General features: G+C 58.8%; 54 protein-coding genes, 12 pseudogenes and 1 riboswitch (1 of these 67 cut by a window edge). Of the genes and pseudogenes, 25 read left to right on the top strand and 41 right to left on the bottom strand.

Annotation, left to right across the window (positions count from 1 at the left end; all coding sequences use genetic code 11):
• Positions 1–274: 274 nt before the first annotated feature.
• The 7 genes and pseudogenes from ACIU1A_RS32925 to ACIU1A_RS32895 form a co-directional block, all read right to left on the bottom strand.
• Positions 275–420: pseudogene (locus ACIU1A_RS32925) on the bottom strand (SAM-dependent methyltransferase); the annotation flags it as partial.
• Positions 421–483: 63 nt separating this feature from the next.
• Positions 484–669, bottom strand: coding sequence for a hypothetical protein (locus tag ACIU1A_RS32920; RefSeq protein WP_404926275.1), 186 nt, complete (start codon positions 667–669; stop codon positions 484–486).
• 750 nt (positions 670–1,419) lie between these two features.
• Positions 1,420–2,373, bottom strand: a complete 954-nt coding sequence (locus ACIU1A_RS32915; RefSeq protein WP_404926274.1) for a GDP-L-fucose synthase family protein — start codon at positions 2,371–2,373, stop codon at positions 1,420–1,422.
• Between the two features lie 68 nt (positions 2,374–2,441).
• The gene (gmd, locus tag ACIU1A_RS32910; protein ID WP_404926273.1) at positions 2,442–3,542 is read right to left on the bottom strand and encodes a GDP-mannose 4,6-dehydratase; all 1,101 of its coding nucleotides are present in this window, start codon (positions 3,540–3,542) and stop codon (positions 2,442–2,444) included.
• Positions 3,543–3,676: 134 nt separating this feature from the next.
• Positions 3,677–4,666: a nodulation protein NodZ gene (locus ACIU1A_RS32905; protein ID WP_404926272.1), complete on the bottom strand. Its 990-nt coding sequence runs from the start codon at positions 4,664–4,666 to the stop codon at positions 3,677–3,679.
• Positions 4,667–4,972, bottom strand: coding sequence for a hypothetical protein (locus ACIU1A_RS32900; RefSeq protein ID WP_404926271.1), 306 nt, complete (start codon positions 4,970–4,972; stop codon positions 4,667–4,669).
• A gap of 861 nt (positions 4,973–5,833) precedes the next feature.
• Positions 5,834–7,000 carry an NAD(P)/FAD-dependent oxidoreductase gene (locus ACIU1A_RS32895; RefSeq protein ID WP_404926270.1) on the bottom strand — a complete coding sequence of 389 codons (1,167 nt, stop codon included), beginning with the start codon at positions 6,998–7,000 and terminating at the stop codon, positions 5,834–5,836.
• Between the two features lie 739 nt (positions 7,001–7,739).
• On the opposite strand from ACIU1A_RS32895, the pseudogene ACIU1A_RS32890 reads away from it, so the two are divergent.
• A pseudogene (locus ACIU1A_RS32890) lies at positions 7,740–8,394 on the top strand (sigma 54-interacting transcriptional regulator); the annotation flags it as partial.
• Positions 8,395–8,566: 172 nt separating this feature from the next.
• On the opposite strand, the gene ACIU1A_RS32885 reads toward ACIU1A_RS32890, so the two are convergent.
• From ACIU1A_RS32885 to ACIU1A_RS32855, 7 genes are all read right to left on the bottom strand, one after another.
• Complete coding sequence (locus ACIU1A_RS32885) at positions 8,567–8,995, bottom strand: hypothetical protein (protein WP_404926269.1); 429 nt, start codon at positions 8,993–8,995, stop codon at positions 8,567–8,569.
• A 630-nt stretch (positions 8,996–9,625) separates the two neighbouring features.
• Complete coding sequence (locus tag ACIU1A_RS32880; protein ID WP_404926268.1) at positions 9,626–10,216, bottom strand: NodA family N-acyltransferase; 591 nt, start codon at positions 10,214–10,216, stop codon at positions 9,626–9,628.
• A 447-nt stretch (positions 10,217–10,663) separates the two neighbouring features.
• Entirely contained in the window at positions 10,664–11,401 is a 738-nt protein-coding gene (fabG, locus tag ACIU1A_RS32875) for a 3-oxoacyl-[acyl-carrier-protein] reductase (RefSeq protein WP_404926267.1), read from the bottom strand.
• 311 nt (positions 11,402–11,712) lie between these two features.
• Positions 11,713–12,921: a beta-ketoacyl-[acyl-carrier-protein] synthase family protein gene (locus ACIU1A_RS32870; protein WP_404926266.1), complete on the bottom strand. Its 1,209-nt coding sequence runs from the start codon at positions 12,919–12,921 to the stop codon at positions 11,713–11,715.
• On the bottom strand, positions 12,922–13,197 hold the full coding sequence (locus ACIU1A_RS32865) for an acyl carrier protein (RefSeq protein ID WP_027162824.1): 276 nt from the start codon (positions 13,195–13,197) through the stop codon (positions 12,922–12,924). It lies immediately after the preceding gene.
• 524 nt (positions 13,198–13,721) lie between these two features.
• Positions 13,722–14,876, bottom strand: coding sequence for an ISNCY family transposase (locus ACIU1A_RS32860; protein ID WP_140898061.1), 1,155 nt, complete (start codon positions 14,874–14,876; stop codon positions 13,722–13,724).
• A gap of 201 nt (positions 14,877–15,077) precedes the next feature.
• The gene (locus ACIU1A_RS32855) at positions 15,078–16,232 is read right to left on the bottom strand and encodes an ISNCY family transposase (protein WP_140898061.1); all 1,155 of its coding nucleotides are present in this window, start codon (positions 16,230–16,232) and stop codon (positions 15,078–15,080) included.
• 274 nt (positions 16,233–16,506) lie between these two features.
• Here ACIU1A_RS32855 and groES point away from each other — a divergent pair, with 274 nt between their 5' ends.
• Both groES and groL read left to right on the top strand, forming a co-directional pair.
• Positions 16,507–16,803 carry a co-chaperone GroES gene (gene groES / locus ACIU1A_RS32850; protein WP_006203049.1) on the top strand — a complete coding sequence of 99 codons (297 nt, stop codon included), beginning with the start codon at positions 16,507–16,509 and terminating at the stop codon, positions 16,801–16,803.
• 69 nt (positions 16,804–16,872) lie between these two features.
• On the top strand, positions 16,873–18,531 hold the full coding sequence (gene groL / locus ACIU1A_RS32845) for a chaperonin GroEL (protein WP_404926265.1): 1,659 nt from the start codon (positions 16,873–16,875) through the stop codon (positions 18,529–18,531).
• Positions 18,532–18,709: 178 nt separating this feature from the next.
• Here groL and ACIU1A_RS32840 read toward each other — a convergent pair whose 3' ends face one another.
• From ACIU1A_RS32840 to ACIU1A_RS32820, 5 genes are all read right to left on the bottom strand, one after another.
• A complete protein-coding gene (locus ACIU1A_RS32840) occupies positions 18,710–19,240 on the bottom strand; it encodes an EAL domain-containing protein (protein WP_404926264.1) in 531 nt (176 codons plus the stop codon).
• Entirely contained in the window at positions 19,237–20,616 is a 1,380-nt protein-coding gene (locus ACIU1A_RS32835; RefSeq protein WP_404926263.1) for a diguanylate cyclase domain-containing protein, read from the bottom strand. Before ACIU1A_RS32835 ends, ACIU1A_RS32840 begins: the two co-directional genes overlap by 4 nt.
• A gap of 301 nt (positions 20,617–20,917) precedes the next feature.
• Entirely contained in the window at positions 20,918–21,178 is a 261-nt protein-coding gene (locus ACIU1A_RS32830; protein WP_404926262.1) for an XRE family transcriptional regulator, read from the bottom strand.
• Between the two features lie 246 nt (positions 21,179–21,424).
• Positions 21,425–22,840: a mannose-1-phosphate guanylyltransferase/mannose-6-phosphate isomerase gene (locus tag ACIU1A_RS32825; protein ID WP_404926261.1), complete on the bottom strand. Its 1,416-nt coding sequence runs from the start codon at positions 22,838–22,840 to the stop codon at positions 21,425–21,427.
• Positions 22,840–24,270, bottom strand: coding sequence for a phosphomannomutase (locus ACIU1A_RS32820; RefSeq protein ID WP_404928057.1), 1,431 nt, complete (start codon positions 24,268–24,270; stop codon positions 22,840–22,842). The genes ACIU1A_RS32825 and ACIU1A_RS32820 overlap by 1 nt, the downstream gene beginning before the upstream one ends.
• A gap of 715 nt (positions 24,271–24,985) precedes the next feature.
• Between ACIU1A_RS32820 and ACIU1A_RS32815 the strand changes: the two are divergent.
• The 8 genes and pseudogenes from ACIU1A_RS32815 to ACIU1A_RS32780 all read left to right on the top strand — a co-directional run.
• A pseudogene (locus ACIU1A_RS32815) lies at positions 24,986–25,388 on the top strand (thiazole synthase); the annotation flags it as partial.
• A gap of 67 nt (positions 25,389–25,455) precedes the next feature.
• The gene (locus ACIU1A_RS32810) at positions 25,456–26,298 is read left to right on the top strand and encodes an omptin family outer membrane protease (RefSeq protein WP_404926260.1); all 843 of its coding nucleotides are present in this window, start codon (positions 25,456–25,458) and stop codon (positions 26,296–26,298) included.
• Positions 26,299–26,560: 262 nt separating this feature from the next.
• Positions 26,561–26,677: riboswitch (TPP riboswitch) on the top strand.
• Between the two features lie 102 nt (positions 26,678–26,779).
• Positions 26,780–28,616: pseudogene (gene thiC, locus ACIU1A_RS32805) on the top strand (phosphomethylpyrimidine synthase ThiC).
• On the top strand, positions 28,613–29,614 hold the full coding sequence (thiO, locus tag ACIU1A_RS32800; RefSeq protein ID WP_404926259.1) for a glycine oxidase ThiO: 1,002 nt from the start codon (positions 28,613–28,615) through the stop codon (positions 29,612–29,614). Before thiC ends, thiO begins: the two are co-directional and overlap by 4 nt.
• Positions 29,583–29,780: a sulfur carrier protein ThiS gene (gene thiS, locus ACIU1A_RS32795; RefSeq protein ID WP_404926258.1), complete on the top strand. Its 198-nt coding sequence runs from the start codon at positions 29,583–29,585 to the stop codon at positions 29,778–29,780. Before thiO ends, thiS begins: the two co-directional genes overlap by 32 nt.
• Before the next feature lies 1 nt (position 29,781).
• Entirely contained in the window at positions 29,782–30,555 is a 774-nt protein-coding gene (locus ACIU1A_RS32790) for a thiazole synthase (protein WP_404926257.1), read from the top strand.
• Positions 30,552–31,157 (top strand): thiamine phosphate synthase, encoded by a 606-nt coding sequence (locus ACIU1A_RS32785; RefSeq protein ID WP_404926256.1) that lies wholly within the window; start codon positions 30,552–30,554, stop codon positions 31,155–31,157. The genes ACIU1A_RS32790 and ACIU1A_RS32785 overlap by 4 nt, the downstream gene beginning before the upstream one ends.
• Positions 31,148–31,963: a hydroxymethylpyrimidine/phosphomethylpyrimidine kinase gene (locus tag ACIU1A_RS32780; RefSeq protein ID WP_404926255.1), complete on the top strand. Its 816-nt coding sequence runs from the start codon at positions 31,148–31,150 to the stop codon at positions 31,961–31,963. Before ACIU1A_RS32785 ends, ACIU1A_RS32780 begins: the two co-directional genes overlap by 10 nt.
• An 87-nt stretch (positions 31,964–32,050) precedes the next feature.
• On the opposite strand, the gene ACIU1A_RS32775 is transcribed toward ACIU1A_RS32780, so the two are convergent.
• Positions 32,051–32,803: an AAA family ATPase gene (locus ACIU1A_RS32775; protein ID WP_404926254.1), complete on the bottom strand. Its 753-nt coding sequence runs from the start codon at positions 32,801–32,803 to the stop codon at positions 32,051–32,053.
• The gene (locus tag ACIU1A_RS32770; RefSeq protein WP_404926253.1) at positions 32,800–33,327 is read right to left on the bottom strand and encodes a hypothetical protein; all 528 of its coding nucleotides are present in this window, start codon (positions 33,325–33,327) and stop codon (positions 32,800–32,802) included. Before ACIU1A_RS32770 ends, ACIU1A_RS32775 begins: the two co-directional genes overlap by 4 nt.
• Before the next feature lie 120 nt (positions 33,328–33,447).
• On the opposite strand from ACIU1A_RS32770, the gene ACIU1A_RS32765 reads away from it, so the two are divergent.
• The 4 genes from ACIU1A_RS32765 (at position 33,448) to ACIU1A_RS32750 (ending at position 35,802) form a co-directional block, all read left to right on the top strand.
• Positions 33,448–34,194, top strand: a complete 747-nt coding sequence (locus ACIU1A_RS32765) for an IS6 family transposase (protein ID WP_404926252.1) — start codon at positions 33,448–33,450, stop codon at positions 34,192–34,194.
• A 12-nt stretch (positions 34,195–34,206) separates the two neighbouring features.
• Positions 34,207–34,437, top strand: coding sequence for a hypothetical protein (locus ACIU1A_RS32760; RefSeq protein ID WP_404926251.1), 231 nt, complete (start codon positions 34,207–34,209; stop codon positions 34,435–34,437).
• Positions 34,438–34,574: 137 nt separating this feature from the next.
• Complete coding sequence (locus ACIU1A_RS32755) at positions 34,575–34,934, top strand: transposase (RefSeq protein ID WP_404926250.1); 360 nt, start codon at positions 34,575–34,577, stop codon at positions 34,932–34,934.
• A gap of 517 nt (positions 34,935–35,451) precedes the next feature.
• On the top strand, positions 35,452–35,802 hold the full coding sequence (locus ACIU1A_RS32750; protein ID WP_404928056.1) for a c-type cytochrome: 351 nt from the start codon (positions 35,452–35,454) through the stop codon (positions 35,800–35,802).
• Between the two features lie 442 nt (positions 35,803–36,244).
• Here ACIU1A_RS32750 and ACIU1A_RS32745 read toward each other — a convergent pair.
• The 4 genes and pseudogenes from ACIU1A_RS32745 to ACIU1A_RS32730 all read right to left on the bottom strand — a co-directional run.
• Positions 36,245–36,616: pseudogene (locus ACIU1A_RS32745) on the bottom strand (transposase); the annotation flags it as partial.
• 214 nt (positions 36,617–36,830) lie between these two features.
• Positions 36,831–38,516, bottom strand: coding sequence for an NAD(P)/FAD-dependent oxidoreductase (locus ACIU1A_RS32740; RefSeq protein WP_404926249.1), 1,686 nt, complete (start codon positions 38,514–38,516; stop codon positions 36,831–36,833).
• Between the two features lie 237 nt (positions 38,517–38,753).
• Positions 38,754–38,843 (bottom strand): isopentenyl transferase family protein, encoded by a 90-nt coding sequence (locus ACIU1A_RS32735; protein WP_404928055.1) that lies wholly within the window; start codon positions 38,841–38,843, stop codon positions 38,754–38,756.
• A gap of 106 nt (positions 38,844–38,949) precedes the next feature.
• Positions 38,950–39,171: pseudogene (locus ACIU1A_RS32730) on the bottom strand (transposase); the annotation flags it as partial.
• Here ACIU1A_RS32730 and ACIU1A_RS32725 point away from each other — a divergent pair.
• A complete protein-coding gene (locus ACIU1A_RS32725; RefSeq protein ID WP_404928091.1) occupies positions 39,065–39,361 on the top strand; it encodes a hypothetical protein in 297 nt (98 codons plus the stop codon). The pseudogene ACIU1A_RS32730 and the gene ACIU1A_RS32725 sit on opposite strands and share 107 nt — an antisense overlap.
• A gap of 115 nt (positions 39,362–39,476) precedes the next feature.
• On the opposite strand, the gene tnpC is transcribed toward ACIU1A_RS32725, so the two are convergent.
• From tnpC to tnpA, 3 genes are read right to left on the bottom strand one after another with little or no spacing between them, the layout of a single operon-like run.
• Positions 39,477–41,006: an IS66 family transposase gene (gene tnpC / locus ACIU1A_RS32720; RefSeq protein WP_404924841.1), complete on the bottom strand. Its 1,530-nt coding sequence runs from the start codon at positions 41,004–41,006 to the stop codon at positions 39,477–39,479.
• Between the two features lie 48 nt (positions 41,007–41,054).
• Complete coding sequence (tnpB, locus tag ACIU1A_RS32715; protein WP_404924842.1) at positions 41,055–41,411, bottom strand: IS66 family insertion sequence element accessory protein TnpB; 357 nt, start codon at positions 41,409–41,411, stop codon at positions 41,055–41,057.
• Complete coding sequence (tnpA, locus tag ACIU1A_RS32710) at positions 41,408–41,854, bottom strand: IS66-like element accessory protein TnpA (protein WP_404924843.1); 447 nt, start codon at positions 41,852–41,854, stop codon at positions 41,408–41,410. Before tnpA ends, tnpB begins: the two co-directional genes overlap by 4 nt.
• Before the next feature lie 135 nt (positions 41,855–41,989).
• On the opposite strand from tnpA, the pseudogene ACIU1A_RS32705 reads away from it, so the two are divergent.
• The 4 genes and pseudogenes from ACIU1A_RS32705 (at position 41,990) to ACIU1A_RS32690 (ending at position 43,706) form a co-directional block, all read left to right on the top strand.
• Positions 41,990–42,534, top strand: a pseudogene (locus tag ACIU1A_RS32705) (recombinase family protein).
• A gap of 154 nt (positions 42,535–42,688) precedes the next feature.
• Positions 42,689–42,958 carry a hypothetical protein gene (locus tag ACIU1A_RS32700; protein ID WP_404926248.1) on the top strand — a complete coding sequence of 90 codons (270 nt, stop codon included), beginning with the start codon at positions 42,689–42,691 and terminating at the stop codon, positions 42,956–42,958.
• Positions 42,955–43,377, top strand: a pseudogene (locus ACIU1A_RS32695) (bifunctional hydroxymethylpyrimidine kinase/phosphomethylpyrimidine kinase). Before ACIU1A_RS32700 ends, ACIU1A_RS32695 begins: the two are co-directional and overlap by 4 nt.
• Positions 43,317–43,706, top strand: coding sequence for a bifunctional hydroxymethylpyrimidine kinase/phosphomethylpyrimidine kinase (locus ACIU1A_RS32690; RefSeq protein ID WP_404926246.1), 390 nt, complete (start codon positions 43,317–43,319; stop codon positions 43,704–43,706). The pseudogene ACIU1A_RS32695 and the gene ACIU1A_RS32690 overlap by 61 nt, the downstream one beginning before the upstream one ends.
• Before the next feature lie 39 nt (positions 43,707–43,745).
• Here ACIU1A_RS32690 and ACIU1A_RS32685 read toward each other — a convergent pair.
• From ACIU1A_RS32685 to ACIU1A_RS32650, 8 genes and pseudogenes are all read right to left on the bottom strand, one after another.
• Positions 43,746–44,046: pseudogene (locus ACIU1A_RS32685) on the bottom strand (IS630 family transposase); the annotation flags it as partial.
• A 233-nt stretch (positions 44,047–44,279) separates the two neighbouring features.
• Complete coding sequence (locus ACIU1A_RS32680) at positions 44,280–45,203, bottom strand: DMT family transporter (protein WP_404928054.1); 924 nt, start codon at positions 45,201–45,203, stop codon at positions 44,280–44,282.
• Positions 45,204–45,296: 93 nt separating this feature from the next.
• The gene (locus ACIU1A_RS32675) at positions 45,297–45,617 is read right to left on the bottom strand and encodes a gamma-glutamyl-gamma-aminobutyrate hydrolase family protein (RefSeq protein ID WP_404928053.1); all 321 of its coding nucleotides are present in this window, start codon (positions 45,615–45,617) and stop codon (positions 45,297–45,299) included.
• Positions 45,571–45,999, bottom strand: a pseudogene (locus ACIU1A_RS32670) (gamma-glutamyl-gamma-aminobutyrate hydrolase family protein); the annotation flags it as partial. The gene ACIU1A_RS32675 and the pseudogene ACIU1A_RS32670, both read right to left, overlap by 47 nt.
• Positions 45,986–46,460, bottom strand: a pseudogene (locus ACIU1A_RS32665) (PLP-dependent transferase). The pseudogenes ACIU1A_RS32670 and ACIU1A_RS32665, both read right to left, overlap by 14 nt.
• Positions 46,461–46,647: 187 nt before the next feature.
• Positions 46,648–47,367: pseudogene (locus tag ACIU1A_RS32660) on the bottom strand (PLP-dependent transferase); the annotation flags it as partial.
• Positions 47,322–48,461 carry a fatty acid desaturase gene (locus ACIU1A_RS32655; protein ID WP_404926245.1) on the bottom strand — a complete coding sequence of 380 codons (1,140 nt, stop codon included), beginning with the start codon at positions 48,459–48,461 and terminating at the stop codon, positions 47,322–47,324. The pseudogene ACIU1A_RS32660 and the gene ACIU1A_RS32655, both read right to left, overlap by 46 nt.
• Positions 48,425–49,315 carry a pyridoxal-dependent decarboxylase gene (locus ACIU1A_RS32650; RefSeq protein ID WP_404926244.1) on the bottom strand — a complete coding sequence of 297 codons (891 nt, stop codon included), beginning with the start codon at positions 49,313–49,315 and terminating at the stop codon, positions 48,425–48,427. Before ACIU1A_RS32650 ends, ACIU1A_RS32655 begins: the two co-directional genes overlap by 37 nt.
• A 716-nt stretch (positions 49,316–50,031) precedes the next feature.
• Between ACIU1A_RS32650 and ACIU1A_RS32645 the strand changes: the two genes are divergently transcribed.
• Positions 50,032–51,306 carry a hypothetical protein gene (locus ACIU1A_RS32645; protein WP_404926243.1) on the top strand — a complete coding sequence of 425 codons (1,275 nt, stop codon included), beginning with the start codon at positions 50,032–50,034 and terminating at the stop codon, positions 51,304–51,306.
• A gap of 89 nt (positions 51,307–51,395) precedes the next feature.
• Here the strand turns inward: ACIU1A_RS32645 and dgt are convergent, their stop codons facing one another.
• The 5 genes from dgt to ACIU1A_RS32620 form a co-directional block, all read right to left on the bottom strand.
• Positions 51,396–52,739 (bottom strand): dGTP triphosphohydrolase, encoded by a 1,344-nt coding sequence (gene dgt, locus ACIU1A_RS32640; protein ID WP_404926242.1) that lies wholly within the window; start codon positions 52,737–52,739, stop codon positions 51,396–51,398.
• Positions 52,740–52,888: 149 nt separating this feature from the next.
• Positions 52,889–53,113, bottom strand: a complete 225-nt coding sequence (locus ACIU1A_RS32635; RefSeq protein ID WP_404926241.1) for a hypothetical protein — start codon at positions 53,111–53,113, stop codon at positions 52,889–52,891.
• On the bottom strand, positions 53,110–53,400 hold the full coding sequence (locus ACIU1A_RS32630) for a ribbon-helix-helix domain-containing protein (protein ID WP_404926240.1): 291 nt from the start codon (positions 53,398–53,400) through the stop codon (positions 53,110–53,112). Before ACIU1A_RS32630 ends, ACIU1A_RS32635 begins: the two co-directional genes overlap by 4 nt.
• A gap of 30 nt (positions 53,401–53,430) precedes the next feature.
• Entirely contained in the window at positions 53,431–54,327 is an 897-nt protein-coding gene (locus tag ACIU1A_RS32625) for an ImmA/IrrE family metallo-endopeptidase (protein ID WP_404926239.1), read from the bottom strand.
• A complete protein-coding gene (locus ACIU1A_RS32620) occupies positions 54,324–54,650 on the bottom strand; it encodes a helix-turn-helix domain-containing protein (RefSeq protein WP_404926238.1) in 327 nt (108 codons plus the stop codon). The genes ACIU1A_RS32625 and ACIU1A_RS32620 overlap by 4 nt, the downstream gene beginning before the upstream one ends.
• Before the next feature lie 153 nt (positions 54,651–54,803).
• Here ACIU1A_RS32620 and ACIU1A_RS32615 point away from each other — a divergent pair, with 153 nt between their 5' ends.
• From ACIU1A_RS32615 to ACIU1A_RS32600, 4 genes are all read left to right on the top strand, one after another.
• Positions 54,804–55,025: a DUF2188 domain-containing protein gene (locus ACIU1A_RS32615; protein ID WP_404926237.1), complete on the top strand. Its 222-nt coding sequence runs from the start codon at positions 54,804–54,806 to the stop codon at positions 55,023–55,025.
• A gap of 20 nt (positions 55,026–55,045) precedes the next feature.
• Complete coding sequence (locus ACIU1A_RS32610; RefSeq protein WP_404926236.1) at positions 55,046–55,726, top strand: nucleotidyltransferase; 681 nt, start codon at positions 55,046–55,048, stop codon at positions 55,724–55,726.
• A complete protein-coding gene (locus ACIU1A_RS32605; RefSeq protein WP_404926235.1) occupies positions 55,723–56,304 on the top strand; it encodes a hypothetical protein in 582 nt (193 codons plus the stop codon). The genes ACIU1A_RS32610 and ACIU1A_RS32605 overlap by 4 nt, the downstream gene beginning before the upstream one ends.
• 107 nt (positions 56,305–56,411) lie before the next feature.
• Positions 56,412–56,686, top strand: the 5' portion of a protein-coding gene (locus ACIU1A_RS32600; RefSeq protein WP_404926234.1) for a hypothetical protein. The gene runs 103 nt beyond the window's last position; the window shows 275 of its 378 coding nt (coding positions 1–275); it begins with the start codon at positions 56,412–56,414; the stop codon falls past the right edge of the window.

Genomic DNA, 56,686 nt, shown 5'->3' with positions numbered 1-56,686 from the left:
CGGGGTTCGGCCAGGCCGCGTCTTCCGGCTCGTTGCCGATATGGGTGGGCGCAAGGCCACGTTCTACTTGCCATGATCGGCGAACGAGCTTCTACATCGAAGTTTCACCGCAATATCATCAGAAATGTTGATGGGTTATTGCTTCGCTGGACAGCATGCTGCCGCCGCCGTGAGGCGCGCCGGACCAGCGCGGCCGTTCATCTGCGACGTAACACTCGGCACCGCGCGGATACGAAAACAACCTGTAGACCTGGTCCCACTCGGGCACCCCTTGGGCTAGCCGCTGCGTAAAAGCGCCGGCAGCGCACCCGACTTCGAACGCATTTGCGACAGGACCTTGCGCAATGAGAACTGAGAATTTGCGTGGCGCTCCGGATCGAACGGATTGCCATCGAGCCGCCATGGATCGTCTGCGCCCATTTCTCGATTCAGCAGTTCATAAACGATTTTATGGGTCAAATTAACACCTCACTGAGGCAGCAATCACCGGCGCTGCAAAATGCCGTCAGACGTCGGCAGGGTCGGGACCAGGCACGCTAATTCTGAAATCCCGGCACCAATTTCCACTGCCTTCGGATCGTTGCCTTCTGCATTCCAATCGGCATAGGTGGTGGTGCTCAGGCTTTTTCGTCTGGCGTCCCAGGGGCCAAAGCACTTGGTTTCGGTCACACCCCTCTAATACGGGCGGCAGGATTGGCAAAATTGATTGTTCGGATGACAACCATCCACGCCCTAAACACAACGAAGGCGGAATTGGGCGTCGCTGGGTCCGCGCAACCGCGGTCGTCTGGCCCATGAAACAGCCATTCACCGGTGCTATGAAGCACAAGACGCCGCACGCAGATGGGCGTGGCCTGCGATGCGTTTGTCGGCTTTCGCGGAGCGAGCTGGATTCCTGAAAGAGGCGGAAATGCCGCGGATCGCTGCTTCCAATTCGGGCGGTGGACACGTTTAGGTTCGTTCGTCGCCCACCTCGTGTGCCGGCTGCGCCGTATGCGCCGACCACGGCGGAGAACGACAAGCGTGCAACCATGGAACCGGCTGGGCGCTGCGAGGGCCGAAAATCGCGGCTACGCCGGCACGCTGATGAGGACACAGGGAGACTGGGGTTCACCACCTCAGCATGGCCGTATTGCCATGACCGACAAAGGGAAGATTTTGGCCGAGGCGCAGGCTTGAGTTAACGGCGCTCACGCACAGCCGTTCTGTCCGGCCCTTATACGGCCTTACCGGGGGCTTGGCCAAGCTTCTGGGTGATGCTTTGCATCGCCGGTCGCAGTGGGGTCCGGTTGGCAACGTTAGCACAAGCCAATATCGCGGTCGTCCTGGGTGTGTATGCGTCCCTCTCTTCGGTTTGGACCTGGCTGAACAGCTTGCACCGGTCGGACATGCAGTCCAACCAGGCTGCGCGCATCCACATCAAGCCCCATGAACGCGGAGAAAATCCTCATACATCGCTTGCAACCCGGCACCAAGAGAAGTCTTGGCTTTCCAGCCAAGGTTACGCAAGCGCGTTGTGTCCAGTAACTTGCGCGGAGTACCGTCTGGTTTCGTCCTGTCGAATACCAAATTGCCCTCCCAGCCGACCGCCGCCTTAACCAGTTCCGCTGCCTCGCGAATTGTGACGTCCTCACCAACGCCAACATTAATCAGGGGCACCCTGTCGGGGGCTGTTAAGTCATTAAAGTCCGAATCTGGCAGGCCAAGCAGGAACGCAATGGCATCGCCTACATCCGACGAGTACATAAACTCTCGCCGAGGCTTTCCCGATCCCCAGACCTCTACCGAGGAGTCTCCGTTCAATTTAGCCTGGTGAAAACGGCGTATCAGAGCAGGCAGAACGTGGCAATTTCCGGGATCATAATTATCGCCTGGACCATATAAGCTGGTCGGCATCAACGTGAGATAGCGCGTCTGGTACTGCCGGTTAAACGACCAGCATGATTCGACTCCTGCGATTTTTGCCAAAGCGTAGGGACGATTCGTCGCTTCAAGCGGACCGGTTAGAAGGTATTCCTCACGTATCGGCTGCGGGCAGTCGCGTGGATAGATACACGAGGAGCCAAGAAAAATCATCCGCTCGACACCGGAAGCGTAAGCGGCATCAAAAACACTAAGTTGAATTGCCAGGTTGTCATGAAGGAAATCGACGGGGGAGCTAGCGTTCGCCAGTATACCACCAACCTTTGCGGCGCAAATGACTACGTAATCAGGCCGCCGCGACATAAAGAAGCTGCGCGTCTCGCTCCGGTCAAATAGATCCATCTCGTCGTGAGTGCGTGTTATTATTTCATAGGATCCTAATGCCTCCAAGGCCCTCATTGTGGCAGACCCGACAAGGCCGCGATGGCCTGCTACATAGATTTTCTTCACTTTTTTATTTCCATTGTCTAGTTATATGGACGATAATTATGCACCAAGTCAGCGTGTGGCCGCTTTTATTAGCTTAGCTCCAGTGGATCGTTTGTATGATATCCCTGTTTCATCAACACCGCATCACGCTGCGCCATGCGAAAATCTTCCCGAACCATCTCCCTAACCAGTTCAATGAAGGAGATTTTGGGCTCCCACCCAAGTTTTTCTTTGGCCTTGCGGGCATCGCCGAGAAGTGTCTCGACTTCTGCAGGACGGAAATAACGGGGATCTACTTTTACGATCAAAGCTCCCGTCTTTGCATCGTACCCCTCTTCGTCCACCCCTTCCCCAACCCAACGAACACCCATGCCGAGTTCGGCGGCCGCGACGGAGACAAATTCGCGCACCGAATGTTGCTCCCCGCTAGCAATCACAAAGTCTTCAGCTTGCTCCTGCTGCAGCATCAACCATTGCATCTGGACGTAATCTCGAGCGTGCCCCCAATCCCGACGCGCATTAAGGTTTCCCAAGAATAGAGTCCGTTGTAATCCACACTTAATCCGAGCCAAAGCACGTGTTATTTTTCGCGTTACAAAGGTCTCTCCGCGCGCTGGTGACTCATGATTAAATAGGATGCCGTTGCATGCATACAGGTTGTAAGCTTCTCGATAATTTACAGTGATCCAGTGAGCATACAGTTTGGCAACAGCGTAGGGTGATCGGGGATAGAACGGTGTCGTCTCGGCCTGCGGTGTTTCCCGCACCAGCCCGTAGAGCTCAGACGTCGAGGCTTGGTAGTAGCGCGTATGCTCGACGAGCCCCAGGCTCCGAATTGCCTCGAGGATACGCAGCGCACCCAGGGCATCGGAGTTTGCGGTGTATTCTGGTTCTTCAAAGGACACTGCAACGTGGCTCTGAGCTGCCAAATTGTAAATTTCGTCCGGCTGAACCAGTTGGATGACGCGCGTAAGGCTGGACGAATCCGTCAAGTCCCCGTGGTGAAGCGTAAGATCAACGCCACTTACATGAGGATCATGATAAAGATGGTCGATACGGCTGGTATTAAAAAGAGACGATCGTCTCTTTATCCCATGTACAGAATAGCCCTTTTGCAAAAGAAGTTCTGCGAGGTAGGAGCCGTCTTGCCCCGTGACCCCCGTGATTAAAGCTACTTTTCTCTTGGACAAGCGTGAACCTTTTTGATTTTGACGCGCCCGGGTGATGCTCGGCTGCGGTGGGATTGGCGAGAAGGGCGATCGGGCAGGGCGAACGGGGCCTCTGCGTGAAGGCAAGGGAGAATTTGAGCGGGATGCCCGCCCTTTCATGGAATTGGGGAACGTTCGAGAGAGTTATCAATCAAGATCAAACGACGCGGTTCATTCAAATCGAATTCGATTATCCGTGGCACGAAGAGTCGGGCATGGCGGCTGAAGGCGCTCGTCGGAGGAAAGCGAATAACCGTGTCGCATCGGCCGAGGAGATACATCTCAACGAGAGCGGAAAAACCTCCGTCTCTGCCCAGTGCTGCACTGTGCAAGGGGCCGGCCCGATCCGCTTGGAAGCGTTTTGGGATGGTGAAAAGTTCGGGAAACTTGCCCGACAAGTGATCAACAACCTGGGCGCTGTCTGTACACAAGAACACCCTTATAGGTCTTGGATGCGGTTGCGCTTTGGCCATACGAATGGCAGTGCATACCTGCTCTAGGGCAACGTGTTGATCAGCCCAGTAAGGTGCGTGATCCATAATATTCTCGCCGTTGCCGTGGCGGACATGGACCCCAATTATGCTATGCCCGGCGAAGTGTTCTTGATAGAGCGCTTCGATCCGATCCTCAATTTCTGCCCTCGGTGTGATGCTTCGAAATATCGTTCGCTCGGCTTTCTCATCGCAACGCCACATCAGGCAAGCATCACACACGACCGTGTTGGCTTCACAATCATCTTGGGCTTGGAAGAGATCGCTAAGCTCATCACGCTCTTGGAAAATCTGTTCATCCGGACGGTACACGCAGTCTATGGACGGTTTGTTCCACCACGACGGGAAGAAGGGACCGGGGAATGAGACGTGGTTGATCTCGTCATCGCAAATGACCGGTACACCACCGATCTCTTCAATCGGCTTGAAGAAGACCGGAAAGGCGTTCGCAGACGGGTTGTCAAGGTAGCAAGAGCCGCGCCAATCTATTGCTAAAGCTCGTCCCGTCCGATGTGCGTAGTCCCAAGCCGATGCGAGCGACCACAGGCAATCACCGAGACCCTCGCGCCGTCGAGAAACAACGAACCGACCCATCCTTGATCCATCAACAAGCATCTAAATTGCCTCTTTCCAAAACACCACAAACCTCAGCTTTGCTGCTGCCTTTGAGGCAAGCGCCTGCGCAATTCGGGGGAGCTTGTCGCGCTGCGCCAATGCGATGCAGCTTGCGTAGACGCGGAAGTGCCTGGCCGCGATGGACGCGCGCCCTTGGCCGGTCTTCGGCGCAGGCCAGAAAATGCTCTTCGGAGCCAACGCAAACATCAACCACTTTCCCTTTGGGTTACATCCTTGAATTGTTTCTATGCAACGTGCCGTCCGATCGGTAAAATCGTCTGTTTTGATGAAACGCATCCAAGCCATGGATGGGTGCCGACATAGGTTCCAGTGGCGTTGACCTGAATCCTCTCGTTGTGCTCGACCGACTGCTAACCCCGCGTCAGCCGGGCATTAGCGCGCCTGCAACGACGATCCCCGATGATCTCCTTCGTTGCGGGCAAGTGGATTGAGTTTCGACTTGTCGCAAGACACTTCGTCTGTAGTGCACGGCTCTACTGAAAGCGGATATTTGCCGAGCGGTTTATGGACGGGGGTTGTCGCGGAGAGATCTCGCCGGACCGTTCACCAGTTGGGCTGGCGCTCGGCGGCAGGCCGGCGGCGAGCATTGCCAGGTGGCTGGCCGCAGCATAATCGGCAGGATGCACCGATGGGCCGGGTCCGGGCATGGGAGCGCCACAACGACAGAGGCGATCCGTCGTGCGATTCAAATAGTGGCGAGGCTGAGGTCGCCTTCGATCCGCTATGGCATCAACCCCAAGACCGAGCAGTGGAGAAGCGGGGTTCGACAGCCGATCTGCCCACCGGCCAGGGAGCCGAGATCGAGGTCTCGTCTGCCGAGGAAGAGGACCGTTCTTGTGGCCTTCCGCCGCAACACGCAGCTGCCGCTCGCGCGTTCAGCGACGATCCCGCATTTGACGCGCTCTACATTGCACCGATGTCTGCAGCGCAAGCATCGGGGCGATTGCCAGATGCCGACGTCGACAGGCTGGCGAAGAGAGGTTCAAGGCCTTTCCGATCGGCTTCTTCCACATTGATATAGCGAAGGTCCGTACGAACGGCGCAAGCTAAACATGTAGGCCTTTGTACCGCGGCACCGCCTGTCGCTATCCTTAGCGCCGCTCTGTCCCGCCGGCACCAAAGGAGACCGTCGCGCCGCCGTTGTTGTTAGATCACATTTAATTCCCTAAAAGCCCGCCCCTCAGCCACACGACCATAGCCAAACGCCGAACAATCCACCGTGCGGTATCCGCCATGCACGATCAGTTCGGCCAGCGCCTTGCCCACCGTCGGCGCCTGCTGCAGGCCGTGGCCGGAGAAGCCGTTGGCGAAGATGAAATTGCCGACTTCAGGATGCGGACCGATGACCGCGTTCTGGTCGAGCGTGTTGTAGTCGTAGTGGCCGGCCCAGGCGCGAGTCGGCTTGATCGCCTCGAAGGCGGGAATGCGGGTCGCCAGCACCGGCCAGATCACCTCTTCGAACAGCGGCCAGTCGACATCGAAATCCCCGGGATCGGCCGGGCCATCGCTCTCTTCCGGTTCGGCGCCGCCGGTGAGATAGACCGAGCCTTCCGGACGGACATAGATGCCGGAGGGATCGACCAGCAGCGGCATGTCGGCATATTTCTCGCGTGCCTCGAAGACGAAGACATTGCGCTTGCGCGGCTCGACCGGCAGCGCCAGCCCGGCGAGTGCGGCGACCTTGCCGGCGTTCGGGCCGGCGGCGTTGACGACGATGCCAGCCTCCAGCGTCTCGCCATTGCCGAGGCTCACTCCGGTGACGCGGTTGCCATCGCGCGCGATGCCGGTGACATCTGCGGTGATGAAATCGACTTTCTTCTGCCGCAGCGCCTTGCGGAACAGCGTCAGCATCGCATGCGCGTCGAACCATCCCTCGCCGCTGCGGCCATAGGCGCCGGCGGTTATGCCCTCGGGCGACAGCCACGGGAACCGGCGCACCAGCTGATCCGCGTCCTCCAGCACAATGTCGGCGCCCTCCGCGATCTGCGCCTGGTGATTGCCCCTCAGGATCGGCAGGCCGTCCTCGCCGGCAAGGATGAGATAGCCGCCCTCGCGAAAGCCGATATCGGCGTCATTCCCGAACTCTTCCTTCAGCCGCCGGAACAGTTTCAGCGTGAACTGCGACAGGCGGATGTTTTCCGGGATCGAGAATTGCTGGCGGATCGAGGCCATGGACAGCGTCGTTGCCGCATGCGCGAATTGCGGATCACGCTCGACCAGCGCGATCGAGCCGGAAAACCCTTGCTCACGCAGGTAATAGGCCACCGAGGAGCCGACGATGGCTCCACCGATGATGACGATGTCGTAGCGCATGTTTTGTCGCCTTTCCGGTAACCGCCCGTGTCGATCACATAGCCATCAGCATGATGTCGAAGCGCGTGCCGCGGCCGGGCGCGGCTTTAGCGAGTTGAAACGTGTTATGGGATGCGCTGTCAGCGGGCCCTAATGCAGCTGCCGGTCCTGCTTCACGGAGCAAGTCGTCAGCTCTGTCCGTCTTCTCCTAGGTGAACTCAGGCTCATCACGCCGAAGTGTCCTGTCGCCGTCTTGCGGTAGGGATCAACCATCTTGATGATGCCCTTCAGTCGGAGATCGAAGATATGAGGCACTGATGCCCCGCGCACTGCTCGAGATCCTTGCCCTCGTCCTTCATTACGCCCTGCTTATGTCCGGCGACTGCTCGGTGAGAGCCAGGACTACGGCGCAATTTCGACCAGGCCAATGTCGAGTATCGTATCGCGGGCGACTTGGCTGTAATCGATCTGCGCATGGGTGGTAACCTCGTCCTGCTGGCTTGCCATTTCGCGCTCTTCGCAAATGCTGTTCGGCGGCGGAACATTAAATTACACCAGATTTCTGCCACTGAACGTGAAGTCGTGGTGAGCGTACCATTCACAGCGATTTTGCGGTCGCGAAGGTTTCATGAATTTCTTTGAAGGATCTGTTGCAAACGAGGTCGCAACGAGATTGGCGCGGGCGAATGCGGCGCCGAATTCGACGCAAATCCGGCGTCGATCGCGCTTCGAGCGATGAGATCGCCAATCTCCCAAGATGATTAAGGTCGACGTTCGCGTGATTGCCGCCACGAACAGGAACCTGGAAGACGCTGTTGCAAGGAACGAGTAACGCGCCGACCTTTATTATTGCATCCGCGTTGTTCCCTTCGTGGTGCCGCCATTGCGGGAACGGCGCAGTGATATTCCGCTCCTTGCCGCTGCGATTCTCAAGAATTTCAACAGCGAAAAACGGCTGTACGATGGTCTTCGATGCGAGTGCGATTGAAGTGCTGATGAACTGTGCTTTTCCCGGAAACGTCCGCGAGTTTGAAAATTGCGTGCAGCGGATGGGGACCCTGGCAGCGGGAGCGTCAGTCGTCAGAAGCGACTATGATTGCTCACACGACCGATGCCTTTCCGCCATGCTATGGAAGCACGCATCGAAGGAGGCTACGCCGAAATCCGAGCCGATCGCACGATCGCCACCCATGCAATCGTCTGGTGCTTTTGCTTCGGCCGCCGTTGCAGCCCCGCCTGTTGACGGCGAGCAGGCACTGTCAGCGCCTGCTCGGATCGGCCTCGTAAGCGGCAGGAACATGACCGATCGCGAGCGTCTCATCGCCGCAATGGAAAGATCCGTCTGGGTGCAGCCAAAGGGAGCGCGCCTGCTGGGACTGACGCCGCGCCAGATTGGCTACCCGCTGAGGAAATAGGGTATCGAGATCAAGTGTCTCTGAATCGGGCTGTCGGATTTCCGATGAGGTCGGGGCGCGACATAGCGACGAACTAGTTTAATGAGGACTTGCCCGTGTAAAACCACTTCGCCGGGTAGCCGGACAGTGCGCTGGCGTTGTCGACGGAGTTCGTGCCAAAATCCTCCCTGTACTATCCCACCGTGTGAAAGATGAAGGCATCACGTTCGATATCGACGAGAGCGTTAATGTGCGGCTTCCACCCTGACCTCGGGTCGAAGCCGCTCGTCCGATGCTGGAAACGTGAGTCAACGCCCGCGCTCAGATAATCCTTGCTGCCTCCATCGAGGACGTGTTCGCCGAATCCGCAGAAATTGTCATTGTCCTCCCCAAAAAAATGCGGTTTGTGGCGCTTTCTATCACCGGAGAGTTCGTCCCATGCCTTATCGCCATAGGATTGGTGATCGCCCTCGCGGGCCAAAGATTGATAGTCGCCCGGACAAGCGTCGATTCTGTCGCTGCCATCACGACCCAAGCTCACATCGTGCCGCTCGTCGTGGATTGCTTCGGGAGCTGGTTGCCCCCTAAAAAGCTGTTTTAGCTGCAGGATAAACTTTCTCATCGCAATCTCCCCGATGCCCCCAAATCTTGCCGGCGTCGTTCACGATACAAACCGAGGTCTCTTTGACCGAGACGTCCAGGCCAACATAATATGACATGGTGCGCTTCTCCATCTGATGCAGCTCGAAGCGCAGCACCTCAACGGGGAAACGAGGGGCTCGGACAGCCGAATACCCCATCTAAACATTTAGCTCGTTGGTCATCGGCTGTCGCGAACCGAAGAGCTGTCAGTTTGCCGTCCTCGACAATATGGACGACCCATCCCTCACCGCAACGCTCGACGCGCACGTCGTTAGGTTCGCCAGCCACCATTGCTGCCCCCTCATTTCGTCGCCTCAAAGTGAGACTTGAAGTCGTTCCCGTGTGTCGGAAAACACGGGATCCTACGTGACGTCAGGCACCGATTTTGCGAAGCCGGTGCTTTGTCGATTTCAGGGTGACGGCGATTCACTTCCGGAACGTCCGTGCGCGGAACCTCGCGGATCGATTTAGATGCGCAGATTTTTGGATGTTAATTCGGCCTTAATCATCCACAGCAAACGCGCATGGGAACGCGTATTCAGTCCGAGTAGCTCTGCAAAAGCCCGCTGCTCAGGTGCCTCAGCGCCATCACGCGGCACTCCAAGATGTTTTATAGCTCCGGACCGTTCCTAACGATCAGGGTGCCGGATGGCCACTCGCTCATCGAGAGTCCAATCGGCACAACTACGACGAGCACGTCCTCGTCTCGCGTGGGCGGCAGGTCGAGATAAACATCTGCGAGAGTGGACCGCACGCGAACGCCCGACACAATTGCCGCCAGGCCGTCTCTGCAGAACCTCTCCATATGGTTCCGCATCGCGTGCCGAACGGTGCCGAAGGCGAATGGAACTCCAAGCTGCCGCAATATTGGATATAAAACGCGCATTGAATGACCGATTCCTTGTCCCTCAAGATCCGCACGCACCCCGTACAACCCCAGGTCAGCCACCAGGAGCTCGACCTCGTCAACCTTGATGAAGCGGCGTAGTATGCCGATATGAGCCGCTACGCCGTGCGCGTCGTAGCTGATTGCGCGGAGCTCCGGCCTCGCACCGGCCCAGCTACGGCCGCCTTCGAATGGCTCTGAGTTGAAGGCCCCAGTCGGTCCGTAGGTCTTTCGGAAAAACTCGGAGAGTTCGACATGGTCGGCCTGTTGCAAGTCACTTTCCCAGCGCAACCTCCACCGCACGTCAGAGCACATGGAAAGACCTCATCTTTGTTGCTGTTTTGTTGTGAAGCGCCTAGCAGAGGGACGCTTGTCGCATCGAGCCGGCTCGATGTAGCTTGCGCAGGTCACCGAAGAACTAGCCACAACGAACACGCGTCTCCGCTGCGTTCCGAGTACACCGGAAGGCGTACACCGGAAATACTGCTCGGAACCAATACAAACATCGATAGTTACCTTGGCTTACACATTTCAAGTCGTGCTATGCAACCTTTTGCGGAATTGGCAAAATCGTTTATTTCGATGAATGCATTCCACGCGCTGGATGAGAAAGGACATGCGTTTCAAAGAGATTGTCCTAAATCTTCCGACCGAGGCGGCCTTGATCACGAGGCTTCGACCCGGCCAGTTACCCGACCCGCTCGCCAGACCAACTGACCGCTATCTGGGTGGGAACCTTCGGGGCCTACTGAACTTTTCACGCTAAATCATTGCCATACCACCGTTCACATGAACGGTCTGGCCGGTGATGTAGGCGGCCTCGTTCGAGGCCAGGTAGACCACAGCCGAGGCGACTTCCACGCCGGTGCCCATGCGCCTGGTCGGAATGGTGGCCATGATCGCTTCTTTCTGCTTATCGTTCAGCTTGTCGGTCATGGCCGATTCGATAAAGCCCGGCGCCACGCAGTTCACTGTCACGCCGCGTGTCGCGATCTCGTGCGCCAGCGATTTCGACACGCCGATCATGCCAGCCTTTGAGGCGCAATAGTTCGCCTGGCCGGGATTGCCGGTTATGCCGGACACGGAGGTGATGTTGATGATGCGGCCGTTGCGGCGGCGCATCATCGAATGGGTCAGTTCGCGTGTGAGCCGGAACATGGCGGTCAGGTTGACCTCGAGGACCGCGTCCCAGTCGTCGTCCGACATGCGGATAAAAAGCCCGTCCTTGGTGATGCCAGCATTGTTGACCAGTATGTCGACGCCTTCGAGATCGGCTTCCGCCTTTGCGCCCAGCGCCTTGACCTCGTCGCGGTTCGAGAGATTCGCCGGAAACAGTTTTGTGCGCCCGCCAAGCTCGGCAGCCAACGCATCGAGCTTTTCGACACGCGTGCCGTGCAGGCCGACGGTTGCGCCCTGCGCGTGCAGCGCCCGTGCTACGGCCTCGCCGATTCCACCGCTTGCTCCGGTGACGAGCGCCTTGCGGCCGGTCAGATCGAACATTGTTATCGATTTCCCTTTCTAAGGACTGGCTTCGCATGGAAGCGGCCACTAGCGGCCCTGCGTGCCTCCAGACATTGTCGGGTAAAAGCTTTGGACAAACCTCGAGCCGAACCGAAGGACCTCGCTTAACCTTCCGGGTAGCGGTAGGTCCGCCGCTTCAACAGTTGAGAATTTTGCAAAAGCGAGGTCCGGTTCGTCGAGCTTCCGCCGCCACTTGGCGCATTCGAGGCGGTCCAAGGGACGTCCTTCACAACCGTGATCCGGCAAGGATTGGATGTGAGAGATAGAGTTACTTACATTTCGCATGGCTTTTACACCTGCTTGAACGCCAGAACTGCGTTCATGCCGCCCATGGCGAAGGCGTTGCTCAGTGCCACGCGCACCTTGCGTTCGCGCGCCATATTGGGCGTGACGTCGAGATCGCAATCGGGGTCTGGTTCGCGATAATTGGCGGTCGGCGGCACGATGCCCTCCTGGATCGCCATCACGCAGGCGATCATTTCAAGTGCGCTCGCCGCGCCGAGGCAATGCGCGTGCATGGACTTGGTGGACGAGACAGACATCGAATAGGCATAGTCTCCAAAGACGCGCTTGATCGCCGCCGTCTCGGTTCGGTCGTTGGCCTTGGTGCCGGTGCCGTGGGCGTTGAGGTAATCGACGTCCTCGGCATTCAGCCCGGCGTCGGCAAGGCAAGCGCGCATCGCGGCCTCCGGCCCCTCGATCGACGGCGCGACGATGTGGAAGGCATCGCCGGAAAGGCCGATGCCTGCAATCTCGGCAAGCATTGTGGCACCGCGCGCCGCGGCATGCTCATAGCTTTCCAGCACGGCCATGCCCGCACCCTCACCTATCACCACTCCCTTCCTGTCGGCGGAGAAGGGCCGGCAAGTATCCGGAGCGAGGGCGCGCATTGCCTCCCATGCCTTCAGCTGAACGCATACGAGTGGCGCTTCGGCGCCTCCAGCAAGCATCACGTCGGCTCGGCCGAGCCTGATCTGATCCGCCGCCGAAGCGATCGCATGGTTGGCTGATGCGCATGCAGACGCGATGGCAAAGACCGGGCCGCGCAGGCCGAGGCTCATGCTGACCTGGCTGGCAGCGGCGCTCGGCAATCCCTTTGGTGCAGCGTAGAGGCCGGTACGCTTCGCGCCGTCCAAATAGAGGGCGCGATAGGTTTCTTCGACCGTTCCCCAGCCCCAACCGCAGACGCCTACTGTCGCGCCGAAGCGATACGGATTTCCCTCGTCGCAGGAAAGTCCGGCGTGTTGCATCGCTTCGCGCGCCGCAAGCACAGCGAGCAAGCTGAGGCGGTCCATGGAGACGAGCTGGGTGCGGCCGATGTCGTGCTTCGGCAGCTCCTTTATCTCGGTACCGACAGTGCCCTTCATCTCATGAAGCTCGGAAGTTACCATCGGGCGGATGGCGGAGCGGCCTTCGCGCATCTCTTTCCAGATAGAGGCGGCGTTGTTGCCCAGGCCGCAAAGCCCGCCCATCCCAGTAATGACGACTCGCCTATCCAATCAGACCTCCTTCGCGAGCAAACCGCGAACGGCTTCCACCATGTCGCCGACATTGTTGAGATTCGACCAGGCGTCGGCCGAGTTCATGTCGATCTTGATGTCGTAGGCCTGCTCCACATCCCAGAGGAGATCCGCCAAACCCAGTGAATCGACTCCCAGCGAGGTCAGTTCCGTGGCAGTCGTTATTTCGCCGATAATGGACACGCTCTCGCCGCTCTCCGATTCGAGGCGGTTCTTGATCGTGGCAATGATTTCCGTTGCGAGTTGATCAGCCATTCTGTTTTTTTCCATAATAATACCTTTTGACGTGGGCGCGGCGCCAGGCCTTTGCCGGTCACGTCGCGACGTCACACGACAAGGGTTCGGGCGATCGGGGCGTGTTAGGTGCTCTCAATGCGAGATTCCGAAAGATTGATAAAATCGTTTGTTTCGATAAGACGCATCCACCCTGTGGATAGAAATACATTCCAATGACCGGGCAAGCCGTTGTCATTAATCCCGCATGGCCCCTCCCACGCAAAAGCTCGGCACGTCTCGGGGCGACTAGATGCTTAGCGCCCGACTTGCTCTCTACGGCGCGACGAACCGCGCGGCGGTCGCGGAAGGCACAAAATTAACCATCCGCAGGGTGGATTCATCCTGTGTGTCGAGCCCCGAACACCATCGATTCGCTGGACTCTTTCAGGGTTGCATCGCCCGGAACGTCGCGATCGCCCACCCTGTTGTCTGTCGGTAGCTAATCAAGTTGTCCGGTTTGGTAGCACATGATCTGTCCGCTTCTGTTTTGGCGTCGAAGCGGTTCACGCGGCTTGCCTGATGGGGCAAGTGTCTTCGATTGCGGCGCCGTCAGAGCTGTAGCGAGCAATGCGGCGCGGCCCGTGAAAGATCGCCAGGGTTCCATCCGGGTAGTGCCTGACCTTGACGGTGGCTTTGACGAAGTGATGCCGGATCGGGCTCTGCGGCAGCTGCAATCGCAGCCGCGCGAAGGCGACCGTGTTGTCGCGGGCAACGACGCGCTCCTCCTCGATGCACAGGATCTGGGCCAGTTGTTGCGGGTCTGCGGCGACAAAGGCGCTGTCCTCGACCGCGGCCGGCCTGGCGAAGCGGGCATTGTGAGCTGGTAGGTAGGTCTGTGCGATGAACCGGTTGGCGGCCTCGATGTCGGCAATTCCGGCCAGCGCCAGCTCTCTCGGCAGCCGATCCTGCAAGGTGGAGAACATCCGCTCCGAGCGGCCTCGCGCTTCAGGGGAATAGGCTGGAATATGTTCGATACCCAGCCGCTCGAGTGCCCGGCCGACCTGGGTCAGCCGGCTTTTGTCGACCGCCTCGCCGGCCTTCAGCGTCACGAAATAGTGGCTGCCGCGATCGCTGTAGAGGCTCGATGGCAATCCCTTGGCGACGAATGTCTCCAGAAGGCCCTGAAAGCTCGACGCCGTGCCTTCCTCCTCGATCAGGAAGGCCGAATAGATCGTGCTCGTCGCATCGTCCATCGTCACGATCAGGTCCAGCATCGGCTCACCCGCCAGCCATCGATGACGGCTGCCATCCTGATGCAGCATCATCCCCTCGCAAGGCTTCCTCTCCCGCTTGCGCCGGTGAGCACCGCGCCGCTTGGCCCGTTCCACAAGGCCCGCCGCGTGGAGCTGCGTCTTGATGAAGGTGTAGCCCCAGCTGAAATGGTGATCGCGCAGCAGGTGCTCGTGGAAATGCTTCACATTCCAGCCGAGGTAGCGATGACGGTAAAGCTCCAGCATCTCCTCAATCGCTTCCGCCGGCACCCGACGCGTCGAAAGCTTGCCCAAGCGCCGATCCAGCAACCCTGCTTCCCCAGCTTCTTCGTACCGGTCGCGGTAGCGTCGGAATTGCCGCTCCGACATGCCAAGCAACTCCCCTGCCTCCATCATCGAAAGATCGCCACCATTCCAGCGGCTCAATACGTCCCGAAACTTTTGCATTCTCCGTTCCTGTAGCCATGCCGTCCGCTTCATCCCCAGCCTCCATCCGCTGGCGATAAAACCGGACAACTCACGTGCTACCTAATCCGGACAACTCATGTGCTTACGACATCGCCCACCCTGTTGTCTGTCGGTAGCTAATCAAGTTGTCCGGTTTGGTAGCACATGATCTGTCCGCTTCTGTTTTGGCGTCGAAGCGGTTCACGCGGCTTGCCTGATGGGGCAAGTGTCTTCGATTGCGGCGCCGTCAGAGCTGTAGCGAGCGATGCGGCGCGGCCCGTGAAAGATCGCCAGGGTTCCATCCGGGTAGTGCCTGACCTTGACGGTGGCTTTGACGAAGTGATGCCGGATCGGGCTCTGCGGCAGCTGCAATCGCAGCCGCGCGAAGGCGACCGTGTTGTCGCGGGCAACGACGCGCTCCTCCTCGATGCACAGGATCTGGGCCAGTTGTTGCGGGTCTGCGGCGACAAAGGCGCTGTCCTCGACCGCGGCCGGCCTGGCGAAGCGGGCATTGTGAGCTGGTAGGTAGGTCTGTGCGATGAACCGGTTGGCGGCCTCGATGTCGGCAATTCCGGCCAGCGCCAGCTCCCTCGGCAGCCGATCCTGCAAGGTGGAGAACATCCGCTCCGAGCGGCCTCGCGCTTCAGGGGAATAGGCTGGAATATGTTCGATACCCAGCCGCTCGAGCGCCCGGCCGACCTGGGTCAGCCGGCTTTTGTCGACCGCCTCGCCGGCCTTCAGCGTCACGAAATAGTGGCTGCCGCGATCGCTGTAGAGGCTCGATGGCAATCCCTTGGCGACGAATGTCTCCAGAAGGCCCTGAAAGCTCGACGCCGTGCCTTCCTCCTCGATCAGGAAGGCCGAATAGATCGTGCTCGTCGCATCGTCCATCGTCACGATCAGGTCCAGCATCGGCTCACCCGCCAGCCATCGATGACGGCTGCCATCCTGATGCAGCATCATCCCCTCGCAAGGCTTCCTCTCCCGCTTGCGCCGGTGAGCACCGCGCCGCTTGGCCCGTTCCACAAGGCCCGCCGCGTGGAGCTGCGTCTTGATGAAGGTGTAACCCCAGCTGAAATGGTGATCGCGCAGCAGGTGCTCGTGGAAATGCTTCACATTCCAGCCGAGGTAGCGATGACGGTAAAGCTCCAGCATCTCCTCAATCGCTTCCGCCGGCACCCGACGCGTCGAAAGCTTGCCCAAGCGCCGATCCAGCAACCCAGCTTCCCCAGCCTCTTCGTACCGGTCGCGGTAGCGTCGGAATTGCCGCTCCGACATGCCAAGCAACTCGCCTGCCTCCATCATCGAAAGATCGCCACCATTCCAGCGGCTCAATACGTCTCGAAACTTTTGCATTCTCCGGTCCTGTAGCCATGCCGTCCGCTTCATCCCCAGCCTCCATCCGCTGGCGATAAAACCGGACAACTCACGTGCTACCTAATCCGGACAACTCATCTGCTTACGACATCGCCCACCCTGTTGTCTTGACTAGCGCCACGCCACGGTTTATCTCACCGCCACGCTAGCACTCGCCTTTGCTGAGTGCTAACTGCAGGTCCGGACAGCCGGGCTTTGTACGTGTCCGGCGCCGCCGGATGGTGTTTTCACCACTCTCATCGAGGAAGAAAAAATGGCAAAGTCGAAGTTCCGGCCGCTTCATGACCGCGTGGTCGTTCGCCGGGTCGAATCCGAATCCAAGACCGCGGGCGGGATCATCATCCCGGATACGGCAAAGGAAAAGCCGCAGGAAGGCGAGATCATCGCCGTCGGCTCCGGCGCTCGTGACGAAGCTGGCAAGCTGGTCCCGCTGGACGTCAAGGCCGGCGACCGCATCCTGTTCGGCAAGTGGTCGGGTACCGAAGTCAAGCTCAATGGCGAAGACCTTCTGATCATGAAGGAATCCGACATCATGGGCATCATCGGCTGATTATCGGCCTTTCCATCAACTGAATCTTAAATCTTCGGGCTCGATCCGAGCCCCTGCCAGGAGCTAAAAATGGCTGCCAAAGACGTAAAATTCTCCCGCGATGCCCGCGAGCGCATGCTGCATGGCATCAACATCCTCGCCGACGCGGTGAAGGTCACGCTCGGCCCCAAGGGCCGCAACGTCGTCATCGACAAGTCGTTCGGCGCCCCGCGCATCACCAAGGACGGCGTCACCGTCGCCAAGGAGATCGAACTTTCCGACAAGTTCGAGAACATGGGCGCGCAGATGATCCGCGAAGTCGCTTCGAAGACCAACGACATCGCCGGCGACGGCACCACGACCGCGACCGTTCTGGCGCAGTCGATCGTCCAGGAAGGCCACAAGGCGGTTGCCGCCGGCATGAACCCGATGGACCTGAAGCGCGGCATCGACCTCGCAGTAACCGACGTCGTCGCGACGCTGATCAAGAACGCCAAGAAGATCAAGACCTCGGAAGAGGTTGCCCAGGTCGGCACGATCGCCGGCAACGGCGATGCTTCGGTCGGCTCGATGATCGCCGAAGCGATGCAGAAGGTCGGCAACGAAGGCGTCATCACGGTCGAGGAAGCCAAGACCGCCGAGACCGAACTCGAAGTCGTCGAAGGCATGCAGTTCGACCGCGGCTATCTCTCGCCCTACTTCGTCACCAACGCCGACAAGATGGTTGCCGATCTCGAGGACGCCTACATCCTGCTGCACGAGAAGAAGCTCTCCAACCTGCAGGCCATGCTGCCGATCCTCGAAGCCGTCGTGCAGACCTCCAAGCCGCTGCTCATCATCTCGGAAGACGTCGAAGGCGAGGCGCTCGCCACGCTCGTCGTCAACAAGCTGCGCGGTGGCCTGAAGATCGCCGCCGTCAAGGCGCCGGGCTTCGGTGACCGCCGCAAGGCCATGCTGGAAGACATCGCCATCCTCACCGGTGGCCAGGTCATCTCCGAAGACCTCGGCATCAAGCTCGAGAATGTCGGCCTCAACATGCTCGGCCGCGCCAAGAAGGTGTCGATCTCCAAGGAAAACACCACCATCGTCGACGGCGCCGGCAAGAAGGAAGAGATCCAGGGCCGCGTTGCCCAGATCAAGCAGCAGATCGAGGAGACCACCTCGGACTACGACAAGGAGAAGCTGCAGGAACGTCTGGCCAAGCTCGCCGGCGGCGTTGCCGTGATCCGCGTCGGCGGTGCGACGGAAGTCGAAGTCAAGGAAAAGAAGGACCGCGTCGATGACGCCCTCAACGCGACCCGCGCGGCCGTCGAAGAAGGCATCGTTCCCGGCGGCGGCGTCGCACTGCTGCGCGCTTCGCTGAACATCAACGCTGTCGGCGTCAACTCCGACCAGGCTGCCGGCATCAACATCGTTCGTCGTGCGCTGCAGGCTCCGGCCCGCCAGATCGCGGCCAACGCCGGTGCGGAAGCATCGATCGTCGCCGGCAAGATCCTCGAGAACAAGGGCGCGACCTTCGGCTACAACGCCCAGACCGGCGAGTATGGCGACATGATCGCCATGGGTATCGTCGATCCGGTCAAGGTTGTCCGTACAGCTCTTCAGGACGCGGCCTCGGTCGCCGGCCTGCTGGTCACCACCGAAGCCATGATCGCGGAGGCTCCGAAGAAGGAGTCGGCTGGCGGAGGCGGCATGCCTGGCGGCATGGGCGGCGGCGGCATGGGTGGCATGGGCGGTATGGATTTCTAATCCACGCTACCTGGCTAATACGGAAAGGGCGGCAGCAATACCGCCCTTTTTTGACCAACTTCTCGGAACCACAACTACATCGTCGTAATGGCGCTTGATAGCGCACCGCATGTCCGCTCCAGCACCCATCTCGTCCTTTTGCGCTCTCCTTGATGCAGTCAGCAATAACTGGTACCGATCACAACTCTTTCGCGTGCTCTTTTACTGAAAATTCAAGCGCTTGGGTCAGAGTTACCGCCTTGGAGAATAGGAAGCCCTGAGCGGTTCTGCAACCAAGCTTGTGCAGAATTTGTCGGTCTGCCTCTGTCTCCACGCCCTCGGCCATGACCTCGATCCCAAGCGTCCTACCAAGATCGATCACCGTTTTGACAAGCAGCCGGTCGTCTCGGGACCTTGCCAGACCGCGAACGAAGCCCTGGTCAATTTTCACCTTGCGTATCCGGCTGTCCTTGAGCGATGCCAATGTGGAAAAGCCGGTGCCGAAGTCATCGAGCGCGATGGAGATGCCGGCATGTGAAAGCCGTCCGAGCTTCTCATCCACTCTGTCCGGGTCCACGGGGGATTCTTCGGTAATCTCAATTTCGAACATCGTTGGTGGCAGGTCCTTTGCGGCCAAACCATTCAGAATCATATCGTCGATATCGCCGGCCTCCAGTTCGCGCGGTGAAACATTCATTGCCACACGCACATCACGGCGGTCAGCTTTCAACAAGCCGTCGATAAGAGCACAACAGTCCCCGAAACCGTATGGGTCAGCAGCTGAAGCATTCCGGTTTCGCGCGCGGCTGTGATGATTTCGGGCGGAGAGATGGCGCTATGAATCGGGTGGGTCCACCTCAGCAAGGCTTCGAAAGCGACCAGGCCCCCGGTATCGAGTCTTACGATGGGCTGGAACCAAGAACTGAGGCTTCTCGTCTTTATCGCCGAATGAAGGTCGCGTTCAATGGACTGGCGGCGATGCAGCTCCCTGTCGAGTTCGGCATCGAACAGGCAAAATTCGTTCCTGCCACGACGCTTAGCTGTGTAAAGGGCGATATCCGCCCGCAACAACATTTCTGTAAGCCCCGGGCTTTCGGCCAAGTATATTCCTAAAGATGCTCCGATCCGGACGGACGCGACCCCAGGATAGGGGCGAGCAAGTTTGGCTATGATGTTGGATGCGAGAATACTGGGAGAAGGAGAATTTCTGAGCGAGGGGAAAAAAAGCACAAATTCATCGCCGCCGATACGGGCGAGCGTTGAGCCTGCGGGCGCTTCTTGCTCTATCCGGCGGGAGATCATGACGAGCAGTTCATCACCCGTCCTGTGACCGTAGGTATCGTTGACAGACTTGAAACCGTCTAAGTCAATCAGCATTGCCACGAAGGGGCCGTCTGTGTTCTCGTACTGACCGATTGCGTGTTCGAGGCCCCGTCTGTTGAGCAGGCCCGTCAAGTGGTCCTCCTTGGAATTGCGCTCCATTACGGCCGCAAGCCGCTCGGCCTCATGTCTCAGGCGGCTCGCCTCGCGGAAGCGCGCTTGCCCTACCAACGAACTTCGAACCAAGCCGCCCTCGAAGAGTAGAACCGCAAAAGCCAGAATGTAGTCTTCCAAGTTGCCTTTCGTCAGCAGCCATCCTGCAGTGATAAGGAGTGGCGGTGTGATGAAGCTGATCGCTGCCGCGGAATACGAACTGCCGTATGTTACCGCACCTGCTGAAATCCCCGCCAGAATGATCAGATGCAGCGCCGATTGGGGTGTTGTGTATCCGGCCGTGAGGACGGCAGGAAAGGACCAGGCAAATCCCGCCAAAAGAGCAAGAATGGCAAACCAGCGAAGCCGCTGCGAGATCCATTTCAAATCGTCCTTAGGACCCGTCTCATTTAGCTGATAATGGGCTAGTGCAAGGCGCGCGACATTTATAGCATTGACAATCAAGAACCAGACTGCGGCCGCAAAGCCGCCGCCAGAAAGGGCCTGCACCATCAAAATCAGGCCTGATAGGATAGTGCTTATCGGCATCGACACGAAGAGACCGGCCCTCAAATCAGCGAGCTGATCCTGAAGAATTCTGGCATCCAGCGCGTCTTCTTTGTTCAGGGCCATAGATCAGTCAGCTTGCTTTCTGGTCTTCTTCCGGAGCGCAGATTTATGCAACACCCTGAAGGACGGGGCAACGATTCAGCGGGGCATCAGCCTCGCGTCGCTCAGTCAATGAGATGTCTGCGGAGACCTACAGCGGTCAAAGGAACGCGGCGTCGTGGTGTCCCGATTGGTTTCGGCACGAAACTGGGATCTAGGAAGGAGCGGCACGGAAGCTGCGCTGGTCGTGCCGCCGAAGGCGATGCACAAGGGCTTCGCGATGCTCTTCACGGCCCCTGCGACGGGTAATCTTTAGAGGGCGAGGTCAGGCAGCGTTTGGGATGGATGAGATTTCATCGAAGATACTTTCAGCCAAGCCAAGTGCCCGAGCGATCCGATCGCGATATCCCTTGTCGAAGGGATGGCCAGACTCAATCAGCCTGACCTCCTCTACCGTCAGTCCGCTCGTCACGGCGATCTCCTCGGTCGAATAGCCAAGATGTTCTCGATATGCCTGAATTGCGGGTTTTCCGTTTGAGATTGCGGTAAGTACTGTCTCGGGCAGCGCGAAAGGCGAAGCAGTCATTTTGCCTCCATGCAGAGACCGGCCGCTCGAAGATGCGAAACAAGCGGCGGCCGATGTTGAGATAGGATGCCGAAAAAGCCCGAGCCGGCGGCTTCCAATACGCGACCACTCTCGGCGTGGGAGGCGCTCCGCTATGCGGCGGCCGCCACCGTTTAGATCAAGACCTCATCTTCGAGGATTCCTATATAGCTACAAGAAGACGTTCGCGAGTCCGCCAACTTGATTGCGACCTGTAGAAGTGGACTGTCAGGTTCGACCGTATACGTCATCAAGCCGCACGATGTCATCTTCGCCGAGATACTCGCCGCTTTGGACCTCGATCATCACCAGGCCGATATTGCCGGGGTTCTCGAGCCGGTGTTTGTGACCGCACGGGATATAGGTGGATTGATTGGTGGTCAGGAGTAGCTCCTGGTCGCCGTTGACTATTTTCGCAGTGCCGCTGACCACGACCCAGTGCTCGGAGCGGTGATGGTGCATCTGCAGGCTCAAGCGCCCGCCAGGGTTCACCTCAATGCGCTTGATCTTGAAGCGCTCGCTTTCCTCCAGAACCGTGTAGGTGCCCCAGGGCCGGTGCACTGTACTGTGTAGTAAGTGTGCTTCATGTCCCGCAGCCTTGAGTCCCTCGAAGAGTTTCTTTACGTCCTGGACGCTATCGCGGGATGCGACAAGCAGGGCATCGGGGGAATCCACGATCACCAGGTCGCTGATACCGACGGTGCCGATGACTCTCTTGTCCGAGCTTATGTAACTGCGCATGGTATCGATCATGTGAACATCGCCGCGAATCCTGTTTCCGTTCACGTCAGCGGCGACCAGTTCAGCCATTGCGTTCCACGATCCAATGTCATTCCACCCCATTTCGCAGGGAACGACGGAGAGATTGTGGGTTTTTTCCATCACCCCTCGGTCGAGTGAAATGCGAGGAGCCATGGCGAAGTGCTCAGATGAGAGTTCGATGCTGGCAACATGGTCGCCGTGGCTGACGCGAGCATTCTCGTAGCTAGCGAGAACGGCATCGATCACCTCCGGGCAATGCGCAGCCATTTCGTCGAGCATGACCTGCGCCTTGAAGCAGAAGATGCCGGCGTTCCAAAAGAAACGTTTGGAGGCGACATAGGATTTGGCGGTCTCGATGTCCGGCTTCTCGACGAAACGGACGACTTTTTCGCCATCGGCCTCGATGTAGCCGAATGCTGTTTCCGGCCTGTTCGGATTTATGCCCAGGGCAGCGATGTGCCCCTGCCGCGCATGCTCTATCGCCCGGCTCATGGCGCTTCGAAAAGCCGGCAGGTCGCCGATGATTTGGTCCGCCGGAAAAATGCACAGGATCGCATCCGGACCCTGTGTTGCCTTGGTGTGGATCGTCGCCGCGGCGACAGCGGCGGCCGTGTCCCGGCCCTCCGGCTCGAGCAGGAAGGTGCGCGGCAGCACAACAGACTCCAGCTCGTTAAAATCGTCTTTCGTGAGGTAAAGGTGGGCTTTGGAGGCCACGGTGACGAGTTCGGCGACCCCCTCTATCGAAACCGCACGCAACACGGTGTGCTGAATGAGCGAATGCCCGTCCGCCACCTTGAGGAAAGGCTTGGGATGCGATTGCCTGGACGCAGGCCACAGCCGCGAGCCGGCCCCGCCGCTGATAATGACCGGAACCACTTTCATCAAATGCTTCCTATCGTCTGTGACGCGGATGCCAATGCCCTTTTCAGCACTGAGGCGACGATCGCCGTGGCTCTGCTCTCGGTCGAAGCTTCCGAATAGCAGCGCAATTCCGGTGCATTGCCGGAGGGCCGCAGATGTATGATCTCATCTGTGCTCATTCGAACCCTGAGGCCGTCGGTTTCGTCGACTTCGGCTACAGTCCCGAACGGAGCGAGAAATTGCCGCAGCGCGTCGAGGTCTGCGAGGCGATCCATCAATCTGCGCGAAGTTTCTGCAGTGAAGTCTTGAAGGCGTTCGCTCGCGCACGCCGGAAGGTTCCAAAACCCGCGCAGTTGCGACAGCTTCTTCTTTGTCGATGCCATGGTACCGAGAACAGCTAGGATTGGGAGCAGCGAGTCCCGCGTCGGCAGTGCGGTCAGCGTCTTCCCGTTCACCGTGCAATCCGAGCCTAGCAGAACACCGCCATTGGCCTCAAAACCGAGGACGATGCCGGCGGCGCCGCCTGAGGCTTCCATGGCTTCGATGACAAATGGAGAGCCGACCTTCGACCTCCAGACTTCGAAACCAAGAGCTTTCGTGATGCCCGAATTGGAGGTCACTGGCGTCACGACCGTGTCTGCCTTCAGGAAGAGAGCCGTTGCGAGCCCAATCAGGTCGCCGCGAAAAAGATCGCCATTTTCATCAGCGATGAGTGGCCGATCAGCGTCCGCATCGGTCGACACGATGGCATCGAGACCGAATTCGCGGACCCATTTCTTCAATTTTGACATTGTTGCCGCGTCCACGGCTTCGGTATCGACAGGTACGAAGGTCCCGTTTTTCCCGACCGCGATCACGCTGGCACCAAGCGATTGAAGGACCTGTACCAACAGTTCCGCCGCGACCGAACTGTGCTGATAGACACCAAGTCTCATGCCGGAAAGGGAGCCCGGCTCCAGTATGTCATTGGCGCGCTCTCGATAACAGCCGATCGCTTCTTCATGGCGCATAGGCCACGTCGTTCCCAGAGGAGCCGGTGGCAAGCAATACGCAGCTGATCTTTCGCCTACAAAGCGCGTCATCGCGGCCTCATCCGCCTTGTCGATTTCACCATTCGGGCCATAGAATTTGATGCCGTTGCGATCGGCTGGAATGTGCGACCCGGTGACCATAAGAGCGGCCGTGCCGTGTCTGCGTGCATATAGTGCCAGGGCAGGCGTAGGTATGGCGCCGCAATCGATCGGCTGAAAACCATTTGCGGCCAACGCTGCCATGCAATTGTTGACTATCGCCTGACTGCTGTCGCGTAAGTCGCGGCCTATGAAGACCGGACTATTCAACTGAACCCGGCTCGAAATCAAACGCCAAGCGAAAGCTTCGGTATAAAGTCCGCTGGCTTTGCCGACCAATTCCGAATCCAAACCTCGAACGCCGCTTGACCCGAATTTCATGACTTCGCTTTGCTGGTGGAGAGGCAGGGTGGGTAATGTTACAGTGCTTATTGAAAGCGCCATCGCTCTCAGCCACCTGCAGTTCAGATACGCGGTTCCGGTAACGGCCGATCAAATTTCAAGATCGATACAAACAGGAGCTCAGAACGGGAGGTTTCTCGCCACCCAAGGCTACCGGATTCTAGCGGACCCTATGGCTCGCTCTATCACGAGAGCCGTAAGGCCCATTCTGAGGTCCGGCCGGGCATGCACAGATCTCCTCTCCATCGGAATCTCTGGCCCGCTCATCTAATGATCTAAGGCAGTGGTTGATTGATCGGCCTGCCGGTATTTCGCTATGCAGCATCATGACAGGTCGGTAAACTTGGTTGTTTGGATTGGATGCATCCATGCCATGGATGGGGCTAGATAGCCGTCTTGATCGTAGAATCCTGCGATTTAGGTGATGAGGTCAGCTAGAGGACTGGCTGACCATGGCGTGACCTCGGGCGCTACACCAAGCAAAGTCCTGCCCTGCAACGCCTCAAGTCTGGGAAAGTTGGTTTCTGGAGTTGCGTTGGATTAAGGCCTATCCCAAAACAGTTGACGCTGTCGTCGTCGCCGCGATCAACGCCTTCGGCCTTGTCTGCATCCATCCCTTTTTGGCAACGTAACGGCCGGTTTCGCTGCAACACGATGCGCCACTGGCTAGCCATGTGCCGCTTCAACCGGCGAGAGTGCTGGCTGCAACTCCGTCAAGGAAGCGGTCACCATAGCGTACATGGCGCGTGAAGAATTCGGCACGAGCTGGATCAAGCTCGGAGTGATCGGCAACTAGGACACGCTGCAACCGGACGTGTCCGGCCTTGTCGGGGCCGCGCACATCCTGTGCCAAGACGGCTTGCAGTATTCCCCTGCACCACCGGTGACCTTGTCGTCGCCCAGCGGCTGCTGGAAGCGCAAGGTGCTGATGCCGTAGTGAGGGCCGATCGGTTCTGCCCTCGGGCCGGTCAATATGAGGGCGCTGCCCTCGATGCGCCTTCACATGCTGCCACCGTCATGGAGCTCGGCTTTGACGCCGTGCTTCTGACACGGCGGTCGCCAAGGCGGCCGATCCCGTCGGCATGGCGCGCCCGTTCCGCTCGGGACATTATGAGCTTCTCAGAAACCGAAGAGCGCTCAAAGCCGTGACCTCTTACCGAACATTTGCGACAGAACCCGAGATCGACACCGCTGCTGCTCTCTCGGCTCACTTACGACCATCTCGATGTGCATTCGAGCGAAGTCTTCGTCAAGGCAACCCACAATCCAACCGGCATTTTCGTCAAGGGCCTCCTCGGGGCGGGCGGAGTCAGCGAGGGCACTCTCATCGACGAGGATTTCCCGCTGGGATCTTATTCGAACACGTCGAGCGATCAGCGCGGCGGCGACATCACCTATTTCACCACTGATCTGGGATACTATTTCTGGAATACGCCGCGCTATCGCATTGGTGCTTTGGTCGGCTATAACTTCTGGAACGAGCGCTACAACGCTTTCGGATGCGCGCAGCAGGCTAACTCGCAGATGTGCGTGCCAGCATTGCCGACCAATGTCGGCGTGATCAGCCAGGACAACAATTGGCATTCGCTGCGGCTCGGACTGGCCGGGCAGACGCAACTCACCGAACGGCTCAGCCTTTCTGGCGACGTGGCGTTCCTATTGACGCGATTAAACGGCAAAGATCGGCACCATCTAAACCCAGAGATAAGCCCCACTCCCGAAGACGGCGACGGGCATGGGGTCCAACTCGAGGCGGTGTTGAACTACAAGGTCACGGATTTGTTCAACATTGGCGTCGGAGCCCGTTACTGGAGGGTGGCATCTGAAGGTGCCGCGCATTTCGAAAAGGCTCCGGCCGGTCGATCCCCCACCCGCAGGTCTTGGACTGGCAGGCAGAGCGTTACGGCATGTTCGTGCAGGCCAGCATCAAGTTCAACTGAGAAAGGAACCGGTGGCGTCCGCCGGCGCGCCTTTCATTTGACGAACTTCCCGAGTCGATTCCGGTAGGGGTCCAAATGACTCCCTAAGCGCAACGGCCGACGCTCACACGACGCGACATGGCCCGATTTCGCCACACAACAGTCGCTGGATAAGCACCTTGCAGACGGCAGAGTGCGACCCATAGCTGCCGCTCATAGATACGGACCGGAATTTCCGGACCCGAGGCCGACAATCGTCTAAAAATTATACCGGCATATTGCATGGCCCGCGCCACCGGCTCAAGGCGCCCGAACCTGCTTGACACGATAGCGCCGGCCGTTCAACCTGAGGCATTCACCAGGGGAGTCCCGGCAAGGGGCTGAGATACTGCTGGCTTTCGCGGCGCAGTGACCCGTTGAACCTGATCCAGTTCATACTGGCGTAGGGACGGTGCAAGCGCTTTGCGGGAGTTTACGCCCGGGTCCTGTTTTGGCAGGTCGCTAGAAGCGTCTTTTCATCCTTCCGGCACAGAACTGGGTCTCCAATGCACGAGCAAAGGAGCCTCAAGATGAATGCCCTCACCCCCGCCGTTTCGACGGGACCACTGCCCGCCTCACGAAAGATCCACAAGCCCGGTACCATCCACCCACAGATCAGGGTGCCGATGCGCGAAATCTCCGTCCATCCGACGGCGGGCGAACCGCCTGTCATCGTCTACGATCCGTCAGGTTCCTATACAGACCAGACTGTCGAAACCAGCATCGAAAAAGGCCTCGCCCGACTTCGCCATGAATGGATCAAGGCGCGGGGCGATGTCGAAGCCTATGACGGCCGCCATGTCCAGCCGGAAGACAACGGATTTGCGACTGGCGAGCGCCTCACACCGGAATTTCCCGTTCGCAACCGACCGCTCAGGGCCAAGGCCGGCAAGGCGGTTACCCAGCTTGCCTATGCGCGCGCCGGCATCATTACGCCTGAGATGGAGTTCGTCGCCATCCGCGAGAACCTTGGACGCGAGATCATGCGCGGCAAGCTGCCGCGCGACGGTGAAAGCTTCGGCGCCGCTATTCCCGATTTCGTCACGCCCGAATTCGTGCGCGAAGAGGTAGCCCGCGGACGCGCGATCATTCCCGCCAACATCAATCATCCCGAGAGCGAGCCGATGATCATCGGCCGCAATTTCCTGGTCAAAATCAATGCCAATATCGGCAATTCGGCGGTCACATCGTCGATGGCCGAAGAGGTCGAAAAAGATGGTCTGGGCGATCCGCTGGGGTACCGACACGGTGATGGACCTGTCGACCGGCCGCAACATCCATAACATTCGCGACTGGATCGTGCGCAATTCACCGGTGCCGATCGGCACGGTGCCGCTTTACCAGGCGTTGGAGAAAGTCGGCGGCATCGCCGAGGACCTGACCTGGGAGATCTACCGCGACACGCTGATCGAACAGGCAGAACAGGGCGTCGACTATTTCACCATCCACGCGGGCGTGCGGCTGCACTATATCCCGCTGACCGTTAACCGGGTCACCGGTATCGTCTCCCGCGGCGGCTCGATCATGGCCAAATGGTGCCTGCACCATCACCGCGAAAGTTTCCTCTACGAGCATTTCGCGGAGATCTGCGACATCTGCCGCGCCTATGACGTGTCCTTCTCGCTCGGCGATGGTCTTCGTCCCGGCTCGATCACCGATGCCAACGACGCGGCGCAATTCGCCGAGCTGGAAACGCTCGGCGAGCTGACGCAGATCGCCTGGGCGAAGGATTGCCAGGTGATGATCGAGGGACCCGGCCACGTGCCGATGCACAAGATCAAGCAGAACATGGACAAGCAGCTCGCTGTCTGCGGCGAGGCGCCGTTCTATACGCTTGGACCGCTGACGACCGACATTGCGCCGGGCTATGACCACATCACCTCCGGCATTGGTGCTGCCATGATCGGCTGGTTCGGCACCGCCATGCTCTGCTACGTCACGCCGAAGGAACATCTCGGCCTTCCCGATCGCAACGACGTCAAGAGCGGCGTGATCACCTACAAGATCGCGGCCCATGCCGCCGACCTCGCGAAGGGGCATCCAGCGGCGAAAGTCAGGGATGATGCCCTTTCCCGCGCGCGCTTCGAGTTCCGCTGGGAAGACCAGTTCAACCTGTCGCTTGATCCCGAAACAGCGCGGTCCTTCCACGACAAGACCTTGCCCAAGGAGGCGCACAAGGTGGCGCATTTCTGCTCGATGTGCGGACCGAAATTCTGCTCCATGCGTATTTCCCACGACATTCGTGCCGAGGCACAGAAAGAGGGCATGGCGGCGATGGCGGCGAAATACCGCGAGGGCGGCGATCTCTATATGCCGGCTGACGAGACCGGCGCACCACTCATCCAAGGGGCGCATGAGCGGCCATGAAAGTGCTGGTCCAAGGGGCCGGCGTCGCCGGCCTCACCGCCGCCTTCGAGCTCGCCACACGCGGCGCGACAGTGACAGTTGCCGAGACAAGACATGCCATTGGCGGCAATGCGTCGTGGTTCGCCGGCGGCATGCTGGCGCCATGGTGCGAGCGCGAAAGCGCCGAGCAGCCGGTGCTGGATCTCGGACGCGACGCCGCCGACTGGTGGGAAGCGGCAACGCCTGGCCAGGTGACACGGGCGGGAACGCTGGTCGTGGCCGCTCCGCGCGATGCGGGCGAGCTCGACCGGTTCGCCAGCCGCACCTCGGGTCATCGGCGTGTCGATGAAGATGAAATCGCGTTGCTCGAGCCCGACCTCGCCAGCCGCTTCCGCCGCGGGCTGTTCTTCCCCGACGAGGCCCATCTCGACCCACGCCAGGCGATGGCGGCACTTCATGACAGGCTGGCGGCGATGGGTGTCGAATTCCATTTCTCTGCCGACGCCCGGCGTGCTTCCGGGTTCGATCGCCAGATCGACTGCACGGGAATGGCAGCAGCCGATGACACGCTGCGCGGCGTTCGCGGCGAGATGCTGATCCTGCGCACACCTGATATATCCCTGTCGCGCCCGGTCAGATTGCTCCATCCGCGCTTTCCGCTTTATGCGGTGCCACGCACCTCCCACCGTTTCACGATCGGCGCGACCATGATTGAAAGCCAGTCCATCGGACCGGTCACGGCGCGATCAATGATGGAGCTGATCGGCGCCGCCTATGCCCTCCATCCGGCCTTTGGTGAGGCCGAGATCGTTGAAACCGGTGTCGGCGTCCGTCCAGCCTTTCCCGACAACCTGCCGCGCGTCGAAACGAACGGCGAGATCATAGCGATCAACGGGCTCTATCGTCACGGCTTTCTCCTCGCCCCCGCCATGGCGCGCCAGGCTGCCGACCTGGTTTTCAATCAAGACGGAACCAAGGAGCTTGCTCATGAAATTGATGGTCAACGGCGAAGCCCATGAGGTTGCCGCCACCACGCTGGCGGAGCTGCTTGCCGCGCTCGACTATGAGGGCGATTGGCTGGCGACCGCCGTCAACAGCGACCTCGTGCACCGGGCCAACCGGGCGGCGTTCCAGCTGAGCGACGGTGACCGGATTGAAATCCTCTCGCCCATGCAGGGAGGCTAGCATGTTCGATCTTCTCGGGACGATGCTTCCCTCCCGCCTGCTTCTCGGCACGGCTCAATATCCTTCCCCGGCCATCCTTGCCGATGCGGTCAAGGCGTCGGGCACGTCGGTGGTGACCGTCTCGTTGCGCCGCGACATGGCAGGCGGCAGGGCCGGCGAACAATTCTGGTCGTTGATCCGCTCGCTCGGCGTCAGAATCCTGCCCAACACCGCTGGCTGCCACTCCGTCAAAGAAGCGGTTACGACCGCGAACATGGCGCGTGAGGTGTTCGGCACGAGCTGGATCAAGCTCGAAGTGATCGGCAACCACGACACGCTGCAGCCGGATGTGTTCGGCCTGGTCGAAGCCGCGCGCATCCTGTGCGAGGACGGCTTTTCGGTATTCCCCTATACGACCGACGACCTCGTTGTCGCCGATCGGCTGCTGGAGGCCGGCTGCGAGGTCTTGATGCCGTGGTGCGCGCCGATCGGCTCCGCCCTCGGGCCGGTCAACATCCCGGCGCTGCGCTCGATGCGCGGGCACTTCCCCGATGTCCCGCTGATTGTGGACGCGGGTCTTGGAAGGCCTTCGCATGCTGCCACCGTCATGGAGCTCGGTTTTGACGCTGTTCTTCTGAACACGGCGGTCGCCAAGGCGGCCGAACCCGTCGGCATGGCGCGATCATTCGGCAAGGCGGTCGAAGCCGGTCGCGAAGCTTTTGGCTCGGGAATGCTCGAACCGCGCGACATGGCCGTCCCCTCCACGCTCGTGATCGGCATGGCGGCGTTCTCATGAAGCTCGATCCGTTTTACCTGATTGTCGATAGCGCTGCCTGGATCGAGCGACTGGTGCCGCGGGGCGTCAAGCTGGTGCAGCTTCGCATCAAGACCATGGATGAGGCCGGGCTGCGCGGCGAAATCCGCAAGGCAAAGGCCTTATGCGCCGAGTACCAGTGCCAGCTCATCGTCAATGACCATTGGCGGCTGGCAATCGAGGAAGGCTGCGACTTCGTGCATCTCGGCCAGGAGGATTTGCAGAGCGCCGACCTCTCGGCGGTCCGGGCAGCAGGCGTGAGGCTCGGGCTCAGCACCCATGATGATGCCGAACTGGAAAGAGCGATCGCCGCCACACCCGACTACATCGCGCTCGGCCCCGTCTACCCGACGATCCTGAAGAAGATGAAATGGGCGCCGCAGGGAACCGAGCGGATCAGCGAGTGGAAGCGCCGCGTCGCACCTGTCCCATTGGTGGCCATAGGCGGCCTCAACCCTGACCGCCTCGACGGCGTCTTCGCTGCTGGCGCGGACAGCGCGGCGGTGGTCACCGACATTACACGGAATGCCGATCCCGAAGCGCGCACACGGGAATGGATCGAAAAGACAGATCGATGGCGCTGAGGCGAGAACCACATGTGCTTGTCGTTGGCGGATCGGACTCAAGCGGCGGCGCCGGAATTGCCCGCGACCTTGAGGCGATCTCTTCCTTTGGCGTGCGCAGCTGCCTTGCTGTCACCGCACTAACGGTGCAGACCCACGAAGCCGTCCAGGAAATCCACCCTATGCAACCCGGTCTGGTAGCCGACCAGATGCGCGCGGCGCTGCAGGCCAACAAAGTGGGGGCCGTCAAGATCGGCATGCTTGCCACGGCGGAGATCGTCTTTGCCGTCGCCAGTGTGCTGCGCGACAATCCGCAGGTGCCGACGGTGCTCGACCCCGTGCTGGCCTCCACCTCAGGTCGGGCGCTACTTGAGGCAGACGCCATCGCCGCCATGAAACGTGACCTGATGCCGCTTTGCTGCATTGTCACGCCCAACCTTCCTGAACTGGCGCTCCTTATTGGCTCCGAACTGGCGGTGGATGAGAACGGAGCGCTGCAACAAGGACAAAGATTGCTGGCCGCCGGCCCTCAAGCCCTGCTGATCAAGGGTGGTCATGCGTCGGGACCTAGATCGACCGATATTTTGTTACGCTCCGGTCATGAACCAATTCGCTTCGATGCACCGCGCTTTGCCACATCGATGCGCGGAACGGGATGCATGCTGGCCAGCGCGATCGCCGCGCGTCTGGCGAACGCGAGATCGCTGGAAGACGGCGTGCGCGAAGGCAAGCTGTTTGTGTTCGAGAAGATTCAGAAATGTCGGCTGAATAACCGCAACGTTCTTCGTCCGGCCAGGCAGGCCCATTTTCCAGAATCTTTCCCGTAATGTAGAGAAGGGCTACTGCCTCTCTTTGGCATCCTTGTGATGCTCTGTTCCACTGTGCAGTCCGGAATTATCTGTCGCTGTCCGGAATTAAGCCGATCTTCGGAGGTCGTCGCCGCGCTCGTGCAAAAGCTTGAGCGCATCGCTGCCGCACGACACGACACGAAGCGTGGTCTCGATCCGAGAGAGACGAATGCTGCCAACGCCATTGGTAACGGCAGCGCAGTTCTGGAGGAGGTGGCAAAGGGCGCGAAGCGAGGTGTTCTCACCGTAGATAACAATCGCTTCGTAGGCGTCGGCTCCCTCAACGTTGTTTTCGGCGCCGATCCTTATGCAGTCCTCCCGCGTCGGCTGCCCGATCTCGAAACGCATGCCGATGCGGCTTTCGATCTGATCCATAGCGTGGATATCACGCCTCGTGCCCGCCAACCGATGAGTGTTGCCGGCGAGCAGTAAAGCGAAGCCGCAGCGCTCCTGAAGATGCAGCAGCTCCCGCAAAACAGTGGGTGTGAAGTTCTGATATTCGTCCACGAGCAACGGACGCGTCGGGCCGCATCGGGCGCCCAAAAAGTTCATGCAATCCTTGGCAAGATCATATGTGTGCTTGCTGTCCCTTTGGACGCCGTACGCGTCATGCAGCATCAGGAACATCGGCCTGATAGCCTTGGTATGCTGCGCAACTTCACAATAGGCAGCTCCGCTTTGGGCGGCTATCCAGTTGAGCGCTACAGTCTTTCCGAGTCCGGCTTTGCCGATTGCAAGCACCGGATATCGCATCTTGACCGCCGTATCGAACGCAGCCCGCACGGTGAGCGCAGCCCGGGTTTCAACGAATATCGTCATCCGACGATCCTCTTCACCAAGTCCATCTGAGCGGCCATGCGCTCGTCCTGTTCGCGTCGGCGCTCTTCAGGGATCAACGGCTTCTTCGGCATCAGAATCCGGGCCGGCCGCTGAGACGGGTCGAATGATACTTTGCCCGCCGGCTCGTTGGGGATGACTTCAGGTTGATCCTGACCAAGCGCCATCAGCCGAGCTGCAACGTCGATTTTCGGGACCGAGCGGCCCATCTGCACAATCGCATCGCGGTGCGCCTTTGCTCGTGCTGCCGTGCTTTGGGCGCCACGATGATCAAGTGGATGAAGTGGGACATCGGGGGTTGCGATCCCGAGCCTGTTACCCTTCATGTCCAGCACAAGCAGCTCTGCCGGCGCATGATAGACCGGGTCGCAGACCAGCACCTTGTCGTGCGTGTACTGCCACAACTCTTCGCAGGACCACCGACGCCCACGGAGTTGGATCGCGCCTTGAATGATGGTGCGCTCGACCCGGCGCGCGACTGCAGCGCGGACCTCGTCCCGGCCCATGGTGATTGCTGACCAGCCCGCAACCACGTGCTGTTGAAAAGTGGTGTTGGGCGAATGCCCCTTGAGGCGGCGTTATCAACTTAACTCGCGTTCAGGGATTTGCGGCATAGACCCGATGTCATGAACACCGCAACCGTCAGCTACAAGCGCCATCGTTTCCCGCCGCAGATCATCGCCAATGCGGTCTGGCTCTACTACAGGTTCCCCTTGAGCCTGCGTCTGGTCGAGGAAATGCTGCTGGAGCGCGGGATCGTGGTTTCGTATGAGACAATCCGCCGGTGGGGCATCAAGTTCGGTCCGCATTACGCTCGCCGCTTGCGCCGCAAGCAGCACAGCCGAAACGATGTCTGGCACCTGGACGAGGTCGTCATCACCATCGCCGGCAGGAAACACTGGTTGTGGCGCGCCGTTGACCAGGATGGCTATGTGCTCGACGAGATCGTCCAGAACCGCCGCAACACCAAAGCGGCCAAGCGCTTGCTGACGCGGCTGCTGAAGAAGCAAGGCGTCGCGCCGAAGCGCATGATCACTGACAAGCTGCGCTCCTATGGAGCAGCCAGGCGACAGGTGATGCCGGACGTCGAGCATCGGGCGCATAAGGGATTGAACAACCGTGCCGAGAATTCGCATGTGCCGCTGCGAAAACGGGAGCGGATTATGCAAGGCTTCCGATCACCAGGAGCACTGCAACGCTTCGTTTCGATCTTCTCGGCTCTGCGCAATCTCTTCGTCCCGCCCCGCTCAAAACGCTCCGCTCTCGCTACACATATTCACCGCCTGCAGGCCATGGCGGAATGGAAGCCGTGGCCATGGTCAGCTGACATCAGCGGCTGCAGGTCTCAACGCGTGTATATGCAGACAACGTGACATCCCCTCTCGGTGAACTCGGTCAAGGGCAAGGCCGCACTCCAGCTCTCGCGCGATATCGGCGTGCAGTTCAAGACCGCCTGGGTGATGCTCATGAAGCTACGTGAGGTGATCGCGTGGCGCAGGGAAGACATGGTGCTCAAGGGCGAAGTCGAGATCGACGGCAATACGCTGGCGGCTATATCCGACCCGAGAACAAGGCCGAAGACCGCGTCGACCGCCGGCCGAGACCGCGCTCCCTGAGCGCCAAGGCGCACAGCCGCTTCATGTTCTGGAACTGCTTCAGGCGTGGCGGCCAGACATTCACGCGCGGCATCCGCGACGATGACGGAGGTGGGCAGCGGTCCGTGACCACGTCTCCCGCGAAGCTACCGTGAACCGTGATCTCCGACGAGCATGGCAGCTGCAACGACCTGGCGGGCGTCAACAAGCTGAAGCGAGTGAACCACTCCAAGGCCTACCAGACCGAGGGCGGCACGAACACCAACCAGGTCGAAAGCTTCTTCTCGCGGGTGCAGCGCGCCTACCCGACCAATCTTTACGAGCTGTCGAGGACCGCTGACAGACGATTTGCGATATGGGTCTGCGGGGCCTTGGCTGCGACTCCTCGGAAATGGATCCCATTCGCATTTTGTATGAAATCGCCGGCTTTTCCAGTTGGCACAAGCGTTGCAGAGCTATTTGCGATAACATTTCGCCTAATGGGTAGGACGCATGAATTGCTGCAACAAGCTGCCTGACATCGGCCGCCGTCAATTTCTAAGAGGAGGAACGTTTGCCGATGCAGGAAGGGCCATACCTGTGGAACTGCCTGCGCAGACTCAGACAAAGTCTGCACTGGGGCTGGCACTCGTCGAATACCCATCGAACAGGCTGAAGCCGAACGAACCCTCGACGTCAGTTACCAGACGGCGCGGGCCGGACCGCGACATTGTCAGATTCTCGACCACGCGCCCGCACAAGAGCTTTCCATGGAACTACACCGCAGATGACCACTCCTTTAGTTGTCCCGACCACAACACACATTTGAGAAAGGTAGCAGATCTGGGACCAGTCGACGGCCAATATTCCTCAATACGAGCTGCGCATCGACGCCAAAGGCGAAATCTACGCCGAGTGAGTCGACGAGCTTCTTTACGGCTGCCTGAGCAACGTACTTTAAGCGAGGATTGGATCATGGCTTATAAACATATCGACCGCCTGCCGTATCTTCAATCGGGGAATTCCCGCGTGAAATATCTGTTCGTCGGCGCCACAATGGTTTTGGCGTGCTTGCCTCCGGTCGCCCGGGCTCAGGATATCGAGGCCGGAAAGACAGTCTTCAAAAAGTGTGCCGCCTGCCACAGCGCTGATACCGACGCGAATAAGGTCGGGCCAACCTTGAAAGGCGTTGTAGGCCGGACACCTGGCACCGTCCCGGGCTATTCGTACTCGAAAGCCATGAAGGATGCGGGCGCAGCGGGCCTCGTATGGGATGAGCCGAACCTGATGGCATATTTGGCCAATCCCAAGGCGAAAGTCCCGGCGAACAGAATGGGGTTCCCTGGCCTCAAGAATCCCGAGGACCTCAAAAACGTCATCGCCTATCTCAGGAGTGTGTCAGGTTAGAAACCTTTGGCCGTTGCGTTTCGGGAACAACGCGAAGGAGAGAGCAATCGTGTTTCAGCCGTGAAACCAGTTTTGAAAGCCGACTGTTCTGTCGGGCAAAGTGGCGAAGCTATCCGACGCGGCTGGTCGAGCAGGCCTGTGCTCATGCCGTCAGTAACCGCAGGACGGGAACCCATCCAATCCGCTTGCTCTGGCTTCGCCACGACGGTACTCATTAGGCTGCGTCCTATGGCTTTGCCCAAAATATAGCCATGCGTCGCCGCGCCCTTAATAGGTCAAAGTTGGTTAAGTTGCTCCCTCTTCCGGCAGCCTGCATTCAGCAAGGGCCGCCGACAATTGACTCATTTCGCTGAGTTTCCGGGGCTGTCGTCCCGTTTCAACGGGATGAGGGGGATGTCACGTTGTCTGCATATACACGCGTTGAGACCTGCAGCCGCTGATGTCAGCTGACCATGGCCACGGCTTTCCATTCCGCCATGGCCTGCAGGCGGTGAATATGTGTAGCGAGAGCGGAGCGTTTTGAGCGGGGCGGGACGAAGAGATTGCGCGGAGCCGAGAAGATCGAAACGAAGCGTTGCAGTGCTCCTGGTGATCGGAAGCCTTGCATAATCCGCTCCCGTTTTCGCAGCGGCACATGCGAATTCTCGGCACGGTTGTTCAATCCCTTATGCGCCCGATGCTCGACGTCCGGCATCACCTGTCGCCTGGCTGCTCCATAGGAGCGCAGCTTGTCGGTGATCATGCGCTTCGGCGCGACGCCTTGCTTCTTCAGCAGCCGCGTCAGCAAGCGCTTGGCCGCTTTGGTGTTGCGGCGGTTCCAGTACCGATGCTACTGCATCCCGCGCCTGTCAGCGCAGGAAATCCCATCCTAACCGGTCGACCATGGATTTTTGCGCCCTAAAGTGCCGATTCCCTGATATCCAACGCCGAAGTTTTCCCGGCCAGTATTTGATTGCAAATCTCCTCGAGTGTGGACGTTGCAAACATTTAAGAAAGCCTTTTCTAAAGAACGCTAAATTTACCGGTTCTCAATATCGATAAGCGGAATTCATCGAATCAATAGGGTTACCGCTCAAGAGCTGGCCGCCACTGCTGCGGATAACAGCACATGCGGCATTCAAGCCCGTTTGTACCGCGCCCTCGACCCACCCGCCGGTAAAGGAGCATCCACACCCTGCGAGATACAAGCCCGTGTCTTCTTCCGGTCTTTTTGCGGTAGCGAATTGGAAAAATAACCGTTCTGAATAGATGTCTTCACCAGGATAATTGAGCTTGAAGGCACCTACTGAATATGGATCCATCAGCCAATCGTGCTGCAGGACATGACGTTCATAGTCACCGTTAGCCGGGACTAGATGACGGGCGAAATCAGGGGAAATGGTGGCCAGATCATCGACCAGACGCTGGCACCGTTCCTTTTTGTCCAGAATGGAAAGCATTTTGTTAGCATCATCTTCCCATGTATAACTTAACAGCACCACGCCCTTACCATCCGGATCATCTGGCTGATAGTCTAGGCAGTAAACCCCTCTGGCAAGGCCATCTGACAAGATGGTTGTCGGCGAGCCCTTTTTTAACCAGAACTTGTTTTCCGTCAGCATAAACAGCTTGGAAGAGCCGGTAAGGTGAGTTTCTCTGACCGCTCGCAAAACTTCGTTAGTAAGAAAGGTTCCATCCGCCGTGAGACGATGGGCCAGCTCCATAGCTCGATTGCTGGTTGTGACGATGACGCGGTCAAAAGGCACGACCTGCCCTCCTGCGCATGTCACGAGAATCTGACCGTCCTGTTTGTAAATACGGCTTACATGACCGTAGCGGACACGCTGCCGCAAACTCACACCGTTAAGCTCCTGTTCAGCCAACCGTTTCACCAACAGGGAGATCCCTCCCATAATCAGGCGCTGATCGTCCTCGTACCCGTTAATTACTAGACGCAGTATCTCAGTAAACGCGGCTTGGTACACAGGTAAAAAGCCTCCAGATCCAATCCCCAGCGATCCGAAAAGCTCAAAATCTTCCGGCCTTTTCCAAGGTACGCGCCCTGGTGGCTGCGGTCCGGTAAAGATGGTGACGAGGGCCGAATAGAAGGAGATGTCGCGAAACGAATCTAGCCAGGCCTGCCATGCGTCACGAGCTTGGTCAAAGCGATGCGACCGAAGCAAAGTTGTGATCTTCGCCGGTGCGGGCAGTTGAATCCCTTCGTGCACGTAACCGTCGCTTATCAAAGCCTGCCATCCTTGATGAACGCGTCTGAACAGTGGCGGCGGAGACTCGCCGGCCTGCCATAAATGACGCGCACCTCGATAGTGCACCTCGGTATCCACGATGCCCGGATCGGGGAAGGAAGCTGCGGTATCTATCCTCAATTTGTCCAGATAATGGAACAGGCAGGTTGCGCTGGAAGGAAAGCGCATAGCGCCCATCTCGGCAATGAGATGCGGTTCGCGCGGGTCGAAGATTTGTGACCAAGCCCGCCCACCCATACGATCCCGCGCCTCAAATAGCACGATGTCCGTTATTCCGGCGCGCAAAAGTTCAGTCGCCGCCACCAAGCCACTTATGCCGGCGCCCACAATGCCAACCCGCGGGCGCCGGCTGTTTTGAGCAAAGCTCCCAATACCACCTTCAGACTCGCTCAATCGCAAGAACGGTCCATAATCATACAGAAGATCGATACTCGGCAATGAATTTCTTGCGATGGTATTGTTCAGCATACCGCTCTCCGGTGATAGCTATATTTCTTGAGATCTAGTGTGGCCGCCCTCAGAATGCCGCCCCCGTTAAATTGGAACGCCGCGGCCACAGCATAACAATTGCTGCTCACCGGAGGCGCAATTAACGGTGTGTATTAGAGAGCTTGCCAGCTTCTGTACTTAGTAATAATAATCACTGCAAACGCATCTAGCTAATAGACGATTGACGCAATATTTATTTGAATTAAAATGGATTGCTCATCCGAAATAAATCGCGTCCCTCTCACATGGGAAGTCGCGCTCCTGCCACCGAGCATCTTCCAAATACTCGCGCGCGATACCTTCTATTAGTGCTTGCTAACGATCCATATTATCTATTTCTTTCTATCACTCAATTCGAACTAATTGAATTAATATTACGTTTCATATGTAATATAATAAGCTTCCTCACTGATCAGACCCCATTTGTCCATTCTCTTCGGCCGATGGACATGATGCGCCAAGGCTGGTTTTCGAGCTTGCGCCAAGCATCGCAGCAATGGGCGACGATATCGTCATAGGATTTGAAGATGCGGTTCGACAGCCAGTTTTCGCGCATGACGAGCCAGAGGTTTTCGACCGGGTTGAGCTCCGGTGATTTCGGCGGCAGTGGCAGGATGGTAATATTCGTGGGCACGACGCCTGGCGTCCTTTCCGGCAAGCAGCCTTTGGTTGCTTCCATCGTCGGCTATATCACTTTGGGGGGCGAGGATGAGGCAGCTGACTACGTCGACGAAAACGGCCAGGCGTGGCAGGCCACGCCCGGTGCAGTCGCGTGGCTGGCGGAGGTTACCAGAAAGCTGAAACCACGACGACGGCGTAACTGACCACCGGAACCGATGGGCGTGTTCTAATTTGGGTATACCCGGCCTGAACACCCGCCATGAACACGTCGCAACGGGAAAAGCCTGTATATTTTGGGCTCAATCGTAACCGCTGTTCTCAGGCCACTGCCTTGAGCGGCATAGGTCTGTAGGCCCAAGGCAGCAGATCGTCGATCTGGCTTTGTGGATGGCCGGCGACGATCCGGGCGATCACGTCAGCGAGGTAGGTGTGAGGCTCGACGCCGTTGAGCTTGCATGTCTCGATCAGCGAAGCGATCGTTGCCCAATGCTCGGCGCCGCCGTCGGAGCCGGCGAAGAGCGCATTCTTGCGGTTCAGCGCAATGGGACGGATGGCGCGCTCGACGACGTTGGAGTCGATCTCGATCGTACCGTTGTCGAGGAATCGTGTCAGACCTTGCCAGCGCGAGAGCGCGTAGCGGATGGCTTCCGCCAGCTTGGTCTTCTGGCTGATAAGGGTGAGTTGCTGTCCAAGCCACGGCTCAAGGGCATTGATGACGGGACGGCTTTTCTCCTGCCGGACGGCGCGGCGTTCGTCGGCGGAACGACCGCGGATATCGCTCTCAACGTGGTAGAGTTGGGCGATGCGGGCGAGCGCCTCCGTCGCGATCGGCGCGGGGCCGGACTGCGCGAGCTCATAGAAGCGGCGACGCACGTGCGACCAGCAAAAGGCCAAGCTCACGGCGTTGCGTTCGGCCAGCGCCTTGTAACCCGCGTATCCGTCGACCTGCAGGGTTCCGACAAAGCCCTGAAGATGCCGGATCGGCTGTTCGGCCTTGCGGTCCGGAGCGTAGAGATAGGCGACGCCGGGTAGGTCCATTCCGCCCCAAGGTCGGTCGTCTCGGGCATAGGCGAACAACTGCCCCGTTTTGGTCCGCCCCCGGCCCGGATCAAGCACAGGCGCAGTGGTCTCGTCCGCGAAGAGCTTGTCTGAAGCCTTCAGCCGCTCGAACAGCCGCTCATGCACAGGGCGAAGCAGGAAAGCTGCCTTGCCCACCCAGTCGGCGAGTGTCGAACGGTCGAGATTGACGCCCTGGCGGGCGTAGATCTGGGCCTGACGATATAGGGGAAGGTGGTCGGCATACTTCGACACCAGAACATGAGCCACCGTGGCCTCTGTAGGAATGCCGCCTTCGACGAGACGTGCCGGCGCTGGCGCCTGCACGACCACCTCTTCGCAGGCCCGACAGGCATACTTCGGTCGACGGGTGACAATCACACGGAACTGGGCGGGCACGATGTCGAGACGCTCGGAGACGTCCTCGCCCATAACATGCAGCTGACCTTGGCAGCACGGGCAGATCTTGTCGGCAATGTCGATTACCTGCTCGACGCGCGACAGATGGGTGGGCAACGAGCCGCGGTTGGCGCGACGCTTACGAGCCCTGGCATCACGCTTTGAGGGGTCCGCGGCTTCCGCGCTGGCGAAGCCCTCCGCCTCTACCTGCTCGGCTTCCTCCAGCCCCAAAAGCAGCTGGTCCTCAGGCAGGCTCTCCGCCCTTCGGCCGAAGCGATAGCGCTGCAACTCCTTGATGATTTGGCGGAGCCTCTCATTCTCCGCGCGCGCGGCCAGAAGCATCGCCTGAAGCGCTTGAGGATCGTCGGGTAGGGCAGCGGCCGCGTCAGTCACGAAGCGGATTCAAGCATGGATTCCAGTGATTTGGCAATAATGCGATGGTTAGCTCGCCGTCGTTGGAACACGCATCTGGCGCGTCTCGTGCACCCGCCGCCAGTCGAGGCCTTCCAGGAGTGCCTGCAACTGTGCCGCCGTCAGTCGCACGACACCATCGGTAATGCCCGGCCAGCAGAACTTGCCATCCTCCAGCCGCTTGGCGAACAAGCATACGCCCGTGCCGTCGAAGTAGACGAGCTTGATGCGGTCGGCCCGCTTGGCCCGGAACACGTAGACCGCGCCCGAGAACGGATCCGCGCCCATAGCCTCGCGCACGAGCGCTGCCAGACCTTCCGCTCCCTTGCGGAAGTCGACCGGCTTCGTCGCCACCATGACCTTGACCGCTCCCGTTGGCCCGATCACGACGTTGCCCTCAGCGCACGGATCACCGCTGCAACCGTCTTCGAATCCGCCCCACGACCCACCCGCATTGCGATGCCGTCGATCTCGAGCTCGATCTCACCAGCGTCTCGAGCCGGCTCCCGCTTCTTTGGCTGTGGCCGATGCTTCGCCGCAGGCGTCGGAGGCGCTGCCGTCACCACCGCCGGCACGAACATGGATTCCGATATCGCTTCCTCCCCCATCGGCCGGCGAGCAGCCCGACGCCAGGTGAACAATTGCTGCGGGGAAAGTCCATACCGGCGTGCCACAGCACAAACCGTCTCGCCCGCCTCGTAGCTCTCCGCCACTATCCGGGCCTTCTCCTCCGGCGGCCACTCACGCCGCCGACCCGAACCAGTGAAGATCTCCAGCCGACGGACCGGCTCACCGTCCCTGGACTTAAGCGTAAACTCTGAAACCGTCATATGTCGAAGCCCTCAAAGGCCTCGAACATCGTCCCTTACATCCACGCGCGAAAGGTGCCGCCGGAACAGCGCTTACGCTCAATCTTCGTTAATGAACAGAGCATCGCGCCGGCACACCCAAAATGAACAGTTTGCATGACCCGCATCGGATACGCTCGCACCTTCACCACCGACCAGAACCTCGCCGGGCAGATCGCCGCGCTCAAGGCCGCCGGCTCGAGGTCATTCGCGAGGAGCAGAAGAGCGGCTCTACCCTGGAAGGCCGTCCGCAACTCAACACCATTCTCGACTTCATTCATGCTGGCGAGACGCTTGTCGTCACCCGGATTGACCGCCTGGCCAGATCGCTGCGCGACCTGCAGATGATCGTGGACAAGCTCAAGACGAAGGGCGCGCATCTCTCCGCGACAGAACAACCTGTCGATACGTCGACCGCCGCCGGTAAGGCCTTCTTTGACATGCTTGGTGTCTTTGCCGAGTTCGAGACCAATCTGCGGCGCGAGCGCCAGGCGGAGGGAATCGCTGCCGCCAAGAAGCGCGGCACATACAAGGGCCGGCCGCCGAAAATCGACCGCGACGCGATCCAGCAAAGGCTTAAACAGGGTCAGGGCCCAACACAAATCGCCCGCGATCTCGGCTTCTCACGCGGTACTGTCTATCAGGTGAGGAAGGGCAAATGACGAAGGGCAGGCTCATAACCCGTCTGACGCCAGCGACATGCGAAGAGATCCAGACCCGCATGCTCGAAGTCTGCCAGAAGATCGCTGAGGACCATGGCCTGGTCATCGAGGGCGCCGGATGGCACGGCACGGATCCGGCTTCTTCTTGGAGCCCGTGTTCCGCGTCAGCATTCCCGCTTCCGACGGCACCGCATTCAATCTCGAAAAAGACAGGTTCGAGTTCTTGGCAGAGCAATTCGGATTGGCCCCTTCGGACTTCGGACGCGAGTTCCGCACCGGAAGCGAACGGTACCGGATAACCGGCATCGATCCAAAGCGGCCACGCTACCCGATCTCCGCTGAGCGAATTCCCGACCGCAGAGGGTTCAAATTTGCCGCCGAAAACGTCGCCATGCTCCTCCAAGCCAAGGAGAACAAGCCGTGACGTTCTCGGATTCGAGCGGCAGCGCTGGAGTCACACGCGACGTTGAGACGATCGCGGCGCAGGGCCTCAGATCATGCGCCGCCGTCACGGCGGTGACCGCCCAGACGCATCTGTCTGTCGAATGGATCGAGCATATGCGCCGGGTTTCGTCGCAGCTCAGATGCCGGCCGCGGTTGCCGCCAGCAACGTGAAGCCATCAAGATCGGGATGCTTGGCACAACATGGCGGAAGCCGCGACGGTTCTGCGGAATCACTCGGATCTTCCAGTGATGCTGGACCCTGTTTTCGCCTCTTCGTCCGGCGGGGCGCTGATCGTGGAAGACGCTGTCGCCGCGCTGCGCGGTCATCTCATGCCGCTTTGCCGGATTGTCACGCCGAACTTGCCGGAATTGGCCGCGCTGACCGGATCGCGATCGTAGTCGATGAAGCATCCGCTTGCCGCCTGGGTCAGGAGCTGTCGAGAACTGTCTCGGCCGCCGTCCTCGTCAAGGGCGGTCATGCCCGCGGCAACGATGCAGTCGACCTGCTGGTGCAGCCGGACCGCCCTGCCCTTCGATTTGGTGCGCGCCGCCTGCCGAGCGATATGCGGGGGACGGGCTGCATTCTCTCCAGCGCCATTGCCGCCTCTCTTGCGCTTGGGGCGTCGCTGGAAGAAAGCGTGCCCAATGCCAAGAAGTACGTATTCAACACCCTTGCTAATCAAAGTGAGATTTTGGCCACTTGGGATGATGAACAAGCCGCCGGATGAACGAAGTGCCCTCTTCAATCCAGCAATCCTCTCGGTGGGTCTACCATTCTTCATGGGCAGGCCGGGCTGGCTGCGGTCGAGCGCCTGGATCTGGCTCTTCTCGTCGACCGACAGCACGATGGCGTGAGCCGGCGGATCAACGTAGAGGCCGACGACATTGCGCAGTTTGTCGACGAACTGCGCATGATTGGTAACTGGCGCCAGCGGTTGGGCTTGCAGCCCGTGCGCCCTTCCAGATGCGGCGCACCGCGCTGGCGCTAATGCCGGCTGCGGCCACCATCATGTCGGCGGTCCAGTGCGTCGTCTCGCCAGGCGGGTCCTGCAACGTCAGTGCCACCAGCGCTCGGCGACTTCTAAAAACTGGATGAAGCCTGGATCGTGAACTGTCTGCAGGGACCTGGACGTAATCGGCTTCGGCGCTAGAATCCGTTCGAACCCCACATTGCGAAGGCCAGCGATTATTCGTTTTGGCCGTTCTGGTGTGTCGAAGCAGGGCACCATCTGTCCACGCCATAACCCGCCCGCGCTTTCATGAGCATATTGGTCCTCGGAAAAGACAATAAGCACGTTGCCCTAATCCTCTTCGCCAATTGGGCGTACTTGCATAGAGACGGCACGGCGCTCTGGCATGGATGTAATCAACGCACCGACGATAATGGCCAATGCTGCAAACATTCCTGGACCTGTCAGCCATTCGCCGAAGAGCGCGGCTGCGAAGAGCGCAGAAAAGAACGGCTCGCTCGATTCGATGACCTGCGTCTTGTATGCCTCGATATGCTGAAGAGCGAGAATTGTGCAGTAGAACCCAAAGAACGAGGGGATAACCCCCAGTGATAGCAAGCTTGGCAGCGCGTTCACTGACGGGATTGGTGCTCCGCTCCAAGCATAGGGAACAGCGAGCATAACGAGGCCATAAGCCAGGAACCACCAGAAGGTTTCTAGGGATGAGCGCAGCTTAAAGAATTTCCAGGCGAAGATAAAGCTGGCGTAGCCTAGACCCGCGATAAGGGCGAGGCTGACACCGATAATGCTTCCGGTCATCAGGCCGTCCCCAGCAATCACGAAGTAGCCTCCAAGAAAGACCATGGTCATGGCGAACGCCTTTCGCGTCGTTACCGTTTCCTTCAAGATGAGGATGTCGAGCGCGATTGCACCAAGGCCGCCAGCGAAAACAAGGATGGCGACAAGCGGGATCGGTGCATACGTGAAAGCTTGGGTTTCGAAATGGTAAAGTGTGAAGATGCCAAGCGCGGAGCAGACGGCGATCTTCCACGATCCCGTGAACACTGAGACTAGTCGGGCTAAACCTCCAGACCTTAAAAGGATGATGATCGAGAGCAGCGAAAACGCAATGGCGCAACGCCAAAATGCAACTGCAGTGTGATCGAGGCCTTCCTTGAAAGCGGACCGCGAAAGCACGCCGACGGTTCCATTGGACAGAGCTGCAAGGAGAGCGAAACCGGCCCCAAGGATTGATGAAAGATAAGCATTTCTCATGGCGGTCACTTTGTTTCTATCATATGCGAGCGGCAGGCCTCGCCGAATGCACGAAAGATTTCGACGCTGAGCAGATCCTCAACGTGAAACCATTCAGGATGCCATTGTACGGCGGCAGCAAAAGTTGCCGTGTCCTTTACCGATATGGCTTTCAATAACGCCGTCCACGCATCGCGCATCAACCGCAAGGCCATCCGCCAAACGCGCGATCCCCTGCCGATGCAGGGTATTGACCAAGACTGGATTCTTTTGCGAGCGGCGGATGCATTGGGCGATGTGGCCGTGGCCTTCGGCTAGAATTGCATGAAAGGAGGCGTATTGAAGGTCGCGTGGGAGAGAGAGGTCTTCCACATGAGTGGATCCGACCTTCACCTTCCGAGATGTTGCGTGAGAGGCTGCCACCAAGTGCGACATTGAGTTCTTGCAGCCCACGGCAGATTCCGAATAGGGGAATGCCCGATGATAATGCAATCTTGATCGCAGCAAAGCTTGTCCTGTCCCGGTCAAGATCAAGCGTCTTTGGACAAGCCTCTGGGCCCCCGTAAAATGAGGGCGAGACGTTCGACTCCGCCCCGGTCAGCAGTACGCCATTGAGGAGTGACAAACAGACTCGCAAATCCCCTTCCACCAGTCCGCACGGGATCACTAGCGGTAAGACACCTGCGGTCGTACGCAGGGCTTCAAGATAACGAACGCGTACGGTCTCATACCCGACGCCGTCCTCTGTCCGGCGGTCGGAAATGACACCAACGCGGGGCCGCTGTTTATCAGCGAGGCCACAATCAGGTGCCCTCAAGAGCTTGCCCGATATCGGCGATGATATCCTCAATGTGCTCAAGTCCTACAGAAATCCGGATTGTTCCATCGCGAACTCCGGCAGCAAGGCGCGCCTCGGACCGAAGCATGTGTCGTCGAGGCTGGATGCGTGGCGAGTGTTCTCGCGTCGCCAATATTTGAGACGTGATAGGCGAGGCACAACCGCTCGATAAAACGGCGCCCAGCCTCAATGCCGCCAGCGATCTCGAACACGAGCATCGGGCCACCATGATCACCCATGTTCTGCTCGGCGCGATGCCGTTCAACAATCCCGCCAAAAGTCGGATATGTTACGTCGAGAACGCCAGGATGCGCCATGAGAAACTCGGCTAGCTGGCGGGCATTGGAGCAATGTCGAGGCATTCGCAAAGGTAACGTTTCCAGACCTTGGATACAGAGAAAAGATGCGAATGGCGACGGGCAGGGACCGAAATCGCGCATGAGCGTATTGCGCATCTTGAGCAGAAACGGGCTGGCTCCGTAGGGGGCCGGGCAGATTGCGCGCGGCATCGAGCCAAAGAATGTTACCGTGCGAGATGTCAGGACGTGTCATCAACGAAAAGCGTTCGGAATAGGCAGCCCAGTCGAAGGTGCCCCCATCCACAATAATGCCGCCAATCGTCGTGCCGTGGCCGCTGATATATTTGGAAGTGGAGTGCACGGTAATGTGGGCGCCAAGCTCGAGAGGGCGGGAGATAAGAGGGGTCAGCGTGTTGTCGATGATCAGCGGAATTCCGAGTTCCTGCGCGATCGCCCCGACCTCGACGATCGGGAAAGGGCTGAGCTTGGGGTTGGGAAGCGCTTCGCCGAACCAACAGCGCGTTCGGCGATCTGAGGCTTCGCGGAAACGTTCGGGATCGCTTGGATCGACGAAGCGGGTTTCAATCCCGAGCCGTTGAAACGTACTGGCCAGCAAATTGATTGTGCCACCATACAGGTGCGTGGAGCTTACGATATTGTCCCCGGCTACGGTGATGTTTAGGATTGCAAGCATAATTGCGGCTTGCCCCGACGAGGTTGCCAAGGCGGCGACGCCACCATCCAGAGCCGCAACGCGTTGCTCGAAAATATCCGTTGTCGGGTTCATCAACCGCGAATAGGTGCGCCCCTCGCGTCGGAGATCGAAGACGTCCGATGCGTGATCAATTGTTTCGAATGCATAAGCATTCGAGAGATAGATCGGTACAGTTGTAGCAAGGGTCGCCGGATCATAGCGATAGCCGCCATGCAACACTGCCGTTTCCGGATGCAGGTGTGGCGTTGGCGCCAATCGTGCTGAAGGGTCATTTTTCTCTGGTTTGGTCAATATTGGATCTCTCCGGGAGTTGGATACTTCTCGGCGCGGCATTCAGACTGGGCGAAGCGCTTCCGGTTCTGGTCGCGGATCAATTTCAGGATCGAAGGCTCACCATTTGGGCCAGGCTGGAATATCCCACCCGTTTCGGAGCAGTGCGCCGCATAGACGGTGTCCCCCATGCGGATGGCATGTGCCTCGGGTAAGCGCCAGAACGGGGTTGTCGGGTCGAGATGATGATCGAGATGGTAGTTGTCGTTATTAATCGCGGTCAGCCACTTCTCGATATTACAGCTGCGGCGGTTCCTAGCCATGTGCAGGTTCACGGTCTGATTTTCGATGGAGCTGCAATGCTCAGACATCTCGATAAACCAGCCGATAATGTGGAATGAGGTGAGGTAGGGGACGACCCAGAGAAGGACGACTTCCGAGAAGTAGCCATAGATCAAAGCGTACACGACGATACAAGCCCAGAACGCGTAGAATCCCCAGCGATCGAACTCGTAACGCCACTTTTCTCCGCGCTTCACCCGCACTGAACTCTCCTTGCCGGAGAGGGAATTGAGGATCAATTGATATCTGTTGCGGACCAGATACTTCAGATAAGCGTAGGTTTTCGATCCGAGCAGGGGCAGGATGATGAGCTTCCAGACGAAGGAACGATCCGTTCGGGGTGTGAAGACACCTTCCGCGATGAAGAACTCCAGGTCAGGATCGGCGTCGGCTCTTCCCAGAAAGGGATGATGGCTGTGGACGTGTGATTCCTTGTAGGCAAAGTGGCGTTGAAAGATGGGCCAAGCCGTTGGCAATGTGCCGAGCAGGAAGTTCAGCAGACGGTTCTTTGTCAGCACACCGTGCGCAGAATCGTGCAGAATGGTGGAGATTCCTCGCTGATGGGCTCCGATCATTATCACTGCGAGAGGATAGAACCACCAGTTGACCCCAATGACCAGCCACGCGAAGGCAGCGATCACCGTCACGATATAAAGCGGGCCATGCCAATTGTCAGTTGTAAGAGCTTTGATGTCACTAGTGATGCAACGATCAAAACGATGGTAAACGTAGCGGCCGGGCGCTTCGATGCCGCTGTAGAGCGGCCGCGCGTGAGCGTTCATGAAGACACCTTTTGCCGAGAATTGCAGCGCCACTCTGCGGTATAGGCACCGACGAAGCGGTCAATGAGATCAGCTTTGACGTTTGGCATAACGATCGCGTGGGCGGAGTTGTCATGGCATGCGAGCTGGTATTCGCTGACGAGCCTCTCGGATGGCTTCGGAAATACAACCGTCAAGGACCATGGATTGAGCAACACCGGGATGCCCGCTGAACGAAATGCTGCTGCGAGGCCTTCCGCACGCTCGATGCAGGTTCGGGCATTATGGCGGAAACCGGCTATGCCAAGCCGCATCACCCGGTTCCAGATCGCGAGAACGGCGTGGCCGTTGCGCGATCCCATCAGAGTCGTATCATCTGAGCGCAAGTAGCTGACGGCGGAAGCCACTCGACTGACATGCTCACGACGAACTACAAGGATACCGCAGGGCATTGGCGTGCCGATCATCTTATGACCTGAGGTTGACACGCTGTCGATCCCGTGCCGGAAAGAGGGACGGATGCAGTTTGGTAAGCCATCGACAAAGGGAAGGACCATTGCATTCAGGGCGCCATCGACGTGAACAAAGCGTCGGCTCGGATCGATCCCGACGCGGTCCAGAACGCTGACGCAGGACGTGATATCGTCGTGTGCGCCTTTGATCGTCGTTCCAGAGGTCAGTGCGAGAATGATGCTGCGATGACGATTTGCGTGGATAACCCCAGAAAGAGCATCTGGAGAGATGGCGCCGGAACAATCGGCCCCGCACGTCAAAGCCTCGATCCGGAGGATTTTTGCAGCCTTTGGAAGCGAATAGTGCGCCTCTGTGGAGTATATCAGAACAGGATTATCAAGGGTCTCGCGCGCAAGGTATACCCCCGCCAGTTGCCGCGCTGGCAGGCCTTCCAAACCGCTTGTCGAGAGATTCCCGCAAAGCTGGCGAGCAGGTTGAGTGGCACGAACTCTTTCCTCGACATCGTGCGCTAGTCCCCAGCGGCAGAACGGAAACCACCGAGTAGCAGCTCGAGTTATATGTGTCGTGACACCCACGCCTTGCCGCCCTCGCCCGCTCAAGGGCGCCATTCGCTACCGAGAGCCCTTGCTGGGGACAGTGAAGGCGTAGAGCTGAATCTTAGTCGATAGGGCTGCTGCTTCGGTTTACCAATCCTGGGTTTTTGGGGTTGACCAATCCGTTGCCGACCGCAAGCAGGTTGACCAATAGAGGCGCTTAACTTCCACGCTGATTCAACCACTTAACGCCAATCCAGAATTAGCTGTGATTGTGGCCATTGGTAAACGCGGTCTTTGGATCGGAAACCCCTATCCTCGACCTGAAAATCCTCTTGTTTTCAATCGTATAGGCTGAACACCTGCAGCCCATAATTCCGGACTGGTAAACCCCATGAAATGCCAAATAATTCCGGACATCACAGCAGTTCCACACTGCCATTTTATGCGACTTCTTGAGTACAAAAGGCGAACTTCGAAAAGGGTGGCCTGACCAGCGCCGCCGTCGCAAAAAATATCCAAACCGCTGATAAGCCAGGGACAAGCGGCGAGATCCAGCGCCTGCCGTTATCCCGGCGGGACGATATCGGTCGCGATTGAACTGAGACCTATCGCTAATGCAACTGACACGTCTGGAGCTTTATAAACGGGTCTGTGAGAGGCCGCTCAGCAAAGTCGCCCCGGAGCTTGGAATTTCCGGCACGGCGCTAGCCGCCATCTGCAAGCAATACCAATTACCCTACCCCGGATCGGGCTACTGGACCCGCAAATCTCTCGGGCTTCCGGCAGATCTGCCAGCCCTGCCGGAGGCACCGGATGAAACCATCGAGATCACGCAGTCGACCCCAAAGCCACGGCCGAAGAAGACGCCGGAAGAAATCGCGGCACGCAAGACCAGGCGCGTAGCGAAACCTGATCGGCCAGCGCATCATCCGCTATTGTTCGGTGTCGAAGAGCATTTACGAAAAACGCGTGATGTCGGCGACGGCGAGTTCCTCAGGCCCTACAAAAGGATCCTGCCGGATCTGATTTCTTCAGAGGCTGCGCTGTTGCGCGCACTCTCGATCGCCAATGACCTCTATCTCGCGCTGTATAAACAAGGGTACCGGGTTCACATCGCACAAGCCGCCGACGACCTTCATCGCATCCACATCAAGGAACAGGAGGTGGAGCGAAAGGATCGCAAATACGGGCGCTATCACTCCGGAAGCATCTGGGCTCCGGACCGGCCGACCGTCTTCTATATCGACACGGTGCCAATCGGGCTCGCTCTCACCGAGATGACCGAACGAGTGTCGATGCGAGACCTCAATGGTGAGTATCATCGCAAAGACAGCAGGCTCATCCGGTCGGCCAAGCCCTGGCAGCTGACGCATTCCTGGACGACAGACCAGGATATGCCGTCGGGACGCTTTCGGGTCGTTGCCTATTCGCCGAAAGGCGGTGTCGATTGGTCCGTTAGCTGGCAGGAAACGGAGCAGGAGACACTTGGCAAACTTATCCCAAGAATCGTCGAGACCGTGAAAGGGGTCAAGGATAACCTCCAACGCCTCATGACCGCCGCAGATGAGGCCGAGGCGAAGAGGAAAAAGGAGCGAGAGGAGGAGTGGGAGCGCTACCTAAGGCAAGAGGATGCCCGGAAAACAACTCAGGCCCTTGCCGACAGCCGTGAACAACTTGCGGAAATTATCGACAGGTGGGGAAGAGCGATGACGGTAGAGCGCTTTTTCGCGGATGCGGAAGAGCGCCTGAAGTTTGCTACCAACGAGCGGCGGCACCGCCTGGAGGAGCGTCTGACCCTCGCAAGGGCAATGATGGGAGGCGTAGACCCGCTGGATTTCATAGAAAGCTGGGTAGCCCCGGAGGAGAGGCATCGTTCAAAATACATCTAAGCGGTTTGGTTGACGGCTCTCGGCAACGGCGGCCAATTCGGACAGAGACGCGGGATCGTGGGCTGCGATATGGATCGTATATCCATGGGTCAAGTTCCAGAAAGCATCCTCGAAATGCGGAGTGCGTAACGATCGGTCATGCCTGACGTAAAATCCGCGAGCGCGTGAAGCGCGTCTTCCGAAGTGTTTACGTTCCGCAGATCAAGACCCAAAGCTCTGACCAAGTGGCAGGAATGGGCCGTCAATCCTGCCTCCTTCCAGCAGGATCGCCTAAGATCTTCATAGACTGGCAATATGCCTGTCATCACATTCCATATGATCTTGCGTCCCGAGATTTCGAGCTCAGTCTTCCGGCGAGCTGTAAAGACCTCATCTTTTGAAACTTTCTTCATCCGTTCGAACAGTGATTTCATGCTGCAGATTTCCGCGAGTGACCCTGAGAAACTCCCGCTCATGATGGCGGTGTAGTTTTCCTTGAATGCTTCCACGCAGCTCTCTACCGCCTTTCCGATGCTGATAGCACGCAGCATCGCGATGTTTTCAGCCTCGGTATATGTGGAAACATCTCGGTTCGGCTTACCAGCTGCTTCGTACAGTATATCTCTCACGACGTCGTACCCCACTTCGCCAGTCGTAAAAGCATCCTCAAGGTCTACGATGTTGTAACAGATGTCGTCAGCCGCCTCGACAACGAACACCAGCGGATGACGTCGCCACCACGTTTTATCGCCCTGATTCTCCACCACCAGACCCAGAGTGCCGGCGGCGCCGCGGAACGATTCAAGTTCACTGTCGAAGATACCGAACTTCTTGAGGCCCACGTATCCCGCGGCCGTTCCCGATGCCGCGGACTCACGCGTGGATGCCGTGACAGGATATTTCGTGAACGCCCCCAATGTGGCCTTGGAAAGCCGCATCCCACCATCATTCCGATACATCTCCAACCGGCACAAGATTCGGAACCCCTGTGCATTCCCTTCAAAGTTCTTGAAGGCCAGCTGCCTATCGCTTGGGACCTCACTGATCAGGTCATTTGAACTAGAGAATTGATCGGCAAACCAGTCCCCCATGGCCTCCTCGCCAGAGTGGCCGAATGGAGGGTTCCCGATGTCGTGAGCGACACATGCCGCCTGCACAATATTCGCGAGACTATGCGCTTCTCCGGCCTCAATCTCGTTCTCCTGCTCGAGCCAGTTTCCAATCGCCATCGCCAGCGAGCGGCCAACGCTCGCAACCTCGACGGAGTGGATAAGCCTATGGTGCACGTGATCGTGCTCGTATAGCGGTTGCACCTGCGTCTTATTTGCAAGCCGCCTAAACGGTGCAGAGAATATGATCCGATCGTAGTCCTGTACAAAGATGGAACGATTTGGCTTCGCCTGGTAACCAGTGTCTCCCAAACGTTCGCTGCTGAGCAAGTGTTCCCAATCCATGAGCATTCCCCTCCCATCCCTACCCGAATTCAGCTCGGCGGTATCAAGCTGATCATAGTATTCTGCGCTCTGAAAATTACTCAGAGTTGAAACGTGGTCGCCTTCGCCAGATGGCTGAAGCAGATAACTTGAAACAAGCGACCTTAGGTTCACTTCGCTTTAGCTGACCCGCTCACCATGCCAAGTGATTTTGGCTCCGGCTGTGGGGTGCGAGTATCGGGCAAACTAGGCTGATCGGTGTTCGCGTTGTTGCCCCGTTCGAAAGTTAGGCCATAGGGTCCGATCTCCAGCCGATACCCAGATCCGGCGGCAATCACCACCAGCAAGATCAGCGCAGTAACCAAGACCAGCCTGTTGACGTCCAGTTTTGTCACTTGGTGTCGTCCCCGAGCGTCTGAAGCCACCAAGGAGTGCGCCGCACGAATGTACCGTTCTCGTTGACGTAATCATTGTTGAACGCGCGAAGGGCAGCGCTAAGGGCTTCTGACCGGCTCATATTGAATCGTTGCGCGGTCTCATCGAGTATGGCCAAGTCGTCTTCGGCGAGACGAAACGAGATGATTTTTTTGCTCATACCAAGAGCGTAATCGCCGTTGGTAAATAAAGAATAAACTTTGTAATACGCGAAGGTCGGTGTTGCCATTGCCAGCTTGGGCAGCAATTCTGCGCCCGCGAGCCGATACTCGGTCTATCAGCGATCCACCCTTCGCCTGAGGCGCTGAGCCGAGGTCAAGTCATCTTCCGGGTCTTCCTCATCCTCATCAGGCGGGTTCATCGAAAGCATGATCATCGCGAAACCGTCACGCTGGAGCAGCACCTGCTCGTAGAGGGCGGGCGGTTTGCGGCCCCGCTGGACGTCGATCCATACCCCCGCATCGGTCTCATCGATGTCGCTCGGTACACCCTCCTGATGGGTTCGTCTGCGCAGCAGCGAATAGGGAGAAACCGGCCGGGCCCGTTCAGCCGAAAGACCCGGGAACTTGGCATAGTCACCGTAGACCCGAAGGACTTTGCCGTGACGGGCAATCACCACCGCCACCGGCTCCTCCCGGTAGCGCAAATACGAGCGGCTGGCCGCTTCCTTGCTGACATCGTATTTGTCGGCAAGCTTGACCAGATGGCTAAGATCGGGATCCTTGCCCGCCGCCGCATCTTTTCGGAAAAGTGGAGCGGGCATCAAAATATTTGCCGCGAAGCGGTTCGCTTCGACTTCCATCTTCATGCGGCGGTCTGCCTCGTTGGCCTTCAACGCCAGCATATCCTGCAACCGGCACAAAAACCGTCCCTCAGCCGAGGGGACGTGGGACGGCATGAGGAAATGGCCGAGCTCGTGGGCGATCGTGAAGCGGCGCCGTCGCCGCGGGCTGGCCTGGTTGAACAGGATCGACCCGTTGAACTTGTCGACGGGCGTAATCAGCCCGCCCTCATAGCCGTCTGTTTCAAGCGGAAGGATATCGACAATGTCGAGCTGCCGGGCAAGAGCCTCGATCGGCACAGGAATCGCGAGGCCGGGCTCGTTCTTGAGAATCTCCAGAACAAGTTTTTCCGGAGTGGCCGCATCGGCCAGATCGATTCGGCTGACCGTCATGGTTTCCGACTGGCTTTCAACCGCTCCATCAGTAGCGCGATGGTTTCGCGGTCACCGGGCGAAAGCTCGCTAAGATTGCGGTACATCGCCACCAGTTCGGCATCTTCCTCCGGTGCCCCGGGATTTTCACCCACCAGATCCGCTACCCCCACCCTGTAGAAGTCTGCCAGGCTCCTAATAAGGGTCAACGATGGGTTTTTACTCGCGCCGCGTTCGAGATCCCACACATGAGCCTTCGAGGCCCCTACCGCATCGGCCACTTCCTGCAGCGACTTTCCGCTTCGCATTCGCAGCTGTTTCAATTTTACAGCCAACTCCACCATACAAGTCCTTTCCACGAATCATAGCGACGCGGTCGCTTCTGCGTCCGCGCCGTCTGATCACAGCTTACAAGACCATAATATGGGACTTGACGCAAGTCGCCGTAAGATTTATCTTTACGATAATGTCTAGCAACTCAACTAATGGAGCTTTCTATGGGCAAGAATCAACATGTCGTACCTCACAACGGCCAGTGGGCTGTGCAAGGTGCCGGTAATAGCCGCGCCACTTCGGTGCATTCCACGCAGGCCGATGCGATTTCAGCCGCGCGTGAGATCGCCGTCAACCAGCATAGTGAAGTCGTCATCCACCGGCCGAATGGCCAGATCCGCGATTCCAATTCCTACGGCAACGATCCGCATCCGCCGAAAGGCTAAACCCTGAAAGGACCCCTGCAATGAACGATAAGCCACGCTTTCCTGGGGTCCTAGGGCCCGTCGAGCCCTTCCTCAATCCACTGGATGCAATTCTGGCGGACCTGGCCATCAGCGTTCAGTTGCCTGCCGGCCTGCACGCCAGGACCGGCGACCGCTACGAAGCCATTCGCAAGCACATCGAGTGCCCTGGCAGTCCGCTCTACGGTCGGGTCTTGTGCTTTTACCCGCTGGGTTCCATGGCAATCGACGCAACCATTTCGACGCGGGGAACCGACAACGAATACGATCTTGACGTCGTGGTCGAACTCGACGTGTCGGAGGACATGTCGCCTGAGGAGGTCCTTGACCTTCTGGAAAACGCCGTCGCCGATTACCCCGTGCAGGCGGTCGAGCGCCAGAGCCGCTGCATCACGCTGCGCTACGCCGACAACATGCACGTCGACTTGACGCCGTCCCGCCGCCTGGCAACCCTCAAAGACCGCGAAAGCGTGATCTTCCATGCCAAGCACGGCGACCCGACCCATCTTCACAGGCCGGTCATGATGAACGCTTGGGCGTTCGGTCGCTGGTACAATGCGCGGACGCCGATGGAGGAGCGGTTCGCGCTGGCCTACAACAAGCGGCTCTATGAAGCCGACGGCATCGAGTTCGCCGCCGATGCGGATGTGCACCTAGTGCCGGCACAGACCCCCTCATCGTGAAGAACACCGCCACAGTGGCGCTGCAGTTGATCAAGCGGTTCCGCAACGTCCTTTACGCTTCCACCACAGGCCGGATCCCGCCATCGGTGATGCTGTCGTGTCATGCCGGCAAGGCGGCCCTGCCGGGCATGCTGCTCTCCGACATGGTGATCCGGCAGGCGCGCTGGACGGAACGCGCTATCGAGGAAGCGTCACGCCAGGGGCAGCTCCTCGATGTCCGCAATCCGGAGTGGGACGAAGACCGGTTCACCGACCGCTGGCCGGAGAACAAGATGCAGCAGGATGCATTCGCCGCCGCCCTGCGTGATCTGGCCGACGGACTGGAAGCAATCAAGCAGGGCAACGTGCAGCTGGAGGATTTGCAGGACTGGTTGCGTAATCGGTTCGGCGATCGGGTTGTGTCGAACACGCTGAAGACCTTCAACGACCGCACCGGCCGGGCGATCCGTTCCCTGGATCAAAGCTATACCCGCAAGGGCGGTCTGTTCGTGCCGGCAGCACCGGCCGTTGTCGGTTCGATTGCCGTCGCGTCGCCAGTGGCCGCGCGCTCCCACACGAATATGGGAGAACGGCGGTGAGCAGCGAGGTTTTCACAATAGAACGTCAGATTGCGGCCATGGCCGACCGTTGACCGCAGTTAGTACTAGCCACCCTTGAAGGCGCCTCCGCGACATGGCGGGGGCCGTTGCGGCCGCTGCTGCAGACCTTCCAGGTTGAGATCACGTTCCGGGCCCCTTCCATTATCGAAAAGCTCAACAATCGCCGCATGCAGCCGCGGGTGAAAATCCTGACCCCGCAGCTGCGGCCCCGGCGCGGCGACCCGGAGGGCCAGCTGCCGCACGTCTATTACATCGGCGGCGGCCCGCTCGATGTGGTGCTGTGCATGTTCGATCCGGATTCGGATGAATGGTCGCCCTTCATGTCGGTGGCCGAAACCACCGTGCCGTGGGCGATTGACTG

It is taken from the genome of Mesorhizobium maamorense (genome assembly GCF_044998965.1).
Classification (GTDB): Bacteria; Pseudomonadota; Alphaproteobacteria; order Rhizobiales; family Rhizobiaceae; genus Mesorhizobium.
This window is presented reverse-complemented; position numbering and strand designations above follow the sequence as displayed.

Coding starts and splice junctions, on each gene's coding strand:
- ACIU1A_RS32905 (WP_404926272.1), bottom strand. CDS start 4,666: ATGCTTGTTGATGGATCAAGGATGGGTCGGTTCGTTGTTTCTCGACGG.
- ACIU1A_RS32900 (WP_404926271.1), bottom strand. CDS start 4,972: ATGGCTTGGATGCGTTTCATCAAAACAGACGATTTTACCGATCGGACG.
- ACIU1A_RS32895 (WP_404926270.1), bottom strand. CDS start 7,000: ATGCGCTACGACATCGTCATCATCGGTGGAGCCATCGTCGGCTCCTCG.
- ACIU1A_RS32885 (WP_404926269.1), bottom strand. CDS start 8,995: ATGAGAAAGTTTATCCTGCAGCTAAAACAGCTTTTTAGGGGGCAACCA.
- ACIU1A_RS32880 (WP_404926268.1), bottom strand. CDS start 10,216: ATGTGCTCTGACGTGCGGTGGAGGTTGCGCTGGGAAAGTGACTTGCAA.
- fabG (WP_404926267.1), bottom strand. CDS start 11,401: ATGTTCGATCTGACCGGCCGCAAGGCGCTCGTCACCGGAGCAAGCGGT.
- ACIU1A_RS32865 (WP_027162824.1), bottom strand. CDS start 13,197: ATGGCTGATCAACTCGCAACGGAAATCATTGCCACGATCAAGAACCGC.
- ACIU1A_RS32860 (WP_140898061.1), bottom strand. CDS start 14,876: ATGCAAAAGTTTCGGGACGTATTGAGCCGCTGGAATGGTGGCGATCTT.
- ACIU1A_RS32855 (WP_140898061.1), bottom strand. CDS start 16,232: ATGCAAAAGTTTCGAGACGTATTGAGCCGCTGGAATGGTGGCGATCTT.
- groES (WP_006203049.1), top strand. CDS start 16,507: ATGGCAAAGTCGAAGTTCCGGCCGCTTCATGACCGCGTGGTCGTTCGC.
- groL (WP_404926265.1), top strand. CDS start 16,873: ATGGCTGCCAAAGACGTAAAATTCTCCCGCGATGCCCGCGAGCGCATG.
- ACIU1A_RS32835 (WP_404926263.1), bottom strand. CDS start 20,616: ATGGCCCTGAACAAAGAAGACGCGCTGGATGCCAGAATTCTTCAGGAT.
- ACIU1A_RS32830 (WP_404926262.1), bottom strand. CDS start 21,178: ATGACTGCTTCGCCTTTCGCGCTGCCCGAGACAGTACTTACCGCAATC.
- ACIU1A_RS32825 (WP_404926261.1), bottom strand. CDS start 22,840: ATGAAAGTGGTTCCGGTCATTATCAGCGGCGGGGCCGGCTCGCGGCTG.
- ACIU1A_RS32820 (WP_404928057.1), bottom strand. CDS start 24,270: ATGAAATTCGGGTCAAGCGGCGTTCGAGGTTTGGATTCGGAATTGGTC.
- thiO (WP_404926259.1), top strand. CDS start 28,613: ATGAAAGTGCTGGTCCAAGGGGCCGGCGTCGCCGGCCTCACCGCCGCC.
- thiS (WP_404926258.1), top strand. CDS start 29,583: ATGAAATTGATGGTCAACGGCGAAGCCCATGAGGTTGCCGCCACCACG.
- ACIU1A_RS32790 (WP_404926257.1), top strand. CDS start 29,782: ATGTTCGATCTTCTCGGGACGATGCTTCCCTCCCGCCTGCTTCTCGGC.
- ACIU1A_RS32785 (WP_404926256.1), top strand. CDS start 30,552: ATGAAGCTCGATCCGTTTTACCTGATTGTCGATAGCGCTGCCTGGATC.
- ACIU1A_RS32780 (WP_404926255.1), top strand. CDS start 31,148: ATGGCGCTGAGGCGAGAACCACATGTGCTTGTCGTTGGCGGATCGGAC.
- ACIU1A_RS32775 (WP_404926254.1), bottom strand. CDS start 32,803: ATGACGATATTCGTTGAAACCCGGGCTGCGCTCACCGTGCGGGCTGCG.
- ACIU1A_RS32770 (WP_404926253.1), bottom strand. CDS start 33,327: ATGGGCCGGGACGAGGTCCGCGCTGCAGTCGCGCGCCGGGTCGAGCGC.
- ACIU1A_RS32765 (WP_404926252.1), top strand. CDS start 33,448: ATGAACACCGCAACCGTCAGCTACAAGCGCCATCGTTTCCCGCCGCAG.
- ACIU1A_RS32750 (WP_404928056.1), top strand. CDS start 35,452: ATGGTTTTGGCGTGCTTGCCTCCGGTCGCCCGGGCTCAGGATATCGAG.
- ACIU1A_RS32740 (WP_404926249.1), bottom strand. CDS start 38,516: ATGCTGAACAATACCATCGCAAGAAATTCATTGCCGAGTATCGATCTT.
- ACIU1A_RS32725 (WP_404928091.1), top strand. CDS start 39,065: ATGCGGTTCGACAGCCAGTTTTCGCGCATGACGAGCCAGAGGTTTTCG.
- tnpA (WP_404924843.1), bottom strand. CDS start 41,854: ATGACGGTTTCAGAGTTTACGCTTAAGTCCAGGGACGGTGAGCCGGTC.
- ACIU1A_RS32680 (WP_404928054.1), bottom strand. CDS start 45,203: ATGAGAAATGCTTATCTTTCATCAATCCTTGGGGCCGGTTTCGCTCTC.
- ACIU1A_RS32675 (WP_404928053.1), bottom strand. CDS start 45,617: ATGTCGCACTTGGTGGCAGCCTCTCACGCAACATCTCGGAAGGTGAAG.
- ACIU1A_RS32645 (WP_404926243.1), top strand. CDS start 50,032: ATGCAACTGACACGTCTGGAGCTTTATAAACGGGTCTGTGAGAGGCCG.
- dgt (WP_404926242.1), bottom strand. CDS start 52,739: ATGGATTGGGAACACTTGCTCAGCAGCGAACGTTTGGGAGACACTGGT.
- ACIU1A_RS32625 (WP_404926239.1), bottom strand. CDS start 54,327: ATGACGGTCAGCCGAATCGATCTGGCCGATGCGGCCACTCCGGAAAAA.
- ACIU1A_RS32620 (WP_404926238.1), bottom strand. CDS start 54,650: ATGGTGGAGTTGGCTGTAAAATTGAAACAGCTGCGAATGCGAAGCGGA.
- ACIU1A_RS32615 (WP_404926237.1), top strand. CDS start 54,804: ATGGGCAAGAATCAACATGTCGTACCTCACAACGGCCAGTGGGCTGTG.
- ACIU1A_RS32610 (WP_404926236.1), top strand. CDS start 55,046: ATGAACGATAAGCCACGCTTTCCTGGGGTCCTAGGGCCCGTCGAGCCC.